This window comes from Paucibacter sp. PLA-PC-4, assembly GCF_026241155.1.
Lineage (GTDB): Bacteria > Pseudomonadota > Gammaproteobacteria > Burkholderiales > Burkholderiaceae_C > Roseateles_E.
In genome coordinates this window covers 223,916-278,820 of the sequence record NZ_JAPFGP010000004.1, presented here as the reverse complement: position 1 = coordinate 278,820, position 54,905 = coordinate 223,916, and the positions used below count along the sequence as shown (strand labels likewise).

The window sequence follows — 54,905 nt, the reverse complement described above, 5'->3', positions numbered from 1 at the left end:
ACCGATGCCTACACTGTCGGCAGCAAAACCATTGGCTCGGTGCTCATCGCCCGGATGAAGCTGGCGGGCAGTTGAGGAAGGTTGTGCGCTGAGCGCGCATCTGGTGTCACGAGCACGCACGGCGTCAGCTTTCTGAAAGCCGCGCCGTGGTGCAATGATCAGTTGCATTGCAGCGCTCACGGGGTGCTGCCGGGCATCGGGGACAAGACCGGCCGTAGGCCGAGACTGCCGCTATAAAACAGTCGGCGCAATGGCTGCGCCCACCACTGAGGAGTTCAAGATGGAACGTCGTTCCTTTGTCAAGCAGGCCGGTCTGGCCGGTGTGTTGGCGGCGGGCACTGCGCCCGCTTTCGTGCAAGCGCAGGCGAATATTCGCTGGCGCCTGGCATCCAGCTTCCCGAAATCGCTAGACACTATTTACGGCGGTGCCGAGGTGTTTGCCAAGCAGGTCAGCGACATGACCGGCGGCAAGTTCCAAATCTCGGTGCATTCGGGTGGTGAGCTGATGCCGGCCTTCGGTGTGGTCGACGGCGTGCAGAACGGCACGGTCGAGATGGCGCATACGGTGCCCTACTATTTCTTCGGCAAGGACGAGACCTTCGCCATCGGCGGTGCGATCCCCTTCGGCCTCAATTCGCGCCAGATGACGGCATGGATGTATGAGGGTAATGGTCTGAAGCTGATGCGCGAGTTTTATCGCAACTACAACATCATCAACTTCCCGGGCGGCAACACCGGTGCGCAGATGGCCGGCTGGTACCGCAAGGAGATCAAGTCCACCGCCGATCTGAAGGGCCTGAAGTTCCGTGTCGGCGGCTTCGCCGGCAAGGTGATCGAGCGCATGGGTGGGGTGCCGCAGAACATCCCCGGCGGCGAGCTGTACCAGGCGCTGGAGAAGGGCACGATCGATGCGGCCGAGTGGGTCGGCCCTTACGACGACCAGAAGCTGGGCTTCCACAAGGTGGCGCCGTTTTATTACTACCCTGGCTGGTGGGAGGGCGGTCCGCAGATCGACTTCTTCATCAACAACAAGGCATACGACGCGCTGTCGCCCGAGTACAAGGCCATCATAGAGGCGGCCTCCTCGCACGCCCATGTGGACATGCAGGCCAAGTACGACGGCCGCAACCCGGGCGCGCTGCGCCAACTGGTGGCCGCCGGTACCAAGTTGCAGCGCTTCCCGAAGGACGTGCTGGACCTGGCCTTCAAGGAATCGATGGCGCTTTACAGCGATCTGTCGGCCAAGAATCCGAACTGGAAAAAGGTCTACACCGACTACGCCAATTTCCGCCGCGAGCAGACCCTGTGGTTCCGCTTTGCCGAATCCGGCTTCGACGACTTCATGCAGGCACAGAAGCTCTGACGCTGACCCCGCATGGCTCTACGGCCCCGCCTTGTGCGGGGTTTTTTTTCGTCCCTGTTGTGCAAGCCTCGGGTTCCCCCTGCCGTTCGGGCGCAAGGCGCACAAATAGAATCAACCAGCACATGCTGTGTGAGTCAATAACAGGAGACTATTGATGAAAAGACGTTCATTCGTGGGCCACGCCGGTCTGGCTGGAGTGTTGGCGGCAGGGGCTGCTCCGGCCGTGGTGCAAGCACAGGCGCAGATCCGATGGCGCCTCGCTTCGAGCTTCCCCAAGGCTCTGGACACCATCTACGGTGCTGCCGATGTGTTTGCCCGCAAGGTCAAGGAGATGTCGGGCGGCAAGTTCGAGATCTCGGTGCATGCCGGCGGTGAGCTGATGCCGGCCTTCGGCGTGGTCGACGGGGTGCAGAACGCGACGGTGGAGATGGCGCACACGGCGCCTTACTACTTCTTCGGCAAGGATGAGACCTTTGCGCTGGGCTGCGCCATCCCCTTTGGCCTGAACAGCCGCCAAATGACGGCATGGCAGTACGAGGGCAATGGCCTGAAGCTCATGCGTGAGTTCTATGCCAAATACAACATCATCAGCTTTCCGATGGGCAATACCGGCGCGCAGATGGGCGGCTGGTATCGCAAGGAAATCAAATCGGTGGCGGATATCAAGGGCCTGAAGATGCGCATCGGCGGCTTTGCCGGGCGTGTCCTGGAGCGCCTGGGCGGGGTGCCGCAAAACATCCCCGGCGGCGAGATCTACCAGGCGCTGGAGAAGGGCACGATCGACGCCACCGAATGGGTCGGTCCTTACGATGACCAGAAGCTGGGCTTCAATAAGGTGGCGCCGCATTACTACTATCCCGGCTGGTGGGAGGGCGGCCCGCAGCTGGACCTCTACATCAACACCAAGGCCTATGAGGGGCTGTCCGCCGAGTACAAGGCCATCGTCGAGTGCGCGGCCGCCTATGCCCACACGGAGATGCAGGCCAAGTACGACGCGCGCAACCCGGCCGCACTGCGCCAGTTGGTGGCTGCGGGCACCAAGCTGCAGCGCTTCCCCAAGGACGTGATGGATGCGGCCTTCAAGGAGTCGATGGCGGTCTACAGCGAGTTGTCGGCGAAGAATCCGAACTGGAAGAAGGTCTACGACGACTACGCCAAGTTCCGCAGCGAGCAGAACCTGTGGTTCCGCTTTGCCGAAGCCGGCTTCGACGACTTCATGCAGCAGCAAAAGCTCTGATCGGCCGCCAGGCCACTGAACCCGCCGGAATGCAGATCCCGGCGGGTTTTTTTTGGCACCCATGAAAAAGCCGCCCTGGCTTGCGTCGGGGCGGCTTGTTGGGCTTGGCGGTACTTGCGGCCGCTGATGAGACTCAGGGCTGGCTGGCGGGGGCGCTGGCCGGCTCGCCGAACAGCTTGCTGGCGTCCATCTCGGTGTTGTCCGCATTGGTGTCGGGCTGGAACTCGATCTCCACCGAGTTCGGGTCGACCTTGACGCTGTTGTCCATGCCGCCGGTCACCAGGCTCGGGTAGGCCACGATCACCGCCACCATGATCAGCTGCAGCACGATGAAGGCGATCGAGCCCTTGTAGATCTGGGCTGTGCTGACCGCCGGGATGGTTTCGTTGGTGATGCGGTCCTTGTAGTCCTTCTTGGCCGCGACGCTGCGCAGATAGAACAGCGCAAAGCCGAAGGGCGGGGTCAGGAAGGAGGTCTGCAGATTCATCGCCAGGATCACGCCGAACCAGATCATCACCATATCGGGTGACATGCCGGGCACCAGGGCCGGCAAGATCTTCTCGGCGACCGGTACCAGGATGGGCACGACGATGAAGGCGATCTCGAAGAAGTCGATGAACATGCCCAGCACGAAGACCAGCAGGTTCACGACGATCAGAAAGCCCAGCGCGCCGCCGGGCAGGGCGGCAAACAGGTGCTCGACCCAGATATGGCCGTCGGCGGCGTTGAAGGTGAAGCTGAAGACTGTGGAGCCGATCAGGATGAACAGCACGAAGCAGGACAGGCGCGCGGTGTTGTCCAGCGCTTGCTTCATCAGGCCCAGGCCCAGGCGGCCACGGCTGACCGCCATGATGAGAGCGCCGACGGCGCCCATGGCGCCGCCCTCTGTGGGGGTGGCCACACCCAAGAAGATCGTGCCCAGCACCAGAAAGATCAGCACCAGCGGCGGGATCAGCACAAAGGTAACTTGGCCGGCCAGGCGCGACAGCAGGCCGAGCTTGAAGAGTTTGTTGATGCCGGCGAGGAACAGGGCCAGGAAGGCTGCAATCGTCATCGACAAGATCAGTACCTCGTCGCCTGGTGCGGGCATCTGGCGCTGCAGCAGCGGGTTGATGATGGCCTCGTGGTTCTGGGCCCACAGCCAGCCGGCGCCGGCGCAGACCAGCAGCAGCACGAGCAGCGATTTGTGGCCGCTGGCACCGTTGCTTTCGCGGTAGATGCGGGCCTCTGGAGGCAGGGCAGGCACCCAGCTCGGCTTGACGATGGCCACGCCGGCGATAAACAGCAGGTACAGGCCCACCAGCAGCAGGCCGGGCACCAGCGCGCCGGCATACATATCGCCTACCGAGCGGCCCATCTGGTCAGCCAGCACGATCAGCACCAACGAGGGCGGGATCGCCTGCGCCAGCGTGCCGGAGGCGGTGATGGTGCCGGTGGCGATGGTGCGGTTGTAGCCGTAGCGCAGCATGATGGGCAGCGAGATCAGGCCCATCGAGATCACGGCCGCAGCCACGACGCCGGTGGTGGCTGCCAGCAGCGCGCCAACCAGGATCACCGCCACGGCCAGACCGCCGCGCAGCGGGCCGAACACCTGGCCCACCGTTTCGAGCAGGTCCTCGGCCATGCCGGAGCGCTCGAGGATGATGCCCATGAAGGTGAAGAAGGGGATGGCCAGCAGGGTGTCGTTCTGCATGATGCCGAACACCCGCAGCGGCAGGGCCTGGAACAGGTTGGAGCCGAACAGCCCCACCTCCATGCCGACGAAACCGAACAGCAGTCCGGTGGCGGCCAGGCCGAAGGCGACCGGGATGCCGGTCAGCAGGAAAAAGAACAGGCCCGCAAACATCAGCGGGACAAAGTTCTGGGTCACGAACTCGATCATCAGTTGGCTCCTCGGGCCTTGCGCTCTGCGGCGGCGGCCAGTTCCTCGGCCAACAGTTCTTCGTCACTCTTCTCGTGTTCGACCGAGAAAGGCTCGGCGCGATGGCCGGTCAGGAAGCCGATGCGCTTGATCAGCTCGGAGGCGCATTGCAACAACAGGATGGCGAAGCCGGCCGGGATCAGCAGCAGCACCGGCCAGCGGATCAGGCCACCGGCGTTCTGGCTCATCTCGCCCGACACCCAGGCGCGTTGGAACAGCGGCCAGGACAGCTCGATCATGATCACGCTCAAGGGGGCGATGAAGATCAGAATGCCGAGGATGTCGATGATGGCGTTGGTCTGCTTGGACAGCTTGGAGGAGATGAAGTCGATGCGCACATGGGCGTTCTTCATGAACACGTAGCCCACGCCGAGCATGAACACGCCGGCGAACAAGTACCACTGGATTTCCAGATAGGCATTCGAGCCGATGTTGAAGGCCTTGCGCATGATGGCGTTGCCGGCACTGATCAGCACGGCGGCCAGCACCAGCCAGCGGATCGTATGGCCCAGCATGTCGCTGAACCGGTCTATGGCCTTGGAAAGGCCCAGTAAGAACTGCACGTTGACTCCTCTATCCTTTGAATGCACGGCATAGCCGCAGGCCCCGGCAGCGCGGCCCCGGGCATTCTAGGAGGAGACAAAGCGGCGAGGCCGGAGTGTTTCCCCCGGTACGTAGTTCTATCAATAGCCTTGTCGAGCTGCTGTGTATAGCTTGCTCGAACGCGCGCCCGAGCGGCAGAAGGCGAGGATGGGACGAGGAAGGCTGTCGATCAGTTGCTTGAACTGCTCGATCTCTTGCGGTGACTGGTAAGCACCGCTGACCGGCAGGTGGCGGTACTCGAGCCCTGCGGCCCGTGCGGCAGCTTCGACCTGGGCGCTGGTGGGCTGGTCCGGGCCGCCTTCAAAGTCGGGGCGGTTGTTGATCACGCTGCGAAAACCCGCTGCAGCAGCCTCGACCATGGCGGCCGGTTCCAATTGCGGGGCGACGCAGAAATCGGGGCTCAGGGCTTGAGTGGGCAGGCTCATCTTGGACTCCTTACTGGCTCAGCGCCTGCTTGACCGCGGCCGACACCAGGCCCATATCGGCCTTGCCGGCCAGCTGGGCTTTGACCGCGCCCATCACTTTTCCCATGTCACCCGGACCCTTGGCGCCCAGCTCGGCGACGATGGCATTCACGGCGGCCTGGATCTCCTCGGCGGACAAGCGCTGCGGCAGATAGGCCTCCAGCACGGTCAGCTCGGCAGCCTCCTTGTCGGCCAGATCCATGCGACCGGCTGCGGTGAACTGGCTCAGCGAGTCCTTGCGCTGCTTGATCAACTTGTCGACGATGGCCACCAGTGCCACATCGTCTACCACCACGCGCTCGTCGACTTCCTTTTGTTTGACGGCCGCCAGCAGCATGCGGATGGTCGTCAGCTTGTCGGCTTCCTTGGCGCGCATCGCGGCCTTCATGTCTTCGGTGATGCGGTCTTTCAAGCTCATATCAATTCCTTTGGTGTGACGGGCATAAGCGTCGCAGAAATAGAAAAAGCCCGCAGCAGCGTCCTGTGCGGGCTTTGTTCCGAGGGGCGGCCATGAACACTAGGTTCTGGTCGGCCCAAGACGGAGCACGGGGATGCTCAGTACAGCTTCTTGGGCAGCTGCATGCTGCGCACGCGCTTGTAGTGGCGCTTGACGGCGGCAGCCTTCTTGCGCTTGCGCTCGGCGGTGGGCTTCTCGTAGAACTCGCGGGCGCGCAAGTCGGTCAGCAGGCCCAGTTTTTCGATGGTGCGCTTGAAACGGCGCAGTGCCACATCGAAAGGCTCGTTCTCTTTGACGCGAATGGTGGTCATGAAACTATGGTTCCTTAATATGCGCTCGGTGTTCGCCAGACTCGTTATTGGTGCTTGGCCTTTCAGCCGCACTGAATGCAGAGCCTGAAGCAGAAGAATCCGGATTCTGCTTCCGAATCGACGCGCAGGGTTTGCTAGCAAAGACCGCGATTATAGCCAGGATTTCAAGACTTGGCGAGAGTTCAGGCGGAAATCACTGCCGGGGCCGTTGTCGAGGGCTCGAGCGAGCGGGCGCAGGCCGCCGCGCTGGCCCAGGCCCATTGGAAGTTGTAACCTCCCAGCCAGCCGGTCACATCGACCACCTCGCCGATGAAAAACAGGCCCGGCACGCGCTTGCTCTCCAGGGTTTGCGAGCTCAGCTCGCGGGTGTCGACGCCGCCGCGCATCACCTCGGCCTTGCGCCAGCCCTCGCTGCCGTCTGGCTTGAGCTGCCAGGCCTGCAGCTGGCTGGCGAGATGCTGCAAGTCCTTGTCCTTGCATTCCGCCATCGGCCGGCTTGCCTCCATCCCGAGGCGCGCCAGCCAGGCTTGGGCCAGGCGGGCCGGAAACAGCTCAGTGAGCTCATTGCCCAGCTGGCGGCGTGAGCCACTCTTGGCGGTGCGCAGAGCTTCGGCCAGATCACGTTCGGGTGCTAGATCGATCTGCAAGGCCTGACCCTCCAGCCAGTAGCTGGAGATCTGCAGAATGGCCGGGCCGCTGAGGCCGCGATGCGTGAACAGCAAGTCCTCGACGAATCGGCCGCGCTGCTTGCCGGCGCCTGTGGACACCACCACCGGCAGCGACAGGCCGGAGAGATCGGCAAACGGCGCCCACTCCTGGGCGTCGAAAGTCAGCGGCACGAGGGCGGGGCGCGGCTCGACGACGGCATGGCCCAGCTTCTTGGCCAGGCGCAAGCCCCAGTCGCTGGCGCCGATCTTGGGAATGGACAGTCCGCCACTGGCCACCACCAGCCTGGCGCTGCGCAGCGTTCCGGCACTGGTGTCGAGCTCGAAGCCGCCGCCGGCGATCGGTCTGACATCGGCCACCGTGCAGGGCTGTCGACGCTCGACGCCGCCGGCGTCGCATTCCTGCACCAGCATCTGGATGATCTGCTCGCTGGACTGGTCGCAGAACAGCTGGCCCTTGTGCTTCTCGTGGAAGGCGATGCCGTGCTTGTTGACCAGTGCGATGAAGTCCTGGGGCGTGTAGCGGGCCAGCGCCGAGCGGCAGAAGGCCGGGTTCTCCGATAGGAAGTTGGCCGGCGTCGCCTCCCGGTTGGTGAAGTTGCAGCGACCGCCCCCCGAGATGCGGATCTTTTCGGCCAGGCGTGGTGCGTGGTCGATCAGCAGGACTTTCAGGCCGCGCTGGCCGGCAATGCCCGCACAAAAGAGGCCGGCCGCACCGGCGCCGACCACGACGAGATCAAAAGTTTGCATGCGAGCACTGAGGCAGGGAAGGGCGGGTCGGCCACGAAGGCCGCAAGCTACGGATTGTAGTTTTGCCGGGCGACTTCATTTTCTCGACCATTGCCCGAGTGAGGCGGCATGAAAAACGGCGCTCTTCATTCGAGGGCCGAGGTTCTTCGCTACCATCACTCCCTTCAAGCTAGGGGGGGCTCAGCAAACAGGGGGGTGTCCCGCACTTGCCCGCATCTGCTTCGGCCCTCTACATTGCCCCATCAGCCTCGGTGCCTTGTCCTTGCCGGACATCGTGCTATTGCCAGATTTGCCAGGATTTCATGGACACCTCAGCCGCCCCGCACCCCGGTGCCTCGCCACAGGTCAGTGGCTTCGGCCATTGGCTTGCCAGCCTGCAACTCGCTGATATAGAAGTCGCGGCCGGACTGCTGGGTCTGGTCGAGCCGCTGGGTGCTTTCATGGCCGTCAAGTCCTTGGCCACCGGTCGCTACGTCTATGCCAGCGCCGGCATCAATGCGCTGTTCGAGCGCCATGACAGCAGCATCGTCGGTAGCGGCGATGGCGATCTGATGCGGGCCGACGAAGTGGTTGCGATGCGCCGGGTTGAGCAAACCGTGATGGCTCAGCGCTCGGTGGTGGTCAGCGAGCACCGGCTGGAGTTGGGCGGGCGGCGGCGCGAGTTTGCCGTCACCCGCATGCCACTGGGCGCCGAGTACCTGATCTCGATGTGGTCGGAGCGCACGGAGGAGCGCCATCGCGAGACCCATTTGCAGCGCGCGCTGAACCAGATTGAGCAGCAGCAAAAGGCGCTGGAGCAAATCCGCCGCGAGATGCAGGCCGGCAGCGGCCGCGACGAGGTCTCGGGCCTGTATCTGCGGGCCCAGTTCGATGATCAGTTGCTGCGTGAGATCGATTTGTCGACCCGTGAGCACCGCGAGTTCGCGCTGGTGCTGATCGCGCTGGATCCGGCACCGGCAGCCGTGCAGGCGCTCGGCGACGAGGCGCACCAGCGTATGCTTGAAGGGCTGGGCCGCATGCTGCGGGCCAATACCCGGGCGATGGATGCGGCCTGTCGCGTCGGCGAGCAGACTTTCGCGGTGCTCTTGTCCGGCGTCGGTCTGGCGACGGCCCATGCCCGCATGGAGCAACTGCGGCGCCAGTGCACCGCGCAGATCGTGGTGCTCAATGGCCAGGACCTGGGGCTGTCGCTGTCGATGGGGGTTGCGAGCTTCCCGCACACCGCTTCCAAGCAGGAAGAGCTGGTCGCGGCCAGCGAGACCGCGGTGCAGGAAGCGCTGCGGCGCGGCGGTAACCAGGTGGTGCTGGCGCCTATTCCTTTCGGCGCCCTAGCTTAGGCCCTTATAGAGCATGTAAGCAGCGAGCACGAAAAGCAGCATCGCGAAGGCCCGCTTCAGTTGGGCCACATTCATTGCGTGGGCAGCGCGCGCACCGAGCGGCGCCATCGTCACGCTGGCCGCAGCGATCACGAGCAGGGCCGGCATGAAGAGGTATCCGACCGCGCCCGGCAGCGCTGGCGCCAGATGCCAGCCGCCGACGACATAGCCCATTGTGTTGGCCAGCGCGATCGGGAAGCCCAGCGCGGCACTGGTCGCTACAGCGTTGTGCATCGCCACATTGCACCAGGTCATGAAAGGTACCGAGACAAAGCCCCCGCCCGCGCCGACCAGGCCAGACAGCACGCCGATGCCGGCGCCGGCGCCGATCTGGCCGGCGGTGCCTGGCATCTGCCGACTCGGCGCCGGCTTCTTGTTCAGCAGCATTTGAAAAGCAGAGAAGCTGACGAAGCCGGCAAAAAACAGCGCCAGCCAGGCGCCCTTGAGTAGGGCAAAGATGCCGGCGCCGGCGATCAGGCCACCGATCAGGATGCCTGGTGCGAGGCCACGCACCAGATCCCAGCGCACGGCACCGCGCTTGTGATGGGCGCGCACGCTGGAGATCGAGGTGAACATGATGGTGGCCATCGAGGTGGCGATTGCCATCTTGACAGCCATGTCGGCGTCGACGCCTTGCTTGGACAGCATCCAGGTCAGAATGGGCACCATCAGCATGCCGCCACCGATGCCCAAGAGGCCGGCCAGAAAGCCCGAGCACAAGCCCAGGATCAGCAACTCGATCAGCAAAACGGGATCAAAGGTCATCGGGGCTCAGGCCAGGAGTTTCAGGATCAGGGTCCATTCCGCGGCGCTGACCGGGGTGATGGAAAGACGGTTGCCGCTTTGCAGCGTGCGCATCTGGGCCAGGGCTGGCTCGGCACGCATCTCGGCCAGGCTCAGCAGTCGCGTCTTGCGCAGCAAGCGCACATCGACGTGCAGCCAGCGCGGCGTATCAGGCTTGGACTTGGCATCGAAGTAGGGGCTTGCCGGGTCAAACTGGCTCGCGTCCGGGTAGGCTTGGCTGGCCACCTCCGCCAGGCCTGCAATACCTGGCTGCGCACACGAGGAGTGATAGAACAACACGCCATCGCCCAACCGCATCCCGTCGCGCATGAAATTGCGAGCCTGGTAGTTGCGCACGCCGATCCAGGGAACGGTGCGGTCCGGTGCGGCAGCGAGATCGTCGATCGAGCACTCGTCGGGCTCGGACTTCATCAACCAGTAGTTCAAGGTGTGGAGCAGGCCCGTGCTTGTGTAAGGTGTCCACCGCGAGCCGTGAGCCGCATTCCTGAACCCGGGGATTCAGGTGGGCAAGGTCAGCCAAGCTTCGGGTTCATCTGACGCGAGACGATCACACCAACCAGGCGATGTTCCAAGCCCTTGCTCATAGAGCATCGGTCAAGGAAATATAAGACTCACGCGAACGCGATGGACGCCTACATTCTATGCGCTCAAAGCAATTGGCCGTCGTGGCCAAGGGCTTCATCGAGACGTCGAATGAGCGCTTCGAGTTCGGGGGCGGTCTGGTTCTCGTCGGCGCGTGCCGGTGTGGTGGCGGCCGGGCCATCGGCAAGCTGATAGGCCAGGTTCAACGCGGCCAGCACAGCAATACGCTCGCGCGCCTTGACCTTGCCGGCGTCGCGGATCGCACTCATCTCACGGTCCACCTGGCTAACCGCACGACTCAGCGTCGCTTCTCCACCTTCGGGGCAGCCGAGCAGATAGCTCTGGCCCATGATGGTGACTTCCATTTGCTTCATGACTTGTTCTTTCCGGACTCACTCTCGACAGGCAGCCGCTCCAGCAGCGCATCAATGCGAAGCCGTGCCGCGCCGAGGCGGGAGCGCAGGCTGTCGCGCTCCTGGCCCAGGCTTTGCACCTGCTCCTGCAGCAGCGCGTTGGTGCGCTTCAATTCATCATGGCGCAGCAGCAGGCGCTCTACCCGGTCGAGAAGATCGGTGATGCTAGGCATGGCTTCCTAAGTGAATCATGGGGCGGGATTAACGCCGATTGTAGAGGGCCCCAGCGCGCGGCCCAGATCGCACAAGGGCCTCACCTGGCATTGCCCGCACAAGGGCTTGCGAGCCTGGCAGACATAGCGGCCATGCAGAATCAGCCAGTGATGGGCGTCGACCAAATACTCGGCCGGGATGCGCTTGAGCAGGCCCTGCTCGACATCCAGCACGTTCTTGCCGGGCGCCAGGCCGGTGCGGTTGCCGAGCCGAAAGATATGCGTGTCCACCGCCATCGTTGGCTCACCGAAGGCGACATTGAGCACCACATTGGCGGTCTTGCGGCCGACGCCGGGCAGGGCTTCAAGTGCCTCTCGAGAGCGCGGCACCTGGCCGCCATGCTGCTCGAGAAGGATCTGGCAGGTCTTGTAGAGATTCTTGGCCTTGGTGCGGTACAGGCCGATGGTGCGGATGTAGCCGGCCAGGCCGTCCTCGCCGAGCGCCAGAATCTTGGCCGGCGTGTTAGCGACCGGGTAAAGCCGGCGCGTGGCCTTGTTGACGCCGACATCGGTAGCCTGGGCCGACAGCAGTACGGCGGCCAGCAGCTCGAACACGCTGCTGTATTCCAGCTCGGTCTGCGGCGAAGGGTTGGCCGCCTTCAGGGTGGCGAAGAAGGCGGCGATGTCTTGCTTGTTCATGGCGTATGCCCGAGGGCCTGAGTCTCAATCGCTTTTGCGCTGGGCCCGGGCGCGCGCCAGCGCGGCTTCTATCATGCTGCGCTTGCGGTCCAGCGCGGCTGGGTCCGTGAGCTTGCTGGCCTCGGCCAGATTGGCGAGCTTGGCCTCGGCCTTGGCCTGCAGCCGGGCCTCGTTTTCCTGTCGCGCGCGGGGAAGGCGCTGCTGATGGAAGCGGTGGCGCTGCAGGGCCTCTTCGGCCTGGGCCGCGCTCCAAGCCTGCCAGCCGGTCCGCTCGCCGCTGACATTGAGCAACGTGATGCAGTCGACGGGGCAGGCCGGCACGCAGAGCTCGCAGCCGGTGCACTGATCGTTGACGATCACATGCATGGCCTTAGGTGCACCGACGATGCAGTCGACCGGACAGGCCTTGATACACAGCGTGCAGCCGATGCACCAGTCCTCGTCGATCACCGCCAGTTGACGGGGGCCTTCCACACCATGCTCGGCGCTCAGCGGCAGCGCGGGCCTGCCGGTGATGGCGGCTAGGCGCGCAACACCCTCGGCACCGCCGGGCGGGCACTGGTTAATGCCGGCCGCGCCAGCCGCAACGGCCTGGGCATAGCTCAGGCAGTCCGGATAGCCACAGCGCGTGCACTGGGTCTGCGGCAGCGCCGCATCGATGCGGGCGACGAAGTCGGCGGTCGGGGCCAAGACGCTCAAGCGGACTTTTTGCTCCGTGTCTTGCGCGCAGGTGCGGTCAGCGGGCGGTCGTACTTGAGGATGAAATCGCGCACCTCGGGGTAGACCTTCTCGCGCCAGCGGCGGCCCGAGAAGATGCCGTAGTGGCCCGCACCGATCGCGTCATAGTGGTACTGGTGCTCGGGGGCGATGCCCGAGCACAGCTCATGCGCGGCACGGGTTTGGCCGGCGCCCGAGATGTCATCGAGCTCGCCCTCGATGGTAAGCAGGGCCGTGCCCTGGATGTCCTGCGGGCGCACCAACTGGCCCTTGACTTCCCAGGTTCCGTTGACCAGGGCGAAGTCCTGGAACACGGTCTTGATGGTGTCCAGGTAGTACTCGGCCGGCATGTCCAGAACCGCGTTGTACTCGTCGTAGAACTGACGGTGCGACTCGGCGCTGTCGTCGTCGCCTCTCACCAGGTCGAGGAAGTAGTCGTAATGCGAGCTTAGATGCCGGTCTGGATTCATCGCGACAAATCCGGTGTGCTGCAAAAAGCCGGGGTAGACCGCGCGCTGCGCACCCGGGAAATTGGTTGGCACCCGGTAGATGACATTGGTCTCAAACCAGCTGAAGCTGCGGTTCATCGCCAGATTGTTGACGGCCGTGGGGCTCTTGCGGGCGTCGATCGGGCCGCCCATCATCGTCATGCTGCGCGGCGTGGTCTCGCCCTTTGATGCCATCAGTGAGATCGCGGCCAGCACCGGCACGGTGGGCTGGCAGACGGAGATCACATGGCACTCGGCCGCACCAATATGGCGGATGAACTCTTGCACATAGGCGATGTAGTCGTCGAGATGGAAGGCGCCCTGGTCCAGAGGCACCATGCGTGCATCGGTCCAGTCGGTGATGAAGACCTTGTGATCCTTCAGCAACTGGCGCACGGTGTCGCGCAGCAGCGTGCTGTGGTGACCCGACAGTGGCGCCACCACCAGCACAGTTGGCTGATCCTTCATCTTGGCCAGCACGGCCAGATCATCGGTGTATCGCTTGAAGCGCAGGAGCCGGCAAAAAGGCAGCTCGACCGGCACCAGCTCCTGCACCGCCACCTCGATCCCGTCGACCTCGACGCCGCGAATCCCGAACTCGGGCTTCTCATAGTCCTTGGCCAGCCGGTGCATCAGATCCAGCCCGGCCGAGACCCGATGGGCCATCGGGCCATGCGCGAAGGGCGAGAGCGGATGGCTGTAGAGCTTGGCCGAGGCGCCCGCGAACTCCGCAAATGGACTCATCAGCGCGCGCTGGGTTTCGTAGAGCTGATACAGCATGGAGGACCTCGGTAGCTAGATGGGGTGACAGTACTGCAAAAGAAATGGTGCAGTGCAGCATTATGCGGCTTGCCGGGTGGCAAAGCCGTTAAAACTGCGCATGCCTACTCTTTCTGGCGGGCAGAGTGTCAGTCGCGCAGCACCGCCGCCATCGCCTGCGCGACAGCCGGCAGGTTTTTTTCGTTCAGCGCGGCCACGCAAATACGGCCCGAATCGACACCATAAATGCCGAACTCGCTGCGCAGTCGCTGCATTTGCGCGGCATTCAGGCCGGAGTAGCTGAACATGCCTTTCTGGCGGGTCACAAAGCTCAGGTCCTGGCTCACGCCAGCCGCTTGAAGCGCGCTCACCAGCGCCTGTCGCATCGCGCGGATGCGCAGGCGCATGCCGGCCAGTTCCTCTTCCCAGAGCGCGCGCAGTGCCGGGGTCGACAGCACGTTCGCAACTACCTGGGCGCCATGGGTTGGCGGGTTGGAATAGTTGGTGCGGATCACAATCTTCAGCTGGCTCAGCACCTTGCTGGTCTCCTCGGCCGAAGCGCAGACCACGCTCAACGCGCCGACGCGCTCACCGTAGAGCGAGAAGCTCTTGGAGAAGCTTGTCGAGACGAAGAAGTCCAGATTGGCGGCGAGGAATTGCTGGATCACCGCGCCGTCTTCGGCGATGCCTTCGCCGAAGCCTTGGTAGGCCATATCCAGAAAGGCGACCAGGCCACGCGCCTTGACGGTGGCTACCACTTGCTCCCATTGGGCGGGAGTCAGGTCATATCCCGTTGGGTTGTGGCAGCAGGCGTGCAGCACGACCACGGTGCCGGCGGCTGCGCCACTCAGCGATGCCAGCATGCCGTTGAAGTTGATGCCCAGCTTGGCGGCGTCGTAGTAGGGATAGGTCTGAACCGGGAAGCCAGCGTTTGTGAACAGCGCGCGGTGGTTCTCCCAACTCGGGTCAGAGATCAGCACGGTGGCGCCGGGGTTCAGGCGCTTCAGGAAGTCGGCGCCGATCTTCAGGCCGCCGGTGCCGCCGATGGCCTGCACAGTGGCCACCCGCTTGGCCGCCAAGATGGCGCTGTCAGGGCCGAATACCAGTCCCTGCACGGCTTTGTCATAGGCGGCGATACCGTCGATCGGCAGATAGCCGCGCGCCTTTGGGTCGGCCTGCATCGCGGCCTCGGCCTCGGCCACGCACTTCAGCAGCGGCAGCTTGCCGTTCTCGTCGTAGTAGACGCCGACCCCCAGATTAACCTTGGCGGGGTTGGTATCGGCATTGAACTGCTCGTTCAGACCCAGGATCGGGTCGCGGGGGGCCATTTCGACGGCGGCAAACAAGGACATGGACGGATTCCTGACATGACGGTGGCAAGAGCGCTCGAACAATCGAACGGCGCCTGCGCTACCCTGTCGGGCTGTTGATGATGCGCAAGCCTGCGAATTCTAGAGGGCTTGCGGCCCGAGTCCTGGGAAACCCCGATGCAATCTGCCCCCGTCGCCATTGAGAACCCCGAAAGCCCTAGCGAGGAGCCGAAGGGAGAATTCGTGTCTTTCGAAGGCTCGCCATTCCAGCTCTTCCAGCCCTTTGCACCGGCAGGTGACCAGCCGACGGCCATCGCCCAGCTCTGCGAGGGCATTAATGATGGCCTGAGCTTCCAGACCCTGCTGGGCGTGACCGGCTCGGGCAAGACCTTCACGATGGCCAATGTGATCGCTCGGCTGGGCCGGCCGGCCATCATCTTCGCGCCCAACAAAACCTTGGCGGCCCAGCTCTACAGCGAGTTCCGGGAGTTCTTCCCTAAGAACGCGGTCGAGTATTTCGTCAGCTATTACGACTACTACCAGCCTGAGGCCTATGTTCCACAGCGCGACCTCTTCATCGAGAAGGACAGCGCGATCAACGAGCACATTGAGCAACTGCGGCTGTCTTGCACCAAGAGCCTACTGGAGCGGCGCGATGTCGTGATCGTGGCCTCGGTCTCGGCCATCTACGGCATCGGCAACCCGGCCGACTACCACCAGATGGTGATGACGCTGCGTAGCGGCGACAAGATGGACCAGCGCGATGTGATCGCCCAGCTGATACGGATGCAGTACACGCGCAACGAGATGGAGTTCACGCGCGGGCACTTCCGCGTGCGCGGCGACACCATCGATGTGTTTCCAGCCGAGCACTCGGAGCTGGCCCTGCGCATAGAGCTCTTCGACGACGAGGTCGAGACCCTACAGCTCTTCGACCCGCTGACCGGAAAAATCCGCCAGAAGATCCCGCGCTTTACCGTCTACCCGAGCAGCCACTACGTGACGCCGCGCGAGCGCGTGCTGGCGGCGATGGACGGCATCAAGCAGGAGCTTCGCGACCGCGTAGCCCATTTCGTCAAGGACGGCAAGCTGGTCGAGGCACAGCGCATCGAGCAGCGCACCCGTTTTGATCTGGAGATGCTGCAGGAGGTCGGCCACTGCAAGGGTATCGAGAACTACACTCGCCATCTGTCCGGCGCCGAGCCGGGTTCGCCGCCCCCTACCTTGGTGGACTATCTGCCGCCCGATGCGCTGATGTTCCTGGACGAGAGCCATGTGCTGATCGGCCAGTTCGGCGGCATGTACAACGGAGACCGGGCACGCAAGACGACATTGGTGGAGTATGGCTTCCGTCTACCGTCGGCTATGGACAACCGGCCGCTGAAGTTCGACGAGTTCGAGCGCAAGATGCGTCAGGCGGTGTTCGTCTCGGCCACACCGGCCGCTTACGAAAAGGAGAACGCCGGCCAGGTCGTCGAGCAACTGGTGAGGCCTACCGGTCTGGTCGATCCGATCATCGAGGTGAGGCCGGCCACCCACCAAGTCGACGATGTGCTGGGCGAGATCCGGCTACGCGTCGATGTCAATGAGCGGGTGCTGATCACCACGCTGACCAAGCGCATGGCCGAACAGCTCACCGACTATCTAAGCGACAACGGCGTCAAAGTGCGGTATCTGCACTCGGACGTGGACACGGTGGAGCGTGTCGAGATCCTGCGCGATCTGCGCCTGGGGTCCTTCGATGTGTTGGTGGGCATTAATCTCTTGCGTGAGGGACTGGACATCCCCGAGGTATCGCTGGTGGCCATCCTGGACGCCGACAAGGAGGGCTTTCTGCGCGCCGAGCGCAGCTTGATCCAGACCATAGGACGGGCCGCGCGCAACCTCAATGGCAAGGCCATCCTTTACGGAGACCGGATCACCGATTCGATGCGCAAGGCCATCGACGAGACCGAGCGTCGCCGTGCCAAGCAGATCGCCTTCAATGAGGCCAATGGCATCACCCCGCGTGGGCTGAACAAGCGCATCAAGGAATTGATCGAGGGTGTTTACTCGGACAAGCCTGGCCGCGACGACGACAAGCTGGTGCAGGCCGCGGCGGTCGAGGATCTATCTGAGAAGGATCTGGGCAAGCGTATCGCCCAACTGGAGCGCCAAATGCTGGAGCATGCCCGCAATCTGGAGTTCGAAAAGGCGGCTCGGGTGCGCGACCAACTCGCACAACTGCGCGAGCAGGCCTTCGGCGCCGCCGTGCACGACAATCTGGTGCCACTGGACAGCGCCAAGCCGACGACGCGCGGCCGTTCCTGACTGTCAGTTCGCGCCGTTTCGCCGCGCTAGCGCTGGGTGCCCGGGAGCGCTCCCAGCAAGCTTCTGAATAATTGAGTAAAATGCTCAGGCATACCCAAGGGTTAACCCCCGCGCCGGGCGGGTGCCGGGTCGCTCAGCTTGCTGATTCTGTTGTTGTACCGCCCCATGGTCTTGTTGGACCGAAGGAGAGTCTCATGCGTCTTACAACCAAAGGTCGTTTCGCTGTCACGGCGATGATCGATTTGGCGCTGCGTGAAAACGGCGGCCCGGTCGCGCTGGCGGCGATCAGCCAACGCCAGCAGATCTCGCTGTCCTATCTGGAGCAGCTGTTCGGCAAGCTGCGTCGGCACGAGCTGGTCGAAAGCACGCGCGGACCCGGCGGCGGTTACTCGCTGGGCCGCAAGTCTGACGAGATCACGGTGGCAGACATCATCGTCGCTGTCGATGAGCCAATCGATGCGACCGGCTGCGGCGGCAAGGAAAACTGCATGGGCGAGGACACCGGTCGCTGCATCACGCATGAACTTTGGACCAGCCTGAATGCCAAGATGATCGAGTATCTGGACTCGGTGTCGTTGCGCAAGCTGGTCGAGGATCAGTTGGCCAAGGGCGTGACGATAGAGGAGGCGCCAATCAAGCGCGCGATCTCGACGACGCCTGTGGTCAAGCCTATCCGCATTACTGCGCCGAATTCGGTGTTTGCCCTCGGCAACGCCTTCAACAAGTAATCCATCAAACCAAAGAGCAGTCGCATCTCATGGACATGACGCCCCACTTTCCCATCTATCTGGATTACGGCGCGACGACGCCGGTGGACCCGCGTGTGGTCGAAGCGATGATCCCCTGGTTGCGCGAGCATTTTGGTAATCCGGCCTCGCGCAGCCATGCCTGGGGCTGGGAAGCGGAAGCGGCGGTCGAGAAGGCGCGCGAGCAGGTCGCATCGCTGATCAATGCCGATCCGCGTGAAATCGTGTGGACATCGGGTGCGACCGAGTCGATCAATTTGGCGGTCAAGGGTGCGGCGCAGTTCTACAAGACGCGTGGCAAGCACATCATCACCCTGAAGACCGAGCACAAAGCCACCTTGGATACTTGCCGCGAGCTGGAGCGCCAAGGCTTTGAGGTCACCTATCTGGATGTTCAGGAAAACGGTCTGCTGGATCTGGGAGTCTTCCAGGCCGCGCTGCGGTCGGACACGATCCTAGTCTCGGTGCTGTTTGTCAACAACGAGATCGGTGTGATCCAGGATGTGGTGGCGATCGGTAATATTTGCCGCGAAAGGGGCATCATCTTCCACGTTGATGCGGCCCAGGCCACCGGCAAGATCGCGATCGATGTGACACAGCTGCCCATCGACCTGATGAGCTTGGCCTCGCACAAGACCTACGGCCCCAAGGGTATCGGTGCGCTGTTCGTGCGCCGCAAGCCGCGCGTGCGCCTGGAAGCTCAGATGCACGGTGGCGGCCATGAGCGCGGCATGCGCTCGGGTACGCTGGCTACCCACCAGATCGTCGGCATGGGCCTGGCCTTTGAGATCGCCAAGAACGAGATGGGCGAGGAGGGCGCACGCATCCGCATGCTGCACCAACGCCTGCTGGACGGCCTCAGCGGTATCGAGCAGGTCTTCGTCAATGGTGATCTGGTGCATCGCGTTCCGCACAACCTGAATATCTCCTTCAACTATGTCGAAGGCGAGTCGCTGATCATGGGCGTCAAAGGGTTGGCGGTGTCGTCAGGCTCGGCCTGCACCTCGGCCAGCCTGGAACCCAGCTATGTTTTGCGCGCGCTGGGTCGCAGCGATGAGCTGGCACATTCCTCGCTGCGCATGACCATCGGCCGCTTCACGACGGTTGAAGAAATCGACTATGCGGTGACGGTCTTGAAAGACCGAGTCGCCAAGCTGCGTGAGCTATCGCCGCTGTGGGATATGTACAAGGATGGCATCGACATCTCGACCATCCAGTGGACTGCCCACTGATTTAAGAACAACGTTGGAGAAACATCATGGCCTACAGTGAAAAAGTCGTTGATCACTACGAAAACCCCCGCAATGTCGGCGCCTTCGAGAAGGGCGACGATTCGGTCGGTACCGGCATGGTCGGCGCGCCGGCCTGCGGCGATGTGATGAAACTGCAGATCAAGGTCAACCCGGCCACCGGCCTGATCGAGGACGCCAAGTTCAAGACCTATGGCTGCGGCTCGGCGATCGCGTCGAGCTCGCTTGTGACCGAATGGGTCAAGGGCAAGACGCTGGACCAGGCGCTGGAGATCAAGAATACCTTGATCGCTGAAGAGCTGGCCTTGCCGCCGGTGAAGATCCACTGCTCCATCCTGGCCGAAGACGCGATCAAGGCTGCGGTCGATGACTACCGCGCCAAGCACACGCAGTAAGGGGCAATCGGCATGTCTGTGACTCTGACTGAGGCGGCTGCACGTCATGTGACGCGCTATATCGCCAAGCGCGGGCGCGGCGTGGGTGTGCGTCTGGGCGTCAAGACCACCGGCTGTTCTGGCCTGGCCTACAAGCTCGAGTACGCCGACGACGTGACGCCAGAGGACGTGATCTTCGAGGGGCATGGCGTGAAGATTTTGATCGACCCGAAGAGCTTGCCGTATCTTGAAGGTACCGAGCTGGATTTCGTGCGCGAAGGCCTCAACGAGGGCTTCAAGTTTCGTAATCCGCGCGAGAAGGACCGCTGCGGCTGCGGTGAGTCCTTCCGCGTCTAAAATCTTCAGTCCATCGCAGGGCGCGGCCATCAGCCGCGCCTTTTTCTTGGCTGCTTTGTAAACAAGCTTCATCGCATGCGACTCGACGACAACGACTTCAAGCTGTTTGGTCTGCCCGAGCGCCAGGCCCAAGAGCGTGTCGAGATCGATGCGCGCTGGAAGGCCTTGCAGGCCCAGGTTCACCCCGATAGGTTCGCCGCCCAGGGGGCATCATCGCAGCGGCTTGCGATGCAGTGGGCGGTGCGCGTCAATGAGGCTTACCAGCGCCTGCGCGACCCGCTGCAGCGGGCTGCCTACCTGTGCGAGTTGCGCGGCGTGCCGCTGCTGGTCAACGAGAACACCCGTATGCCGACCGCCTTCTTGATGGAGCAGATGAGTTGGCGCGAGGCCTTGGACGAGGCCCACGACCTGGCCGCAGTCGAGGCCTTGGATGCCGAGGTCGAACTCAGCGAGCGCGCCTTACTGGCCAATGTGCAACGCCTGCTCGATGAGGCGGACGACGCGCCGGCGGCGGCCGAGCAGGTTCGAGCCCTGATGTTCATGTCTCGATTCCGCGCCGATATCGACAAGAGGCTGGACGCCCTAGGACAGTAAAAAATGGCTTTGTTGCAGATATCCGAACCCGGGCAATCGCCCAATCCGCACGAGCGCCGCATCGCGGTGGGCATCGACCTGGGCACGACCCACTCGCTGGTGGCCTCGGTGCGTCATGGCTTGGCCGAATGCCTGCCGGACGAGCAAGGGCGCGTCATCCTGCCCTCGGCCGTGCGCTACCTGGAGGGCGGGCGGCGGCAAATCGGCGCAGCGGCCTTCGAGACCCAGGCGGAGGATCCGGAGAACACCATCGTTTCGGTCAAGCGCTTTATGGGCCGCTCGCTGGCTGATGTGAGCAACCGCGATAAGCTGCCCTACCGCTTCGAGGACACGCCGGGCATGCTGTCGATCGCGACGCGCGACGGCCTGAAGTCGCCGGTCGAGGTCTCCGCCGAGATTCTGGCGACGCTGCGTTTTCGTGCAGAGGACAGCTTTGCCGACGACGTCTTCGGGGCCGTGATTACGGTGCCGGCCTATTTTGACGATGCCCAGCGCCAGGCCACCAAGGATGCGGCGCAGTTGGCCGGCCTGAATGTGCTGCGCCTGATCAACGAGCCGACCGCTGCGGCGATCGCCTATGGCCTGGACAATGCCAGCGAGGGCTTGTACGCGGTCTATGACCTCGGCGGCGGCACCTTCGATATCTCGCTGCTGCGCCTCACGCGCGGCGTGTTCGAGGTGGTGGCGACCGGCGGCGATGCGGCCCTGGGCGGCGACGATTTCGACCGTCTACTGGCCGACTGGGCGCTGGCCGAGGTCGGACTTGAAGCCGTCAGCGCGCATGACAAGCGTGCAGTACTGATGGCCGCTCGCCTGGCCAAGGAGGCGCTGTCCGATGCGTCGCAGACCCGACTGCAGTGCACGTTGGACGCGGGCGCGCTCGATGTCGCCTTGACGCGCGAGCAGTTCGATGTGCTGACCAAACCGTTGGTCGACAAGACGCTGGCCGCTGTCAAGCGCGTGCTGCGCGACGCCAGGCTCAAGGCAGAGGAAGTGCAGGGCACGGTGATGGTCGGTGGTTCCACCCGCATGCCCGGCGTGCGCGCGGCGGTCGGGCAACTATTTGGCCGTGAAGTGCTGACCAATCTGAACCCCGACGAGGTTGTCGCGCTGGGTGCTGCAATCCAGGCCAATCAGCTGGCCGGCAATGCGGCCGATGGCGAGATCCTGCTGCTGGATGTGATCCCGCTGTCGCTGGGTCTGGAGACAATGGGTGGTCTGGTCGAGCGCATCATCGAGCGCAATGCGACGATTCCCGTGGCCAAAGCCCAGGACTTTACGACCTTCAAGGACGGCCAGACCGCTATGGCCGTCCATGTGTTGCAGGGCGAGCGCGAGTTGGTCAGCGAGTGCCGTTCGCTGGCGCGCTTCGAGCTGCGCGGCATTCCGCCCATGGTCGCCGGTGCGGCGCGCATCCGCGTCACCTTCCAGGTCGATGCCGACGGCTTGCTGAGCGTCTCGGCCAAGGAGCTTGGCTCGGGTGTCGAGGCGGCGGTTCAGGTCAAGCCGAGCTACGGCCTGTCGGACGATCGAATCGCCGGCATGCTCAAGGACGGGTTTTCCAGCGCCGAAGCGGATATGCAGGCGCGCAAGCTGCGCGAGGCCCGTGTCGAGGCCGAGCGCATGACGCTGGCCACGCAGTCGGCGCTGGCGGCCGACGGTGATCTGCTGGACGAGGCGCAGCGCTCCGCTGTCGCCGAGTTGTTGGAGCAGCTCGCCTTGGCTGCTGGTGGTGAGGATGCGGACGCGATCAACGCTGCCGTCGAGGTCTTGGCCAAAGGCACCGAGGCCTTCGCCGCCGAGCGCATGAATCGTGGCATTCAGCGGGCGCTGACCGGCCGCAATATCGAACAGATGTAAACAGGGGGAGCTCCATGCCCATCATCAAAATCCTTCCCCATGCCGAGTACTGCCCGCAGGGCAAGACCGTATCGGCGCCGGCTGGCACCTCGATCTGCGAAGCGCTGCTGGACAACCATATCGAGATCGAGCATGCCTGCGACCAGGTCTGCGCCTGCACCACCTGCCATGTGATCGTGCGTGAAGGTGCTCGCACGCTGTCCGAGATGGAAGAGGGCGAGGAAGACATGCTGGACCGTGCCTGGGGCCTGGAGCCCGATTCGCGGCTGAGCTGCCAGGCCATCCTGGGGCAGGCCGATGTGACCATCGAGATCCCGAAGTACTCGATCAATCACGCCAAAGAGAATCACTGAGCATGAAGGTCCTGGGCTTCGAGTCGTCCTGCGACGAGACCGGGGTGGCTTTGGTCGATGTGCCCGAGTCGGGTGATCGGGGCGTGCCCAGCTTGCTGGCGCAGGCCCTGCACAGCCAGATCAGCATGCACCAGGCCTATGGCGGCGTTGTGCCCGAGCTGGCGTCGCGCGACCATATCCGCCGTGTGCTGCCGCTGACGCGCGAGGTGCTGGCTGCGGCCGGCGTCGAGTTGGCCGATATCGACGTGATCGCCTATACCCAGGGGCCGGGCCTTGCCGGAGCATTGCTGGTGGGCGCTGGTGTCGCGGTGTCTTTGGCGGCCGCGCTGGGCAAGCCGACCCTGGGCGTGCACCATCTGGAAGGCCATCTGCTGTCGCCCTTTCTGTCGGCCGACCCGCCCGAGTTTCCCTTCGTCGCTTTGCTGGTCTCGGGCGGCCATACCCAACTGATGCGGGTTGACGATGTCGGGCAGTACGAGATCCTAGGCGAGACCATCGATGACGCGGCCGGCGAGGCCTTCGACAAGAGCGCCAAGCTGCTGGGCCTGCCATATCCCGGCGGCCCCCACCTGGCTCGACTGGCCGAGCAGGGCGACCCCGCAGTGTTTTCGCTGCCGCGCCCGCTGTTGCACAGCGGCAAGCCTGACTTCAGCTTTGCCGGTCTGAAGACGGCGGTGCTGACCCAGGTGAAGAAGCTGGGTGAGGCACCCAGCGATCGGCAGCGCGCCGATCTGGCGGCCTCGACCCAGGCTGCCATCGTGGAGGTGCTGGTGAAGAAGTCTTTGCTCGCGCTGAAGAACACCGGCCTCAAGCGCCTGGTGGTCGCCGGCGGGGTGGGGGCGAACAGCCTGCTGCGCCAGCAGCTGAACGCCGCCTGCGCCAAGCGCGGCGTGCGCGTGCACTACCCTGAGCTGAGCCTGTGCACCGACAACGGCGCGATGATTGCGATGGCCGCCGCGATGCGGCTGCAACGCGGCATGGCGACGCTGCAGCCGCAGGGTGGTGGCTTCGAGGTTCGCCCGCGCTGGGCGCTCGGTTCGCCCTGACTCGGCTCAGCTGACGCTAAGTTCGCCGGCATTGTCCGGCTGTCGCTTGACCAGAGTCAGGGTCAAAACGCCGTTGTCCAGCTTGGCGGTCGAGTCGCTCTTGTTGAGCTCCTGCGGCAGGGCGAGCGTGCGCGAGAAGCGCGTCACCGAGCGCTCGCGGTACAGCACTCGCTCGCCCGCAGCCTTCTCGGCGGCCCGGGTCTGCTCGGCATCGATGCTGACACGGCGGCCTTCGATCTTGATCTTGACGGCCTCCTTGGCCACGCCCGGGAGATCGAGCTGCAGGGTGTAGGCGGCATCGGTCTCGCTGACGTCCAGCGCCGGGCTGCGCAAGGCGACGGCGTCCTGATCAGTGTTGAACAAGCGCTCGATGTGGCGCGACAGATCGGCGGAATGACGGGAGACGGGAATCACGAACATGGCAGCTCCTACAATGAGATGGCTAGAAATCGCTGCTGAATCTTTCAGGGCGCAGCCCCCATGCCAACCAAGCTTGGCGCGGCTTCTCTCAATTCAATAGCCCTCAAATATTCACTCCGTCATGGCTTGGAACTTCCCTTCTCGTCACCATCTGGCCGCATTTTTGCTGGCCGCACCGCTGATGGCCGGTGCCGCCGAACCGATCAAGCTGGCATTGATTGAGGGCCTGTCCGGTCCCTTCGGCAATGCCGGCGAGGCGGTCTACCGCAACCTCGTCTGGGCCACCGAGCGTGTCAACGCGCGGGGCGGCGTCAAGTTGCCGGGCGGTACACGTCCATTGCAGTTGCTGCGGCTGGACAGCAAGGGGGCGACCGAAGAAGCGCTGTCCATGCTGCGTTCGGCCGTCGATCAGAAAGCCTCATTCGTGCTGCAGGGCAACAGCTCGGCCACGGCCGCCGCCTTGATCGATGCATTGAACAAGCACAACGATCGCGAACCCCAGCGACGTGCGCTGTTCCTGAACTACTCGGCGGTCGATCCGGCACTGACCAATGAGAAATGCAGCTTCTGGCATTTCCGCTTCGATGCCCATGCCGATATGCGGCTGGCCGCGCTGACCGACGAGCTGCGCGAGGACGCCTCGATCAAGAAGCTCTATCTGATTGGCCAGGACTACAGCTTTGGTCAGCATGTGCTCAAGCAGGGCCGCGAGATGTTGGCGGCCAAGCGGCCTGATATCGAGATCGTCGGCGACGAGTTGCACCCGGTCGGCCGGGTCAAGGACTTCATGCCCTATGTCACGAAGATCAAGGCCAGTGGTGCGCAAGCGGTACTGACTGGCAACTGGGGCAATGATCTGACCCTGCTGATCAAGGCGGCCAAGGATGTGGGTCTGAATGCGCGCTTTTATACCTTCTATGGCAATGCGCTCGGCGTGCCTGCCGCCTTGGGAGATGCGGGCATCGATAGGGTGGTGGCCGTGGCCGAGTGGCATCCGAATGTCGGCACGCCAAGCTCGGATCGCTTTTACGCCGCATTCCGCGCGCGCTTTCCCAAGCCCGAGGATGACTACGTTCACGCGCGCATGCAGGCCATGGTCGAGGTGCTGGTGACCGGCATTGAGCGGGCGAAGTCGCTGGACGTGGCGGCCGTGGCCCGGGCCATGGAGGGCCTGAAGTACGACGGCAAGACGCTGGGCGGTGTCGGTCAGGGGCGGATGCGCGCGGCCGATCACCAGTTCATCCAGCCGCTCTACGTCAGCGTGATGAAGCGCGCTGGCTCGCCAGGCGCGCGCCACGACAATGAAGGCTCGGGCTATGGCTTTCGCACCGTGCGCTTTGTGGACGAGGCCCGGGCCGAGCAGCCGCACCGATGCCAGATGCCCAGGCCGGCTCACTGAAGCCGCTCCCGACTTGGTCTATAATCCGTAGGTTTTGCTCGCCTAGGTACTCCTTACAGGGGCCGGGATGAGCGAAATCAAGGCACGGCTCGGGTCGGTTTCACCCGTGACCGCAAGTAAAACCATGGAAACCGTCTGTGTGCGTGGCAGGGCATTGGCCTTATCGTCGTTCCAGCGGAATCCGAATGCTGGAAACGCATATGACCATCAATAAAGCAGAAATCGTTCAGTCGAACGCCCGTAGCGCCAATGACACCGGCTCGCCGGAAGTCCAAGTGGCCTTGCTGACCGCGCGCATCAACTCGTTGACCCCTCACTTCAAGGCAAACATGAAGGACCATCATGGTCGTCGTGGTCTGCTGAAGATGGTCAACACGCGCAAGAGCCTGCTGGCCTATCTGAAGAGCAAGGACGCCGCCCGTTACGTCGCGCTGATCCAGAAGCTGGGCCTGCGTAAGTAATTCGCGTGTGAGATCAAGGAGCCTGTCTGGGTCAACGTCCAGCACAGGCTCTTTGTCTTTTACGCTTTCAGTTGGAGTTGAGCTGACGTGGCGCTGCTGTGTCATTCCAAGGCCTCTGCATCGTTCGATGTGAAGCAGATTCTCTGGAATGGCATCCCGCCAAACCCAGTCTCACTCCCGGTCCTGAGCCGCACCGCAAGCGGCATGACATCAAGAGGAGATGAGCATGAGCATGTTCAATAAGGTCACGAAGTCCTTTCAGTGGGGTGCCCACACCGTCACGATGGAAACCGGCGAGATCGCTCGCCAGGCCACCGGCGCCGTGCTGGTGAATATCGATGACACCGTAGTGCTGGCCACCGTGGTCGCTAAGACCGAAGCCAAGGCCGGCCAGGACTTCTTCCCGCTGACCGTCGACTACACCGAGAAGTCCTATGCCGCCGGAAAGATCCCCGGCAGCTTCTTTAAGCGTGAAGGTCGTCCCAGCGAGCTCGAGACGCTGACCTGCCGCCTGATCGACCGTCCGATCCGCCCGCTGTTCCCTGAAGGCTTCTACAACGAAGTTCAGGTCATCGTTCATGTCGTCAGCCTGAACCCCGAAGTGCAGGCCGATATCGCCGCGATGATCGCCACCAGCGCCGCGCTGGCCGTCAGCGGCATCCCGTTCAACGGCCCTATCGGTGCGGCCCGCGTCGGCTATGTCAACGGCGAGTACGTGCTGAACCCGGGTCAGACCGCGTTGAAGGACAGCCAACTGGACCTGGTGGTTGCCGGAACGCAGTCGGCCGTGCTGATGGTCGAGTCCGAAGCTGCCGGCCTGAGCGAAGAGGTGATGCTGGGCGCCGTCGTGTTCGGCCACGAGCAGGGCAACGTCGCGATCGCCGCGATCAATGAGCTGGTGCGTGACGCCGGCAAGCCGGCCTGGGACTGGCAGCCTCCGGCCAAGGACGAGGCCCTGATCGCCAAGATCGATGGCCTTGCCAAGGCCAAGCTCGAGGCTGCGTACCAGATCCGCAATAAACAGGCTCGCACCCAGGCCTGCCGCTCGGCCTATGCCGATGTGATGGCGGCCCTGAAGGCAGAAGGCGTGGCATTCGACAGCGTAGCCATCGAAGCCCTGCTGTTCGAGATCGAAGCCAAGATCGTTCGTGGCCAGATCCTGGCTGGCGAGCCGCGCATCGACGGCCGCGACACCCGTACTGTGCGCGCCATCGAGATCCGCAACAGCCTGCTGCCGCGTACTCACGGCTCTTCGCTGTTCACCCGCGGCGAGACCCAGGCTCTGGTGGTCGCCACGCTGGGCACCGACCGCGACGCGCAGCGCATCGACGCGCTGGCTGGCGAGTTTGAAGATCGCTTCATGCTGCACTACAACATGCCTCCCTTCGCCACCGGCGAGGCAGGCCGTTTCGGCACGCCCAAGCGTCGCGAAATCGGCCACGGCCGCTTGGCCAAGCGCGCATTGATCGCCGCGCTGCCGAGCAAGGAAGACTTCCCCTACACGATGCGCCTGGTGTCGGAGATCACCGAGTCCAACGGTTCTTCGTCGATGGCTTCGGTCTGCGGCGGCTGCCTGGCGCTGATGGACGCTGGCGTGCCGATGAAGGCCCATGTGGCCGGCATTGCGATGGGCCTGATCAAGGACGGTAACCGTTTCGCTGTGCTGACCGATATCCTGGGTGATGAAGATCATCTGGGCGATATGGACTTCAAGGTGGCCGGCACCACCGGGGGCATCACTGCGCTGCAGATGGATATCAAGATCCAGGGCATCACCAAGGAAATCATGCAGGTTGCATTGGCCCAGGCCAAGGAAGCGCGTCTGCACATCCTGGGCAAGATGGTCGAGGCGATGGGTGTGGCCAATACCGAGGTGTCGCAGTTCGCGCCGCGTCTGTACACCATCAAGATCAATCCGGAGAAGATCCGTGACGTGATCGGCAAGGGCGGCGCCACCATCCGCGCGCTGACCGAAGAAACTGGCACGACCATCGATATCGGCGAAGACGGCACGATCACGATCGCATCGACCGATGCCGACAAGGCTGAGCACGCCAAGCGTCGCATCCAGGAGATCACCGCCGAAGTCGAAATCGGCAAGATCTACGAAGGCCCGATCACCAAGATCCTGGACTTCGGTGCCCTGGTGAACCTGCTGCCCGGCAAGGACGGACTGCTGCACATCAGCCAGATCGCCCACCAGCGTGTCGAGAAGGTCACCGACTTCCTGAAGGAAGGTCAGATCGTCAAGGTCAAGGTGCTGGAGACCGACGAGAAGGGGCGCATCAAGCTGTCGATGAAGGCTCTGCTGGACCGCGATGCGGCGCCTGTGGCGGCTCCCCAGGAAGACGCGGCGCCGCAAGAGTAAGCACAAGCGTCGACGTATGAAGGCCATTGCCATCACCCGCCCCGGCGGCCCCGAAGTGTTGCGGCTCATCGAGCGACCTGATCCTGTTGCCGGGCTTGGGGAACTCTTGGTGGCGGTCGAGGCCTATGGCATCAACCGCCCCGATGTACTGCAGCGCAAGGGGGCATATCCGCCGCCGGCGGGTGCCAGCGATCTGCCGGGTCTGGAGGTGGCTGGCCGGATTGTTGGTGGCGATGCGGCTGAATTGGCTGCGGCCGGCTTCAAGCTGGGTGATGCTGTCTGTGCCCTGGTGGCTGGTGGTGGCTATGCGCAGCTGTGCGTGGCGCCGATCGCGCAGTGTCTGCCGGTGCCGGCTGGCTGGAGCATGGCCGAGGCAGCCGGCTTGCCGGAGACCTTCTTCACCGTCTGGTCGAATGTGTTCGAGCGGGCACGCCTGCAGCCAGGCGAAAGTCTCTTGGTGCATGGGGGCAGCAGCGGCATTGGCGTCACGGCGATCCAGATCGCCAAGGCGCTGGGCTCGCGGGTGTTGGTCACGGTTGGCACGGCCGACAAGGCCGATGCCTGCCTGAAGCTGGGTGCCGATGTCGCGATCAACTACAAGACCCAGGACTTCGTCGCCGAGGTCAAGGCGGCGACCGAAGGCCGTGGCGTCGATGTGATCCTGGACATGGTGGCCGGGGGCTATGTGGAGCGCGGCGTGCAGTGCCTGGCAGACGATGGCCGCATGGTCATCATCGCGGTGCAGGGTGGGTTGGATGCCAAGTTTGATGCCGGTGCGGTGCTGCGTCGGCGCTTGACGATCAGCGGCTCGACCCTGCGTCCGCGCTCGCTGGCCTTCAAGGCGCAGATCGCCCGCGCGCTGCATCTGCGCGTCTGGCCGCTGCTGGCCTCGCGTGCGATTGCGCCTGTCATCTATCGCACTTTCGCTGCCGATCAGGCAGCGGCTGCCCATGCCCTGATGGAGTCGGGCGAGCATGTCGGCAAGATCGTGCTGAGCTGGTAAGTCTGGAGTATTCGATGCGCAAGAAACTGGTCGTTGGCAACTGGAAGATGCATGGCAGCCGCGCTGCCAATGCGCTCTTGCTGGCCGGTCTGAAGGAAGCGGGACCGTGGAGTGCCGATGTGGCGGTCTGCGTGCCGTTCCCCTACATCAGCGAAACCGCGCTGGCACTGACCGGTGCGGCCATCGCTTTCGGCGCCCAGGACTGCTCGGCGCACGAGCAGGGGGCTTACACCGGCGAAGTCTCGTCGGCGATGCTGGCCGATATCGGATGCCGCTATGTGATCGTCGGCCATTCTGAGCGCCGTGCCTATCACCATGAAAGCGACCAACTGGTGGCCGACAAGGCCAAGGCTGCGCTGGCGCATGGTGTGACGCCCATCGTCTGCGTCGGCGAAACGCTGGCCGAACGCGAGGCCGGTCAGACCGAGCTGGTCGTCAAGCGCCAACTGGCGGCGGTGATCCATACGCTGACTCATTGCATCGGCGAGATCGTGCTGGCTTACGAGCCGGTCTGGGCCATCGGCACCGGGCTGACCGCCTCGCCCGAGCAGGCCCAGGCAGTGCATGCGGTGCTGCGCACGCAGCTGCATGCGGCTACGCAGAAGTCCAATTCGATGCGCATTCTCTACGGCGGCAGTGTCAAGGCTGACAATGCCGCGCAGCTGTTTGCCCAGCCCGATATCGACGGCGGCTTGATTGGCGGCGCGGCCTTGAAGGCGGCGGACTTTGCCGCTATCTGCCGCGCGGCGCACTGACGAATAAACCGACTCGCCGCGCAGGTGCGCGGCATCAAGAAGAATCTTTGGAGTGAATTGAGATGCAAGTTTTCATGAATCTGGTGCTGATCGTTCAGCTGCTGAGTGCGTTGACGATGATCGGTCTGGTGCTGGTGCAGCATGGCAAGGGTGCCGATATGGGGGCGTCTTTCGGCAGTGGGGCGTCGGGTAGTCTGTTCGGAGCTACCGGCAGCGCCAACTTCCTGTCGCGCAGCACGGCGATCTGCGCCACTGTGTTCTTTGCCTGCACGCTGGCGCTGGCCTATATGGGCAACCAGCGCGCCGGTGCGGCCACCGGTGGTGAAAGTGTGCTGGACCGCGCTGCTCCGGCGAGCGCACCGGCGTCTGGCGCCGCGGCGATTCCGGGCGCAGTGCCTGTGGCGCTGCCGGCAGCCTCCGCTGCGTCGAACTGAATACCTTGAGCCTTGTCATGCAGGGCGCACAAGGCCAGCATGAGCTTGGCAAAATCCTTCATCAGCTCTTCAGAAGCTAGGGATTTTCGGTATAGAATTCGAGGCTGTCTGGGAGCAAACCTCAAGCCACCGGACAGTAGCGAAAGTAATTGACAGCCGTCGTGGTGAAATTGGTAGACACGCTATCTTGAGGGGGTAGTGGCGAAAGCTGTGCGAGTTCGAGTCTCGCCGACGGCACCAGATCAATCGGTTAGCATTCTTCGGGCTGGAGCCTTGAATGTGCTGATCGAAGCGCCCTGTCGCAGCGGGTATCTCCGAGGAGGCTTGCTGTAGGGGACAAGGCGGGCGCGGTCCGTAAGCGAATGATTTCGCTAGCGGCGCGCCCGTTGCTTTTTTTCGAAATTCGGCTGCGGTGCCCGGAGGTGCTGCGGCGGATCACTAGAGCGTCAACCATGAACTTGGATCAGTACCTACCCGTCATCCTCTTCATCCTGGTCGGCGCGGGCGTCGGCGTGGCGCCTCAGGTGCTGGGCTTTCTGCTCGGACCGAATCGGCCGGATCAGGCCAAGAACTCCCCTTACGAATGCGGCTTCGAGGCTTTTGAAGACGCGCGCATGAAATTCGATGTGCGCTATTACCTCGTAGCCATTCTGTTCATTTTGTTTGATCTGGAAATCGCTTTCCTGTTTCCCTGGGCTGTGTCCTTGCGCGAGATCGGTGCGGCGGGTTTCTGGGCCATGATGATTTTCCTCGGCATTCTGGTCGTAGGTTTTGCCTACGAGTGGAAAAAAGGCGCCCTGGACTGGGAATAAACAAGGCTTGACCCGAAGGTACACCCCATGGGCATCGAAGGCGTTTTGAAAGAGGGCTTTGTCACCACCTCGGTCGACAAGTTGATCAACTGGTCCAAGACCGGATCGTTGTGGCCGATGACTTTTGGTCTGGCTTGCTGCGCGGTCGAGATGATGCATGCGGGCGCGGCCCGTTATGACATCGACCGTTTCGGCATGCTGTTCCGACCCAGCCCGCGGCAGTCCGATCTGATGATCGTGGCCGGCACGCTGTGCAACAAGATGGCGCCAGCTTTGCGCAAGGTCTACGACCAGATGGCCGAGCCGCGCTGGGTGCTGTCGATGGGCTCCTGTGCGAACGGCGGCGGCTACTACCACTACAGTTATTCGGTGGTGCGCGGCTGCGACCGCATTGTGCCGGTCGATGTCTACGTGCCGGGCTGTCCGCCGACGGCCGAGGCGCTGCTGTACGGCATTTTGCAGCTGCAGGCCAAGATCCGCCGCGAAAACACCATCGCGCGCTGAAGGTTAGGCATTCATGAGCAAACTTGACACCCTGCAAGCCGCGCTGGAAGCAGCGCTGGGCGGCCAGATCCAGAGCATCAAGCGCGAATTCGGCGAGATCACCATCCAGGTGAAGGCGGCCGACTATCTGGCGGTGGCCACCACCTTGCGCGATCACGCCGAGCTGAAGTTCGAGCAATTGATCGACCTCTGCGGCCTGGACTACAGCGACTACGGCAATGGCGGCTACGAAGGTCCTCGCTTTGCCGTCGCGACTCACCTGCTGTCGGTCAGCAAGAACTGGCGCGTGCGGCTGAAGGTGTTCTGCCCAGATGATGACCTGCCCCTGGTGGCAGCCCTGACACCTGTCTGGAACGCAGCCAATTGGTTCGAGCGCGAGGCTTTTGATCTCTACGGGATCATCTTTGAAGGTCATGAAGATCTGCGCCGAATCCTGACCGATTACGGTTTCATCGGTCATCCAATGCGCAAAGACTTCCCGACCTCGGGTCATGTGGAGATGCGATACGACGCCGAGCAAAAGCGTGTGATCTATCAGCCGGTGACGATCGAGCCGCGTGAGATCACGCCGCGCATCATCCGCGAAGAAAACTACGGCGGACTCTGAACCATGGCCGAAATCAAGAACTACACCCTCAATTTCGGTCCTCAGCATCCGGCCGCCCACGGTGTGCTGCGCTTGGTGCTGGAGCTTGACGGCGAAGTGATACAGCGCGCCGATCCGCATATCGGTCTGCTGCACCGCGCCACCGAGAAGCTGGCCGAGAGCAAGACATACATCCAGTCGCTGCCCTATATGGACCGTCTCGACTACGTGTCGATGATGGCCAATGAGCAGGCTTATTGCCTGGCGATCGAGAAGATGCTGGGCATTGAGGTGCCGATCCGTGCGCAGTACATCCGCGTGATGTTCGCTGAGATCACCCGGCTGCTGAACCACCTGATGTGGCTGGGCGCGCACGGGCTGGACTGCGGCGCGATGAATGTGCTGATCTACGCCTTCCGCGAGCGCGAAGACCTGTTCGATATGTACGAGGCGGTGTCGGGTGCGCGCATGCACGCGGCCTACTTCCGTCCGGGCGGCGTCTACCGCGATCTGCCGGACGTGATGCCGCAGTACCAGGTCAGCAAGATCAAAAATGCCAAGACGATTGCGATGCTCAATGAGAATCGCTCGGGCTCCTTGCTGGACTTCATCGACGATTTCTGCAAGCGCTTCCCGAAGAACGTTGACGACTACGAGACGCTGCTGACCGACAACCGCATCTGGAAGCAGCGCACCGTGGGCATCGGCGTGTTGACGCCCGAGCGTGCACTGAACCTGGGCCTGACCGGGCCGATGCTGCGCGGCTGCGGCATCCCCTGGGACCTGCGCAAGACCCAGCCCTACGATGCCTATGCCCACGTCGATTTCGATGTGCCCGTTGGCACCAACGGCGACACCTATGACCGCTACGTCGTGCGCGTGGAAGAGATGCGCCAGTCAAACCGCATTATCCAGCAATGCGTGGACTGGCTGCGCAAGAATCCCGGCCCGGTCATCACCGACAACCACAAGGTGGCGCCGCCGGCTCGTGTGGGCATGAAGTCGAACATGGAGGAGTTGATCCACCACTTCAAGCTCTTTACCGAGGGCTTCAAGGTGCCTGAGGGCGAGGCCTATGCGGCTGTCGAGCACCCGAAGGGCGAGTTCGGCATCTACATCGTTAGCGATGGCGCCAACAAGCCTTACCGTCTGAAGATCCGTGCACCGGGCTTCTCGCATCTGGCGGCGCTGGACGAGATGGCGCGCGGCCATATGTTGGCCGATGCCGTGGCCATCATCGGCACGATGGACATCGTGTTCGGCGAGATTGATCGGTGAGTGAAGCGATGAGCACTGAATACATCCTGAGCGAGGCCACGGCCGCGCGTTTCGCGCGCGAAGTGGCGAAGTACCCGAGCGATCAGAAGCAGTCGGCTGTGATGGCCTGCCTGGCTATCGTCCAGCAGGAGCAGGGCCATGTGTCGCGCGCCAGCGAGGACGCTATTGCGACCTATCTGGGCATGCCGGCCATCGCCGTGTACGAGGTCACGACCTTCTACAACATGTACAACCAGCGGCCGCTGGGCCAGTTCAAGCTGAACGTCTGCACAAATTTGCCCTGCCAACTGCGCGACGGCCAGCAGGCGCTGGAGCATTTGTGCAAGAAGCTTGGTGTGGACGAGGGTGGCACAACCGCCGATGGCATGTTCACCGTGCAGAAGAGCGAATGCCTGGGCGCCTGTGCCGACGCACCGGTGATGCTGGTCAATGACCGCCAGATGTGCAGCTTCATGAGCCACCAGCGCCTCGACGAACTCGTCGAAGTGCTCAAGGCCAACGCTGCAAAGAACTGAGGGAAAGCATGCTGGATCTCTCCAAGTTTCAAGCCAAGGGCAACGAGACCTGTTTCCACGATCGCCATATCGGCGCCCAGATCTATGCCGATCTGGACGGCAACAACTGGGGTCTGAAAGACTATGTCGCGCGTGGCGGTTATCAGGCGTTGCGCAAGATCCTGAAAGGGGAGGGCACGGCCGACGGCGCGCCGATGAGCTCCGATCAGGTGATCGCTGAGGTCAAGGCTTCCGGCCTGCGTGGCCGTGGCGGCGCGGGCTTCCCGACCGGCCTGAAGTGGAGCTTCATGCCGCGCCAGTTCCCCGGCGCGAAGTACCTGGTCTGCAACTCGGACGAGGGCGAGCCGGGCACCTGTAAAGACCGCGACATCCTGATGTATAACCCGCACATCGTCATCGAGGGCATGGCCATTGCCGCCTTCGCGATGGGCATCAAGGTTGGCTACAACTACATCCACGGCGAGATCTTCGAGGTCTACGAGCGCTTCGAAGCGGCCTTGGAAGAAGCCCGTGCCGCCGGCTTCCTGGGTGAGCGCATCCTGGGTTCGGATTTCAGCTTCCAGTTGCATGCCTTCCATGGCTTCGGCGCTTACATCTGCGGCGAGGAAACGGCGCTGCTGGAGTCGCTCGAAGGCAAAAAGGGTCAGCCGCGCTTCAAGCCGCCGTTCCCGGCCAGCTTCGGCCTGTACGGCAAGCCTACGACGATCAACAACACCGAAACCTTCGCGGCCGTGCCGTGGATCATCCGCAATGGCGGCCAGCCCTATCTGGAGATCGGCAAGCCGAACAACGGCGGCACCAAGATCTTCTCGGTCTCGGGCGATGTGGAGCGCCCCGGCAATTACGAGATTCCGCTTGGTACGCCGTTTGCTACCTTGCTGGAGCTGGCCGGTGGCGTGCGCAAGGGGCGCCAGCTGAAGGCGGTGATTCCTGGCGGCTCCTCGTCGCCGGTGCTGACCGCCGAGGTGATGATGAACTGCACGATGGACTATGACTCCATTGCCAAGGCCGGCTCGATGCTCGGCTCGGGCGCGGTCATCGTGATGGACGATTCGCGGTGCATGGTCAAGAGCCTGCTGCGTCTGTCCTACTTCTATGCGCATGAGAGCTGCGGGCAGTGCACGCCGTGCCGTGAAGGTACGGGCTGGATGCATCGCGTGGTCGAGCGCATCGCCAACGGCCAGGGCCGGGCGGAAGACATCGATTTGCTGAATTCGGTGGCCGACAACATCCAAGGCCGCACCATCTGTGCGCTGGGCGATGCCGCCGCGATGCCGGTGCGCGCGATGATCAAGAATTTCAAAAACGAGTTCGTTCATCTGATCGAACACAAAACGGCTCTGGTGCCGGCCTCGGTCTGAGGCAGGACAGGACACGACATGATTGAAATCGAACTCGACGGCCAGAAGGTGGAGGTCTTGGAGGGCAGCATGGTGATGCATGCCGCCGAGAAGGCCGGCACCTACATCCCGCATTTCTGTTATCACAAGAAGCTCTCCATCGCCGCCAACTGCCGCATGTGCCTGGTAGATGTCGAGAAGGCGCCCAAGCCCATGCCTGCCTGTGCGACGCCGGTGACCCAGGGCATGATCGTCCGCACCAAGAGCGAGAAGGCGGTCAAGGCACAGCAGGGCGTTATGGAGTTTCTGCTGATTAACCACCCGCTAGATTGCCCGATCTGCGATCAGGGCGGCGAGTGTCAGCTGCAGGATTTGGCCGTCGGCTATGGCGGCAGCAAATCGCGCTACTCGGAAGAGAAGCGCGTAGTCTTCCACAAGAACGTCGGCCCGCTGATCTCGATGGAAGAGATGAGCCGTTGCATCCATTGCACCCGCTGCGTGCGCTTCGGCCAGGAAATCGCCGGCGTGATGGAGCTGGGCATGGCGCATCGCGGCGAGCATGCCGAGATCCAGACCTTTGTCGGTCGATCCGTGGACTCCGAGTTGTCGGGCAATATGATCGACATCTGCCCGGTCGGCGCACTGACCAGCAAGCCATTCCGCTACAGCGCCCGCACCTGGGAACTGTCGCGCCGCAAGAGCGTGTCCCCGCATGACAGCACCGGTGCCAACCTGATTGTTCAGGTCAAGGGCAAACAGGTGATGCGCGTCGTGCCGCTGGAGAACGAGGCCGTCAATGAATGCTGGATCGCCGACCGCGACCGCTTCTCTTATGAGTCGCTGAACAGCGACCAGCGGCTGAGCGCGCCGATGATCAAGCAAGGTGGCGCCTGGAAGACGGTCGACTGGAGCACGGCGCTCGAGTACGTGGCCAACGGTCTGAAGCTGGTGCGCGCCGAGCATGGCGCCACTGCCATTGGTGCGCTGGGCTCGGCCCACAGCACGATCGAGGAATTGCACCTGCTGGGCGCGCTGGTACGCGGCATGGGCAGCGACAACGTTGACCACCGTCTGCGCCATGCCGATTTCGCCAATGTGGCTGAGTCGGGCCAAGCGCGCTGGCTGGGCAGCCCGATTGCGGCGCTGTCCGAGCTGGACCGTGCGTTGGTGGTTGGTTCTTCGCTGCGCAAGGACCATCCGCTGTTTGCCCAGCGCCTGCGTCAGGCGACCCGCCGCGGCGCCCAGGTGCTGAGCCTCAACGCCAGCGAAGACGACTGGCTGATGCCCGTCGCGGCCCGCATCACGGTGGCGCCGAGCGCCTGGGTGCAGTCGCTGGCCGATGTCGCTGCTGCGATCTCTGCCAGCACCGGCGTTGCCGCTCCGGCGACCGGCGAAGCGACTGAAGCGGCCAAGGCCATCGCGGCCTCGCTGTTGTCCGGCGCCCGCAAGGCCGTGCTGCTGGGCAATGCGGCCGCCCAACATCCGCAGGCTTGCAGCCTGCTGGTACTGGCCAATTGGATCGCCGCGCAGACCGGCGCCAGCGTCGGCTATCTGAGCGAGGCCGCCAACACGGTCGGCGCCCAGCTGGCCCGTGCGCTGCCGCAGCAAGGCGGTCTGAATGCCGGCCAGATGCTGGGCGGCGAGGTACTGAAGGCTGTGCTGCTGCTGAATACCGATCCGGTGCTGGACAGCGCCAACGCTGCCGCCGCCGCCAAGGCCCTGGCTGCGGCCGAGATGGTCGTTGTGATGAGCCCGTTCAAGAGCGGTCTGGAGTACGCTGACGTGCTGCTGCCTACCGCGCCCTTCACTGAGACCTCGGGCACTTTCGTCAACGCCGAGGGCCGGGCGCAGAGCTTCGTCGGCGTCGTGCCGCCGTTGGCCGAGACCCGTCCGGGCTGGAAGATCCTGCGCGTGCTGGGCAATTTGCTGGCGCTCGAAGGCTTCGGTTACGAGAGCTCGGAGCAGGTGCGCAACGAGGTGCTGGGGGCTGCTCCCGATCTGAGCGCGCGGCTAAGTAATACGTCGTCTGCCGCCGTGCAGACGGCTGCTGTGCCCGCCGGCATCGAGCGTCTGGCCCCGGTGCCTATCTATGCGGCCGACGCACTGGTGCGCAACTCGACCTCGCTGCAACTGACGACCGATGCACGCTGCGCAGCAGTTGCCGGTCTGCCCAAGCAGCTCTGGGAGCAGCTTGGCTTGGCGGAGGGGGCGCGTGTGCGCATCACGCAAGAAGGCGCCGGCGCGGCCGAACTGCCGGCCCGGCTGGAAGCAGGCCTGGCGCCCAATACGCTGCGGGTGCCGGCCGGTCTGGCGGAAACCGCGGCCCTGGGTGCGATGTTCGGCACCCTGACGGTCAGCAAGGCCTGAGGCGACGAGGACAATAATGATTGAATCCCTCTACCAAGGCGGCGCCACGCTGCTGGGCGGCTTCTGGCCGGTGCTCTGGAGCCTGATCAAGATCATCGCGGTGGTCGCGCCGCTGATGATCTGCGTGGCCTATCTGACGCTCTGGGAGCGCAAGGCCATCGGCTGGTCGCAGATCCGCCCAGGTCCGAACCGGGTCGGCCCCTACGGCCTGTTGACCCCGATCGCCGATGCGGTGAAGCTGATTTTCAAGGAGATCATCGTCCCGACGGCGGCCAACAAGGGGCTGTTCTTCCTCGGCCCCATCATGACCATCATGCCCGCACTTGCGGCTTGGGCGGTGATCCCCTTCGGCCCCGATGCGGCTGTGGCCAATGTCAACGCCGGCCTGCTGTTTCTGATGGCGATCACCTCGCTGGAGGTCTACGGCGTGATCATTGCTGGCTGGGCCTCGAACTCGAAGTACGCCTTCCTGGGCGCGCTGCGTGCCTCGGCACAGATGGTGTCCTACGAGATCGCGATGGGCTTTTGCCTGGTGGTCGTGCTGATGGTGTCGGGCAGCATGTACATGACAGATATCGTCGTGCTGCAGACCAAGGGCATGTTCGCCGACATGGGCCTGACCTTCCTGTCCTGGAACTGGTTGCCGCTGCTGCCGATCTTCGTCGTCTACTTCATCTCTGGCCTGGCCGAAACCAATCGGCACCCGTTTGACGTGGTCGAGGGCGAATCGGAAATCGTCGCCGGTCACATGATCGAGTACTCGGGCATGTCTTTTGCGATGTTCTTCCTGGCCGAGTACGCCAATATGATCCTGGTCTCGGCCCTGGCCGTAATCCTGTTCCTGGGCGGCTGGTCGGCACCGATTTCCTTCAGCCTGTTGGGCATGGAAACGCCGAGCTTCATCCAGAACACCATGGCACTCTGGAACTGGGCTTGGTTGTTCGGCAAGACCTTTGTCGTGGTGACCATGTTCCTGTGGGTTCGTGCCACTTTCCCGCGCTTCCGCTACGACCAGATCATGCGTCTGGGCTGGAAGATCTTCATTCCCGTGACTCTGATCTGGCTGGTCGTCGTTGGCCTGTGGATCCAGTCTCCGTTCAATATCTGGAAGTGAGTCTGCAGCAATGAGCTCCTTCAGCCATTTCGTCAAGAGCTTCATGCTCACCGAGCTGTTCAAGGGCATGGCCCTGACCGGCCGGCATTTCCTGTCGCGCAATATCACGGTGCAGTTCCCGGAAGAGAAGACACCGCTGTCGCCGCGCTTTCGAGGCCTGCATGCGCTGCGCCGTTACGAGAACGGCGAAGAACGCTGCATCGCCTGCAAGCTCTGCGAAGCCGTCTGCCCGGCGATGGCCATCACCATCGAGAGCGATGTGCGTGAGGACGGCTCGCGCCGCACCACGCGCTACGACATCGACCTGACAAAGTGCATCTTCTGCGGCTTCTGCGAAGAGAGCTGCCCGGTGGACTCTATCGTCGAGACCTCGATCTTCGAATACCACGGCGAGAAGCGTGGCGATCTGTACTTCACCAAGGACATGCTCCTGGCCGTCGGCGACCGCTACGAAAAAGAAATCGCAGCCCAAAAGGAGGCCGACGCCAAGTACCGCTGAGGCCGTGCACCCGCTGCTCTAGCGGGTGTCTGTCTAAAGCTGTGCCTGCTGGAACCCCATGGATACCATCACCGCGCTGTTCTATGTTTTCTCGGCCGTCCTTCTGGGCGCTGCGTTTCGCGTCATCACGGCGCGATCCACCGTGCACTCGGCGCTGTTTCTGATCCTGGCCTTCTTCAATGCGTCCTGCATCTGGATGCTGCTGAAGGCCGAGTTCCTGGCCATCACCCTGGTGCTGGTCTACATCGGCGCCGTGATGGTGCTGTTCCTCTTCGTCGTGATGATGCTTGATATCAATTCCGATGAGGGGGCCAGTGCGATTCGCGAGGGCTTCTGGAAGCATCTGCCACTGGCCGGTCTGGTCGGTGCTCTGATCGCGCTGGAGATGGCCGCTGTGCTGATGGGCGGTTTCCGCCTGACCGAGGCTGCACCGCTAAGCGAGGCCGCGGTCAAGCTGGGCAACACCAAGCTGTTGGGCATCGCGATCTATACGCAGTATTTGTATCCGTTGCAGATTGCGGCCGTGTTGCTGCTGGTGGCCATCATTGCGGCGATTGCGCTGACCTTGCGCAAGCGCAAGGACTCGCGTAGCCAGGACGCCTCGGAGCAGGTCAAAGTCACAAAGGCGCAGCGCCTGCGCATCATCAAGATGCAACCCACGGTGGAGCAGGCCGCCACCCCGGCCGCCGACAACACGCAAGGAGGCGCATGATGCTGGCGCTCACGCTTGGACATTTTCTGACCCTGGGTGCGATCCTGTTCGCGCTTTCAGTGATCGGCATCTTCCTGAACCGCAAGAACCTGATCGTGCTGCTGATGGCGATCGAGCTGATGCTGCTGGCGGTCAACCTGAACTTCGTCGCCTTCTCCCACTACCTGGGTGATATGGCCGGCCAAGTCTTTGTGTTCTTCATCCTGACGGTGGCGGCCGCCGAATCTGCCATCGGCCTAGCGATCCTGGTCGTGCTGTTCCGCAATCGCGCCAGCATCAATGTGGAAGAACTGGACGCCTTGAAGGGCTGATGAATATGTCCGCAACACTTTCACAAAACATGCTGCTGGCGGTTCCGCTGGCGCCCCTGGTCGGCGCGATCGCGGCCGGTTTCTTTGGCAAGCAGATCGGTCGCCGCGGGGCTCACAGCATCACCATCCTGGGTGTGCTGATCTCCTTCATCATCTCGGCGATGGTGCTGAAGTCGGTCGCTATCGATGGCGCACGCTTTAACCAGACCATCTACGAATGGATGGTCATCGGCGGTCTGAAGATGGAGGTCGGCTTCCTTGTTGACGGTCTGACCGCGATGATGATGTGCGTGGTGACCTTTGTGTCGCTGATGGTGCACATCTACACCATCGGTTATATGGAAGAGGACCCGGGCTACCAGCGCTTCTTCAGCTACATCTCCCTGTTCACTTTCTCGATGTTGATGCTCGTGATGAGCAACAACATGCTGCAGCTGTTCTTCGGCTGGGAAGCTGTGGGCCTGGTGTCGTATCTGCTGATCGGCTTCTGGTACACCAAGCCGACCGCGATCTTCGCGAACATGAAGGCCTTCCTGGTCAACCGGGTCGGTGACTTCGGCTTCATCCTGGGCATTGGCCTGCTGGTGGCCTATGGCGGCTCGCTGAACTATGGCGAGACCTTTGCCAAGGCCAATGAGCTGGCGCAGATCAAGTTCAACGCCCCGCTATGGGGCTCAGACTGGATGATGCTTAGCGTCGCCTGCATCTGCCTGTTCATCGGCGCGATGGGCAAAAGCGCGCAGTTCCCGCTGCATGTCTGGCTGCCCGACTCAATGGAAGGCCCGACCCCGATTTCCGCGCTGATCCACGCCGCGACCATGGTGACGGCTGGTATCTTTATGGTGGCCCGCATGTCGCCGCTGTTCGAGCTGAGCGACACGGCGCTGAACTTCGTGCTGGTGATCGGCGCGATTACGGCGCTGTTCATGGGCTTTCTGGGCATCATCCAGAACGACATCAAGCGTGTCGTTGCCTACTCAACGCTGTCGCAGCTGGGCTATATGACGGTAGCGCTGGGCGCCTCGGCCTACTCGGTCGCGGTCTTCCACCTGATGACGCACGCCTTCTTCAAGGCCTTGTTGTTCCTCGGCGCCGGCTCGGTCATCATCGGCATGCACCATGATCAGGACATCCGCAATATGGGCGGCCTTCGCAAGTACATGCCCATCACCTGGGTCACCGCCTTGCTGGGCTCGCTGGCCCTGATCGGCACGCCTTTCTTTGCCGGGTTCTACTCGAAGGACAGCATCATCCTGGCGGTGCAGGCCAGCACGTTGCCGGGCGCGAGCTTCGCCTACTTCGCGGTGGTGGCGGGCGTGTTCGTGACGGCGTTCTACAGCTTCCGCATGTATTTCCTGGTCTTCCACGGCAAGGAAAATTTCCACCACAAACCCTTCCCGGGCGAGCACGACCATCATGATGATCACGGTCATCACGAGCCGCACACCCCGCACGAGTCGCCCTGGGTGGTGACCGCACCGCTGGTGCTGCTGGCAATCCCCTCCGTGGTGATCGGTTTCCTCGCGATTCAGCCGATGCTGTTCGGCGACTTCTTCAAGGATTCCATCGTCGTCAACACGGCGGCCCATCCGGCCATGGCGTCGCTGGGCGAGCATTTCCATGGTGCGGTGGCGATGGCCACGCACGGCTTCATGACCCTGCCGTTTTGGCTGGCCGTGGCCGGTGTCGCGACGGCCTACCTGTTCTACATGGTCTGGCCAGCGATCCCAGTGGCGCTGGGCAAGATCTTGCGCCCGCTGGTCATCGTGCTTGAGAACAAGTACTTCATGGACTGGTTCAACGAGAACGTGCTGGCCCGCGCCGCGCGTGGTCTGGGTCTGGCCGCCTGGAAGGGCGGCGATCAAGGCATCATCGATGGGCTGTTGATCAATGGCTCGGCTCGCGGCATCGGCGGTATCGCCGGCCTGGTGCGCCGCGTTCAGACCGGCCATCTGTACTGGTATGCCCTGGTGATGATTCTGGGCGTGATCGGCCTGATGAGCTGGCAGCTGTGGCCCTATATAGGCCCTCAATTCAGAGCCCTGGCGGGTCTGTGAGCAAGGGCGGAGAAAAATAATGGGATTGTTGAGTCTTGCCATCTGGTTGCCCATCTTCAGCGGCCTAGCGCTGCTGGCCCTGGGCCGTGACAACCAGGCCAATAGCGCCCGCTGGATGGCGCTGATCGCCGCACTGGCGAGTTTCGCGGTAACCGTACCGCTGATCACGGGCTTCGATACCTCGACCGCCGCGATGCAGTTCAGCGAGAAGCTAGCCTGGATCGAGCGCTTCAATGTGATGTACCACCTGGGTGTCGACGGCATCTCGATGTGGTTCGTGCCCCTGACGGCCTTCATCACTGTGATCGTCGTGATCGCCGCCTGGGAGGTGATCGAGGAGCGCGTCAACCAGTACATGGGCGCCTTCTTGATCCTGTCGGGCCTGATGGTCGGCGTGTTCTCGGCGCTGGATGGCTTGCTGTTCTATGTGTTCTTCGAGGCCACGCTGATTCCGATGTACATCATCATCGGCGTCTGGGGCGGAGCCAACCGCGTCTACGCGGCCTTCAAGTTCTTCCTCTACACCTTGGCCGGTTCGCTGTTGATGCTGATCGCGCTGCTGTACCTGTATTTTCAGTCGGGCGGCTCCTTCGACATCCAGACCTGGCACAAGCTGCCGCTGCCGATGACGGCCCAGACTCTGCTGTTCTTCGCCTTCCTGGCGGCGTTCGCGGTCAAGGTCCCGATGTGGCCGGTGCACACCTGGCTGCCCGATGCCCACGTCGAGGCGCCCACCGGCGGCTCGGTGGTGCTGGCCGCCATCATGCTGAAGCTCGGTGCGTATGGCTTCCTGCGTTTTTCGATGCCGATCGCGCCCGACGCTGCGCACCACTGGTCCTGGGTCATCATCGCGATGTCGCTGATCGCGGTGGTCTACATCGGCCTGGTGGCTCTGGTGCAGAAGGACATGAAGAAGCTGGTGGCGTATTCCTCGATCGCTCACATGGGCTTCGTGACGCTGGGCTTCTTCATCTTCAACGAGCTCGGCGTGGCTGGCGGCTTGGTGCAGATGATCTCGCACGGCTTTGTCTCCGGCGCGATGTTCCTTTGCATTGGCGTGCTCTACGACCGCGTCCATTCGCGTGAGATCGCGGCCTATGGTGGCGTGGTCAACACCATGCCCAAGTTCGCCGCCTTCGCGTTGTTCTTTGCGATGGCTAATTGCGGCCTGCCCGCCACCGCTGGTTTCGTCGGTGAGTGGATGGTGATCATCGGCACCGTGCAGTACGACTTCTGGCTCGGCGCGATCGCTGCCACCGCGTTGATCTTCGGCGCCGCTTACACGCTGTGGATGTACAAGCGCGTCTACTTCGGCCCGATGACCAATGACAATGTGCGCGCGCTGACCGATATCAATGCGCGTGAATTCCTGATGCTGGCCGTGCTGGCCGTGGCTACGCTGTTCATGGGCCTGTACCCGAAACCCTTCACCGATGTGATGCAGGTTTCGGTGACCGAGCTGCTCAAACATGTAGCCACCAGCAAGCTGGGTGGAGTCTGAGATGGGCCAAGCAACAATGACGACTATGAACTGGCTCGCGGTTTATCCCGAAATCATCCTTCTGGCCATGGCCTGCGTGGTGGCCATGGTGGACCTGTGGGTCACCGACCCGGCACGCCGCCCGACTTACTGGCTGACCCAGCTGACCTTGGTGGTCGTCGGCGCCATGCATCTGAATGCCTTCAATGGTGGCGTCACCGAATCGGCGATGCAGGGCATGGTGGTGTCCGACCCGATGGGCCATCTGCTGGCCTTCTTCGCCTGCATTGCGACCTTCGTCACCTTGGTCTATGCGCGCCCCTATGCGGCCGAGCGCGAGATCTTGAAGGGCGAGCTGTTCACGCTGAGCCTGTTCTCCCTGCTGGGCATCATGGTGATGTTGCAGGCTCACAACTTCCTGGTGCTTTATCTTGGCCTGGAACTGATGAGCCTGTCGCTGTATGCGCTGGTGGCGCTGCGGCGTGACCATGCGGTCTCGACCGAAGCGGCGATGAAGTACTTCGTGCTGGGCGCGCTGGCGAGCGGCTTCCTGCTTTACGGCCTGTCGATGATGTACGGCGCCACCGGTTCGCTGCACATCCCGCAGGTGTTCGAAGTGATTGCGACCGGCGCCCCGAACAAGTCGGTGCTGGTGTTCGGCGTGGTCTTCGTGGTGGCAGGTCTTGCCTTCAAGCTGGGTGCTGCACCCTTCCACATGTGGGTGCCTGACGTCTACCAGGGTGCACCGACGGCGGTGACCCTGCTGATCGGTGCCGCACCGAAGCTGGCAGCTTTCGCGATCACGATTCGCCTGTTGGTCGAAGGTATGCTGGGCCTGGCCTTCGATTGGCAGCAGATGCTGATCGTGTTGGCCGTGGTGTCACTTTTGATCGGCAATCTTGCTGCCATTGCGCAGAGCAACCTCAAGCGCATGCTGGCTTACTCGACGATTGCGCAGATGGGCTTCATGCTGCTGGCGATGGCCTCGGGCGTGATCGGCGACAACCATGCCGGCATGGCCAATGCCTACAGCTCGGCGCTGTTCTACTCTGTCACCTATGTGCTGACGACCCTGGGCACCTTCGGCATGATCCTGCTGCTGTCGCGCCAGGGCCATGAGGCCGAGGAGATCAAGGACCTGGCCGGCCTGGCTAAGCGCAGCCCGTGGTTCGCGCTGGTGATGACCATCTTCATGTTCTCCCTGGCCGGTATCCCGCCGACTGCGGGCTTCTATGCCAAGCTGGCCGTCCTGCAAGCCATGGTCACCACGGGTTCCCAGCTCTATCTGGCGCTCGCGGTGTTTGCCGTCGTGCTGTCGCTGGTGGGGGCTTATTACTACCTGCGCGTTATCAAGGTGATGTTCTTCGACGAGCCCACCGATAGCTCGCCGCTGAGCGCACCGGCCGATGTACGCGCCGTGATGTCGCTCAATGGTGCCGCTGTGCTGGTGTTCGGTCTGCTGCCCGGCGGCCTGATGGCGATGTGCGGCACCGCCATCGTCAAGCTGCTGGCGCCCTGACGTCCTGCGCTGAATGGATCAGTCCGCTGCCGTCTGGCTGGTGTTGCTTGTCGCGGTCATCGCGGCCAATGCCCCGTACTTTAGCAACCGCGTGCTGCTGCTGGGCCCCAAGCGTGCGGCCAAGCCCTTTGGCTGGCGGGCGCTGGAGCTCTTGCTGCTGGCCCTGCTGACCCTGGTGCTGGGCTTCGCGCTGGAGTCCTACCAGGGCCAACGCCAGCCGCAGGGCTGGGAGTTCTATGCGGCCGCGCTGTGCCTGTTCATCACGCTGGGTTTCCCCGGCTTTGTCTGGTGTTATCTCCGACGGGGTCGACATGGCGCTTGAAGACGAGGATGAGGCGCTGCGGGAGCTGCAGCTCGATTCGTCCCAGGTCTACCGCGGCCACTTCCTTGATGTTCGCCGCGACCGCATACGCCTGCCAAACGGCCGCGAGGCCGCGCGCGAGTACATCGTCCATCCCGGTGCGGTGATGGTCGTACCCTTGCTCGACGACGGTCGACTGCTGATGGAGCGCCAGTACCGCTACCCGATGGGCCGGGTGATGCTGGAGTTCCCTGCCGGAAAGCTCGACGCCGGCGAGGCGCCGCTGCGCTGCGCCCAGCGCGAGCTGCTCGAGGAGACCGGCTACAGCGCACGCGAATGGGCCCATGCTGGCGTTCTGCACAACGCGATCGCTTATTCTGACGAACGTATCGAGATCTTCTTCGCACGCGGCCTGTCGGCCGGCGAGCGCCGACTCGACGAAGGCGAGTTCCTCGATCTGGTCATCCACACGCCGGTCGAGCTCGACGCGCTGGCCGCCAGCGGCGCCATGACCGATGCCAAGACCCTGATCGGTCTGCTGTGGCTGCAGCGCTGGCAGGCCGGCGCATGGGTATTGGACTGGCAGCCGGCGGGCTGACGCTCGCCTGCCTATCATTGCGGCCATGCTTGTCTTGAATCTGTCATGCAATCGGGAGCATCGCTTCGAAGGCTGGTTCGGCTCGGCCGACGATTTCGAATCGCAGCTGGGCCGCAGTCTGGTGGGCTGCCCGGTCTGCGGCTCAACCAAGGTGCAGCGCCTGCCCAGCGCACCGCGCCTGAACGTCTCGCATCTGCGCGGTCCTGCCGCCGAGCCTGTGTCGCCAGCCGATACTCAGCAGCAGCTCCAGCAGGCCGCTCTACAGGCTGTCCAGCAACTGCTTGCGCGCACCGAGGATGTCGGCGAGCGCTTTGCTGAAGAGGCCCGCCGCATCCACTATGGCGAGGTCGAGCAGCGCGGCATCCGCGGCCGCGCCAGCCGCGAGGAAGCGGTGGCCCTGGCCGATGAAGGTATCACGGTGATGGCGCTGGCCGTGCCCGAGGCGCTCAAGGGCACGCTGCAGTAGAACCCGGCTAGGCGGCATGGGTCGCCGCCCGTCCGCTGTTTTCGCTGTTCAGCGGTGCAAAGCTTGCGTCTGTCGCAGCAGGCTGGGCTGGCGGCGTCCCGCGTGGCAAGATTCCTGGGTTGTGCGCTTCGTGGGAGGCGCCCGCAAAACAATACCGGAGCCCTTTAGATGATGCGCCATCGCTTGCCAGCCCTTGTCCTCGTCAGCTCATTGACGCTTCTGCTGGGCGGCTGCGGCAAGCCCGGATCCGACGGCGCTGGTACGGCCCAGGCGGCCAAGGGACCCGCCACCGCCAAGCCGCTGCTGCTGTCGGCCGAAGACCTGCAGGCCATGGGCTTGTCGAGCTATGCCAGCGGCCCCGTGATCACCGGTTCGGTCCAGCCCGAGAAGCGCGCGGACCTGCGTGCCGAGGTGCAGGCCATGGTGTTACAGGTGTTCAAGGAAAACGGCGAGAAGGTTCGGCGCGGCGATCTGCTGGTGCGGCTGGACGACAGCGCAATCCGCGAAACCCTGTCCTCGGCCGAGCAGGCGGCGCGCGCCGCCGCTCAGAGCTTCGAGCAGGCCGAGCGTCAGTTCCAGCGCATGAAGACCCTGCAGGCCCAGGGCATGAGCTCAATGCAGGCGATGGAAGACGCCGAGATCCGCCGCAACAGCGCGCAAAGCGAGCTGGTGGAAGCCAAGGCGCGCGCCGCCACCGCCCGCCAGCAGCTGCAGCGCACCGAGGCCCGCGCGCCGTTCGACGGCATCGTCTCCGACCGCAAGGTCTCGGCCGGTGACACCGCCCAGATCGGCAAGGAGCTGGTTAAAGTGATAGACCCGAGCAGCATGCGATTCGAAGGCTTGGTTTCGGCCGACCGCATGAGCGAGCTGAAGGTGGGCCAGACGGTCTTCTTCAAGGTCAACGGCTATACCCAGTCCGATTTCGAAGGCAAGGTACGGCGGATCGCGGCGGCCGCCAACCCGACCACGAGGCAAGTCGAAGTGCTGGTCGATTTCGTCGGCGAACAGCAGCCTGGCGTGGCCGGCCTCTATGCCGAGGGGCGGGTGCAGAGCCAGAGTGTCAGTGCGCTCATGCTGGCCGATGGCGCGATCCAGCGTGAGGGCGACCAGGCCTACGTTTGGCGTGTGCAAGACGGCAAGCTGAGCCGCGTGGCCGTCAAGCTGGGCGAGCGCGACGAACGCCAGGGGCTCTTCCAGGTCAGTGTCGGCCTCAAGCCGGGCGACCAAGTGCTGCGCCATCCGAACAATGCCCTGAGCGAAGGGCGTGCGGTGGAATTTGCCAAGCCGGCGGCCGCATCGGCGTCGACGAACCGGGGAGGCTGAGATGTTTCTCTCCAACTTCAGCGTCAAGAAGCCGGTCGCGACCATCGTCATCATCATCAGCCTGATGTGCCTGGGACTGCTGGCGCTCAATAAGCTGCGCGTCAACCAGATCCCCGATGTCGAGGAACCGGTGCTGGTGGTCAGCATCAACTATCCGGGCGCCTCGCCCGAGACGGCCGAGCGCGAGATCGTCAACCGGATCGAGAAGTCGCTGCAGAGCATTGCCGGTGTCAAGGAGGTGCGTGCCACCGCCAACGAAGGCAGCGCCCAGATGGTGCTGATCTTCAACTTCGACAAGAACATGATCGAGGCGGCTGACGAGGTGCGTAACGCCATCGGCGCGGTGCGGCACAAGTTGCCGCTCGAAATGCGCGAGCCGGTGCTGCAGCGCTTCGATCCCTCGTCCCAGCCCATCATGCAGCTGGCGCTGTCGTCCAACAGCCAGAGCCATGCCGAGATCTCGCGCCTGGCCGAGGATGATCTGGCCGACAAGTTCCGCGCCATCAACGGCGTGGCCACCGTCAATGTCAACGGCGCCCTCAGCCGCGAGCTGTCGGTGCTGCTGCATGCGCAGAAGCTGCGCGAGTTCAATGTCTCCGTCACAGAGGTGGTCAACGCGCTGCGCAGCCAGAACACCACCGCGCCGGTCGGCAAGGTGCGCGGCAGCATGCAGGATCAGAGCATTCGCCTGCTAGGGAGAATCGAGTCGCCGGCCGAGTTCGAGCAGATCGTCGTCAAGCGTCAAGGCGAGCAGCTGGTGCGACTTGGCCAGGTAGCCAGCATCCGCGACGGCTTTGCCGAGCGTCAGAGCATCAGCGTGCGCAACGGCCATCCGAATGTGGGTCTTTCGGTGACGCGCTCGCGCGATGCCTCGACCGTGGCAGTGGCCAACGAGATTCGCAAGCTGGTCGCGGAGACGGCCAAGACCCTACCGGCCGGCACTACGCTTGAGGTCACTCAGGACGGCGGCGAGGATGCCGAGAACAGCCTCAATAATGTGATCCACGCGCTGGTGTTCGGCGCCGGCCTGACGATTCTGGTCGTCTATGTGTTTCTGAATTCCTGGCGCTCCACGCTGATTACCGCCTTGTCACTGCCGACCTCGGTGGTGGCCGCCTTCATCGCAGTCTGGCTGTGTGGCTTCACGCTGAACTTCATGAGCCTGCTCGGTCTGTCGCTGGCGATCGGCGTGCTGATCGATGACGCCATCGTAGTGCGTGAGAATATCGTGCGCCATATGGAGCGCGGCGCTGACCGGCGCAGCGCGGCGCTCAACGGCACGGCCGAGATCGGCCTGGCTGTGGCCGCCACCACTTTCTCCATCGTCGCGGTCTTCGTGCCAGTGGCCTTCATGCCAGGCGTCTCAGGTGAGTGGTTCCGCCCCTTTGGCCTGACCGTCGTCGCCTCGGTGCTGGTCAGCCTGTTCATCTCGTTCACGCTGGATCCGATGTTGTCGGCCTACTGGGGCGACCCCCCGGGCCATCATGAGGCGCCGAAGAAGGGTTTGTCGCTTTATCTGCAGCGCTTCAATGACTGGTTCGACCGCCAGGCCGACCGCTATGGGCAGGTGATCGCGTGGGCTTTGCATCACCGACGCTGGATGGCCGCATTTGCGGTGCTGAGCTTTGTGCTGGCCATCGCGTTGCAGGTCCAGTTCGGCGGCTCCAGCTTCCTGCCAGCGTCCGATGCCGGAACCATCGCCGTCGAGGTTCGCACCCCGGCAAGCTCCAGCCTTGAGTACTCGAAGCTGAAGATGGAGGCCGCCGCCAAACTGGCACGCGAGATTCCCGAGACCAAGGCCACCAACAGCCAGGTCAATGTCAGCGGCGGCCGCATTTATGTTGACTTGGGCAAGAGCACCGAGCGCAAGCGCTCGGCCGCCGAGATTGCGAAGGACCTGCGCGAGCGTGTGTCCCGGCTGGTCGGTGCCGAGTACGTGGTGCTGGACGATCTGAACAATGGTGCGCAAAAGCCTGTGCAAATCCGCTTCTCCGGCGAGGACTCGCGCAAGCTGCTCGAAATCACCAACGACTACATGGCCAAGCTGCGCCAGGTGCCCGGCGCGGTGGACGTGGGCCTGTCGGAGCAGGATCCGCAGGACGAGTTGCAAATCGAGCTCAACCGCGGCCTGGCCAACTCGCTGGGTATCTCGGTAGGCGATGCTGCCAATGCCTTGCGCGTGGCCTTTGCCGGTGTCGAAGTCGGCGACTGGGTGGACCCGAGCGGCGAGACCCGCGATGTGGCGGTGCGCCTGGCACCAGAGGACCGGGTCGACGCCAGCAATATCGAGCGTCTGCCGATCACCGTTGCCGGCAGCGGCATGATGGTGCCGTTGGAGCAGATCGCCACCGTGACCATGGGTAAGGGCCCGTCCAAGATTCAGCATGCCGACGGCAAGCGCATGATCGCGGTCTCTGCCAATGCCCAGGGCCGCTCGGCTGGCGAGGTGACGGCCGACGCGGTCAAACTGGCCAAGTCCATCCAGTTCCCGCCCGGTTACGGCATCGAACTGGCCGGCGCCTCGGCCGACCAGGAAGAGGTCTTCGGTGCGATGGCTGTGGCCTTGGCCTCGGGAATCGGCCTGATGTATCTGATCTTGGTGATGCAGTTCGGCTCCTTCACCGCGCCGCTGGGCGTGATGCTATCGCAGCCACTGTCGCTGATCGGGGTCGTCGTGGCGCTGCTGTTGACCGGCGGCACGCTAAACCTGATGAGCTTTATCGGCATCATCATGCTGGCCGGCCTGGTGGCGAAGAACGCGATCTTGCTGCTGGACGCTGCGCGCCAGGAGGAGGCCAAGGGCGTGCCCCGCGAAGAAGCGCTGATGCATGCCGGGCGCATGCGTTTCAGGCCAATTCTGATGACGACCTTTGCCCTGGTGGCTGGCATGTTGCCGGTGGCAATCGGCGTGGGCGAGGGCGGTGAGTTCTACCGCCCGATGGCCGTGGCGATTATCGGCGGGACGATCACCTCAACCTTTCTGACCCTGCTGATGGTGCCGAGTTTTTACGACAGCATCGAGATCGCCAAGGACCGCATGATCGCCAAGTTCGGCCGCCGTGAGGCCCGCTGGAACACGGCCGTGGCCTTCACGCTGACCTTTGTCGAAGCCGTCCTGACACTGCTGATGCTGCGCTTCATCTTCCGCATGGGGATGAAGCTTGTCGATCGGCTGCGCGGCCGCCGCCCGGCGGTCACGCAGCCGCAAGGAGCAGACTGATTCAGAGCACGCGGCCCGGATTCATCAGGCCCTGAGGATCCAGGGCCTTTTTTATCGCCCGCATCAGGCCGAGAGCGACCGGGCTCTTGCGCTCTGCCAGTTCCTCGCGTTTGAGCTGCCCGATGCCGTGCTCGGCCGAGATTGAGCCCCCCTGGGCCAGTACCGCGTCGTAGACGATGTGATTGATCGCCGCCTCATGTGCGAGCAGGAAGTCGGCGGCGGCCACTCCCTCGGGCGCCTGAACGTTGTAATGCAGATTGCCATCGCCCAGATGGCCGAAGTCCACCATGCGCACGCCTGGGAAGGCGGCCGCCAGCGCCGCGTCGGTGGCGGCCACGAAGGCAGGAATGCGAGACACCGGTAACGCGATGTCGTGCTTGATGTTCAGGCCTTCCTCGACCTGGGCCAAAGGGATCGATTCGCGCAGATGCCAGAGCCCGTGCGACTGCTCCAGGCTCTCGGCCACCGCCGCATCGCTGATGAGTTCTGACTCCAGCGCCTGCTCCAGCAGGCCCTCGAACATCGTGCGGGCATGGGCCTCGCTCTCGGTGTCGGAAAGTTCGAGCAGCACGGTCCAGGGGCTGGGTGGCAGCGGCTGGCGCAACTGCGGGAAATGCTTGCGCACCAATTGCAGCGAGAACTGGTTCATCACCTCAAAGCCGGTGAGGCCTGCGCCGAGCCGCGCTTGGGCCAGGCTCAGCAGCGCCACGGCCGCCTCCAGCGTGTCGCAGGCGGCCAGCGCCGTCATGCGCGCGGCTGGCCGAGGGTAGAGCTTCAAGGTCGCGGCTGTGATCACGCCCAGCGTACCCTCGCTGCCAATGAAGAGATCGCGCAGGTCGTAGCCGGTGTTGTCCTTGCGCAGGCCCGACAGGCCTTCCCAGACCTCGCCGGCGGAGGTCACGACCTCCAGTCCCAGGCACAGATCCCGCGCATTGCCGTAGCGCAGCACCTGGGTGCCGCCGGCATTGCTGGCCAGATTGCCGCCAATCGTGCAACTGCCCTCGGCCGCCAGGCTCAACGGGAACAGAAAGCCGGCGCCGACCGCCGCCTCCTGCACCGTTTGCAGCACGCAGCCAGCCTCCACCGTCATCGTCAGATTGGCTGCATCGATGGCGCGCACCTTGTTGAGCCGGGCCAGGCTCAAAAGCACCTGCGTGCCGCTGGCGTCGGGCGTCGAGCCGCCGACCAGGCCGGTATTGCCGCCTTGCGGCACCAGGCTGACGCCGTAGGCGGCGCACAGGCGCACGATGGCGGCCACCTCGGCCGTGCTGCCGGGCCGCACCACGGCCAGCGCGCGGCCGGGGAAGCGGCGGCGCCAATCCATCTCGTAGGCGGACAGATCGCCCTCGACGAGTACCTGGGAGGCGCCCAGGGCCTCCCGCAATTCGTTCAGCAGATTCATGGTGTGGCAGCCTGCTTGGCTGCGTTCAGACGTTGACGGACATGCATCGCGCAGGCGACGAAGATCAGGCTGGAGAGCATCAGCTCGGCCCAGGCCAGCGGCACCGAGGGGCCGACGTCGCTGGTGGCGCGCACCGCGCCCTCGGCGAAATACAGCCAGACCATCAGGCTCAGCCAGCGGAAGGTGTAGAGCCGGTAGCGCCACAGGCCGACGAAGGGAATCAACAGCGGCAAGGCCTTGATGGCCAACGTGCCGCGGCCGGTCGGCGCCAGCCACAGCTCCCAGGCCAGGCACAGCACGAAGAGCGCGGCCAGCGCGCCCAGGGCCAGGTTGCGGGACAGCGCTTCCTGGGCTGTGGCCTTGGTGCGCGAGGAGGTTTTGATCGGTGGTTTATCGGAGCGGGAGGACATGGCTGGCATCATAGCCAGCATGACGACAAGAACCCCTGCTGCCGTACCGTCCCAGGACAGTGCCGCTGGCTTTCTGAACACCTTGATGAGTTGGCCCTGGCTGGCCACCCTGCAGACCTTGCGCCTGCGCTTTGCCGAGGCACGGCTAGGCCAGACTGCCGGCAGCTTGACCTTCACGACGCTGATCTCGCTGGTGCCGCTGCTGACAGTGATGCTGGCGCTGTTCACCGCCTTTCCAATCTTCGCCAGTTTCCAGCGCGCGCTGGAGACCTATTTCTTGCAAAGCCTGATACCGCCCAATATCGCCAAGCCCGTGCTGGCCGCGCTGACCCAGTTCGCCGCCAAGGCCAATCGCTTGGGCCTGGTAGGTCTGGTCGTACTCGGAGCCACCGCGCTGGCGCTGATGTTCACCATAGACCGCACCCTCAACACGATTTGGCGGGTCAAGCGGCCGCGGCCGATGATGCAGCGCATGCTGGTTTACTGGGCCGCGCTGACCCTGGGGCCGTTGCTGTTGGGCGCTAGCCTGACGATGACCGGCTACGCAATCACCGCCGGCAAGGGACTGGTGGGGGGCATGCCGGGCGGGCTTGCGGCGCTGCTCAATGGCGTCGAGCTGGTGGTACTGAGCCTGGCCGTTGCCGGGCTGTTCCGCTATGTGCCCAATACCGAGGTGCGCTGGCGCCATGCGCTGGCCGGCGGCATCTTTGTCGCGCTGGCCTTCGACCTGACCAAGAGCCTGCTTGCTTGGTATGTCAAGCAGGTGCCAACCTATTCGACGCTGTACGGTGCTTTCGCCACCGTGCCCATCTTCCTGATCTGGATGTATCTGGGATGGGTCGTGATGCTCCTGGGCGCTTTGTTGGCAGCCAACATCCCTGCGCTAGGCGGGCGTATGCTGCATCGACCCGAGGTACCGGGTCTGCAGCTGGAGCTGGCGCTGGAGGCGTTGCGCGAGCTGTGGCGGGCACGTCAGGCCGGCGAGCCGGGCATCGCCGCCCAGGAGCTGGCGCGCCGCCTGCGCATCGATCCGCTGCAACTGGAGCCGGCGCTGGAGGCCTTGCTGGGCTTGGACTGGCTGGGCCGGCTCGAGGAGGAGGGCGCGCCGCGCCTGGTGCTGCTGCGCACGCCCGAAGAGACGTCCGCTGCGCCGCTGCTGCAGGCCCTGCTGGCGGGTGCTGGTGGCAGTCTGGCGCCGCTATGGGCGCGCGGCGACTGGGCTGACTGCACGCTGGCCGAGCTGCTAGGGGTGCAGCACCACCAATAAGGCGGTGGCCGGCTCGCTGCCAC

General features: G+C 63.4%; 57 protein-coding genes, 1 tRNA gene and 1 other RNA gene (2 of these 59 running past the window's edge). 40 read left to right on the top strand and 19 right to left on the bottom strand.

What is annotated here, in order from left to right; translation table 11 throughout:
* The 3 genes from pmbA to OOZ63_RS08425 all read left to right on the top strand — a co-directional run.
* Positions 1-75 carry the final stretch of a metalloprotease PmbA gene (pmbA, locus tag OOZ63_RS08435; RefSeq protein ID WP_266004981.1) on the top strand. It extends 1,317 nt beyond the left edge of the window, so 75 of the gene's 1,392 nt are visible here — the last part of the coding sequence; its start codon lies off the left edge, out of view; it ends in the stop codon at positions 73-75.
* 205 nt (positions 76-280) lie between these two features.
* Positions 281-1,363 (top strand): TRAP transporter substrate-binding protein, encoded by a 1,083-nt coding sequence (locus OOZ63_RS08430; RefSeq protein WP_266004980.1) that lies wholly within the window; start codon positions 281-283, stop codon positions 1,361-1,363.
* Positions 1,364-1,517: 154 nt separating this feature from the next.
* Positions 1,518-2,600: a TRAP transporter substrate-binding protein gene (locus OOZ63_RS08425; RefSeq protein ID WP_266004979.1), complete on the top strand. Its 1,083-nt coding sequence runs from the start codon at positions 1,518-1,520 to the stop codon at positions 2,598-2,600.
* 133 nt (positions 2,601-2,733) lie between these two features.
* Here the strand turns inward: OOZ63_RS08425 and OOZ63_RS08420 are convergent, their stop codons facing one another.
* The 6 genes from OOZ63_RS08420 to OOZ63_RS08395 all read right to left on the bottom strand — a co-directional run bounded on the left by OOZ63_RS08420 (position 2,734) and on the right by OOZ63_RS08395 (position 7,771).
* Positions 2,734-4,482, bottom strand: coding sequence for a TRAP transporter large permease (locus tag OOZ63_RS08420; protein ID WP_266004978.1), 1,749 nt, complete (start codon positions 4,480-4,482; stop codon positions 2,734-2,736).
* Positions 4,482-5,084 carry a TRAP transporter small permease subunit gene (locus OOZ63_RS08415; protein WP_266004977.1) on the bottom strand — a complete coding sequence of 201 codons (603 nt, stop codon included), beginning with the start codon at positions 5,082-5,084 and terminating at the stop codon, positions 4,482-4,484. The genes OOZ63_RS08420 and OOZ63_RS08415 overlap by 1 nt, the downstream gene beginning before the upstream one ends.
* A 120-nt stretch (positions 5,085-5,204) precedes the next feature.
* Positions 5,205-5,549 carry a TIGR01244 family sulfur transferase gene (locus OOZ63_RS08410; RefSeq protein WP_266004976.1) on the bottom strand — a complete coding sequence of 115 codons (345 nt, stop codon included), beginning with the start codon at positions 5,547-5,549 and terminating at the stop codon, positions 5,205-5,207.
* Positions 5,550-5,559: 10 nt separating this feature from the next.
* On the bottom strand, positions 5,560-6,006 hold the full coding sequence (locus OOZ63_RS08405; protein ID WP_137943558.1) for a GatB/YqeY domain-containing protein: 447 nt from the start codon (positions 6,004-6,006) through the stop codon (positions 5,560-5,562).
* A gap of 137 nt (positions 6,007-6,143) precedes the next feature.
* A complete protein-coding gene (gene rpsU / locus OOZ63_RS08400) occupies positions 6,144-6,356 on the bottom strand; it encodes a 30S ribosomal protein S21 (RefSeq protein ID WP_007833691.1) in 213 nt (70 codons plus the stop codon).
* A gap of 182 nt (positions 6,357-6,538) precedes the next feature.
* Positions 6,539-7,771, bottom strand: coding sequence for an NAD(P)/FAD-dependent oxidoreductase (locus tag OOZ63_RS08395; protein ID WP_266004975.1), 1,233 nt, complete (start codon positions 7,769-7,771; stop codon positions 6,539-6,541).
* Between the two features lie 302 nt (positions 7,772-8,073).
* Between OOZ63_RS08395 and OOZ63_RS08390 the strand changes: the two genes are divergently transcribed.
* On the top strand, positions 8,074-9,108 hold the full coding sequence (locus OOZ63_RS08390) for a GGDEF domain-containing protein (protein ID WP_266004974.1): 1,035 nt from the start codon (positions 8,074-8,076) through the stop codon (positions 9,106-9,108).
* Here the strand turns inward: OOZ63_RS08390 and OOZ63_RS08385 are convergent.
* From OOZ63_RS08385 to OOZ63_RS08345, 9 genes are all read right to left on the bottom strand, one after another.
* Positions 9,100-9,912: a sulfite exporter TauE/SafE family protein gene (locus OOZ63_RS08385; RefSeq protein WP_266004973.1), complete on the bottom strand. Its 813-nt coding sequence runs from the start codon at positions 9,910-9,912 to the stop codon at positions 9,100-9,102. The genes OOZ63_RS08390 and OOZ63_RS08385 overlap by 9 nt on opposite strands.
* 6 nt (positions 9,913-9,918) lie before the next feature.
* Positions 9,919-10,362, bottom strand: coding sequence for an EVE domain-containing protein (locus OOZ63_RS08380; protein ID WP_266005111.1), 444 nt, complete (start codon positions 10,360-10,362; stop codon positions 9,919-9,921).
* A 41-nt stretch (positions 10,363-10,403) separates the two neighbouring features.
* Positions 10,404-10,585: non-coding RNA, 6S RNA (ssrS, locus tag OOZ63_RS08375), on the bottom strand.
* A gap of 13 nt (positions 10,586-10,598) precedes the next feature.
* A complete protein-coding gene (locus tag OOZ63_RS08370; protein ID WP_266004972.1) occupies positions 10,599-10,907 on the bottom strand; it encodes a cell division protein ZapA in 309 nt (102 codons plus the stop codon).
* On the bottom strand, positions 10,904-11,119 hold the full coding sequence (gene zapB / locus OOZ63_RS08365) for a cell division protein ZapB (protein ID WP_137943552.1): 216 nt from the start codon (positions 11,117-11,119) through the stop codon (positions 10,904-10,906). Before zapB ends, OOZ63_RS08370 begins: the two co-directional genes overlap by 4 nt.
* Before the next feature lie 15 nt (positions 11,120-11,134).
* On the bottom strand, positions 11,135-11,797 hold the full coding sequence (gene nth / locus OOZ63_RS08360; protein ID WP_266004971.1) for an endonuclease III: 663 nt from the start codon (positions 11,795-11,797) through the stop codon (positions 11,135-11,137).
* Between the two features lie 24 nt (positions 11,798-11,821).
* Complete coding sequence (gene rsxB, locus OOZ63_RS08355; RefSeq protein WP_416234712.1) at positions 11,822-12,487, bottom strand: electron transport complex subunit RsxB; 666 nt, start codon at positions 12,485-12,487, stop codon at positions 11,822-11,824.
* Between the two features lie 5 nt (positions 12,488-12,492).
* Positions 12,493-13,782 (bottom strand): polyhydroxyalkanoate depolymerase, encoded by a 1,290-nt coding sequence (locus tag OOZ63_RS08350; protein ID WP_266004969.1) that lies wholly within the window; start codon positions 13,780-13,782, stop codon positions 12,493-12,495.
* Between the two features lie 128 nt (positions 13,783-13,910).
* Positions 13,911-15,113: an amino acid aminotransferase gene (locus OOZ63_RS08345; protein WP_266004968.1), complete on the bottom strand. Its 1,203-nt coding sequence runs from the start codon at positions 15,111-15,113 to the stop codon at positions 13,911-13,913.
* 135 nt (positions 15,114-15,248) lie between these two features.
* Between OOZ63_RS08345 and uvrB the strand changes: the two genes are divergently transcribed.
* From uvrB to tsaD, 9 genes are all read left to right on the top strand, one after another.
* Positions 15,249-17,381: an excinuclease ABC subunit UvrB gene (gene uvrB, locus OOZ63_RS08340; RefSeq protein WP_266004967.1), complete on the top strand. Its 2,133-nt coding sequence runs from the start codon at positions 15,249-15,251 to the stop codon at positions 17,379-17,381.
* 194 nt (positions 17,382-17,575) lie between these two features.
* On the top strand, positions 17,576-18,109 hold the full coding sequence (locus OOZ63_RS08335) for a Fe-S cluster assembly transcription factor (RefSeq protein WP_266004966.1): 534 nt from the start codon (positions 17,576-17,578) through the stop codon (positions 18,107-18,109).
* Between the two features lie 29 nt (positions 18,110-18,138).
* Entirely contained in the window at positions 18,139-19,359 is a 1,221-nt protein-coding gene (locus OOZ63_RS08330; protein ID WP_266004965.1) for an IscS subfamily cysteine desulfurase, read from the top strand.
* A 26-nt stretch (positions 19,360-19,385) separates the two neighbouring features.
* Entirely contained in the window at positions 19,386-19,772 is a 387-nt protein-coding gene (gene iscU / locus OOZ63_RS08325) for a Fe-S cluster assembly scaffold IscU (RefSeq protein WP_137943544.1), read from the top strand.
* A gap of 12 nt (positions 19,773-19,784) precedes the next feature.
* Positions 19,785-20,108, top strand: a complete 324-nt coding sequence (gene iscA / locus OOZ63_RS08320; RefSeq protein ID WP_137943543.1) for an iron-sulfur cluster assembly protein IscA — start codon at positions 19,785-19,787, stop codon at positions 20,106-20,108.
* 75 nt (positions 20,109-20,183) lie between these two features.
* Complete coding sequence (gene hscB, locus OOZ63_RS08315) at positions 20,184-20,702, top strand: Fe-S protein assembly co-chaperone HscB (protein ID WP_266004964.1); 519 nt, start codon at positions 20,184-20,186, stop codon at positions 20,700-20,702.
* Positions 20,703-20,705: 3 nt separating this feature from the next.
* Positions 20,706-22,562 (top strand): Fe-S protein assembly chaperone HscA, encoded by a 1,857-nt coding sequence (gene hscA / locus OOZ63_RS08310; RefSeq protein WP_266004963.1) that lies wholly within the window; start codon positions 20,706-20,708, stop codon positions 22,560-22,562.
* 14 nt (positions 22,563-22,576) lie between these two features.
* Complete coding sequence (gene fdx, locus OOZ63_RS08305; protein ID WP_266004962.1) at positions 22,577-22,915, top strand: ISC system 2Fe-2S type ferredoxin; 339 nt, start codon at positions 22,577-22,579, stop codon at positions 22,913-22,915.
* Between the two features lie 2 nt (positions 22,916-22,917).
* Entirely contained in the window at positions 22,918-23,961 is a 1,044-nt protein-coding gene (gene tsaD, locus OOZ63_RS08300; RefSeq protein ID WP_266004961.1) for a tRNA (adenosine(37)-N6)-threonylcarbamoyltransferase complex transferase subunit TsaD, read from the top strand.
* Positions 23,962-23,967: 6 nt separating this feature from the next.
* Here tsaD and OOZ63_RS08295 read toward each other — a convergent pair whose 3' ends face one another.
* Entirely contained in the window at positions 23,968-24,381 is a 414-nt protein-coding gene (locus OOZ63_RS08295; RefSeq protein ID WP_266004960.1) for an Hsp20/alpha crystallin family protein, read from the bottom strand.
* Between the two features lie 121 nt (positions 24,382-24,502).
* On the opposite strand from OOZ63_RS08295, the gene OOZ63_RS08290 reads away from it, so the two are divergent.
* The 26 genes from OOZ63_RS08290 to OOZ63_RS08165 all read left to right on the top strand — a co-directional run bounded on the left by OOZ63_RS08290 (position 24,503) and on the right by OOZ63_RS08165 (position 51,803).
* On the top strand, positions 24,503-25,780 hold the full coding sequence (locus OOZ63_RS08290) for a branched-chain amino acid ABC transporter substrate-binding protein (RefSeq protein ID WP_416234706.1): 1,278 nt from the start codon (positions 24,503-24,505) through the stop codon (positions 25,778-25,780).
* 200 nt (positions 25,781-25,980) lie between these two features.
* Positions 25,981-26,241 carry a 30S ribosomal protein S15 gene (gene rpsO, locus OOZ63_RS08285; protein ID WP_416234705.1) on the top strand — a complete coding sequence of 87 codons (261 nt, stop codon included), beginning with the start codon at positions 25,981-25,983 and terminating at the stop codon, positions 26,239-26,241.
* Positions 26,242-26,467: 226 nt separating this feature from the next.
* Positions 26,468-28,609: a polyribonucleotide nucleotidyltransferase gene (pnp, locus tag OOZ63_RS08280; protein ID WP_266004958.1), complete on the top strand. Its 2,142-nt coding sequence runs from the start codon at positions 26,468-26,470 to the stop codon at positions 28,607-28,609.
* Positions 28,610-28,625: 16 nt separating this feature from the next.
* Positions 28,626-29,612: an NAD(P)H-quinone oxidoreductase gene (locus OOZ63_RS08275; protein ID WP_266004957.1), complete on the top strand. Its 987-nt coding sequence runs from the start codon at positions 28,626-28,628 to the stop codon at positions 29,610-29,612.
* Between the two features lie 14 nt (positions 29,613-29,626).
* A complete protein-coding gene (gene tpiA / locus OOZ63_RS08270) occupies positions 29,627-30,367 on the top strand; it encodes a triose-phosphate isomerase (RefSeq protein WP_266004956.1) in 741 nt (246 codons plus the stop codon).
* 62 nt (positions 30,368-30,429) lie between these two features.
* On the top strand, positions 30,430-30,801 hold the full coding sequence (gene secG / locus OOZ63_RS08265) for a preprotein translocase subunit SecG (RefSeq protein WP_266004955.1): 372 nt from the start codon (positions 30,430-30,432) through the stop codon (positions 30,799-30,801).
* 155 nt (positions 30,802-30,956) lie between these two features.
* Positions 30,957-31,041 (top strand) — tRNA-Leu (locus OOZ63_RS08260).
* 212 nt (positions 31,042-31,253) lie between these two features.
* Positions 31,254-31,613: an NADH-quinone oxidoreductase subunit A gene (locus OOZ63_RS08255; RefSeq protein WP_137943531.1), complete on the top strand. Its 360-nt coding sequence runs from the start codon at positions 31,254-31,256 to the stop codon at positions 31,611-31,613.
* A 27-nt stretch (positions 31,614-31,640) separates the two neighbouring features.
* The gene (locus OOZ63_RS08250; RefSeq protein ID WP_046113908.1) at positions 31,641-32,117 is read left to right on the top strand and encodes a NuoB/complex I 20 kDa subunit family protein; all 477 of its coding nucleotides are present in this window, start codon (positions 31,641-31,643) and stop codon (positions 32,115-32,117) included.
* 13 nt (positions 32,118-32,130) lie between these two features.
* Positions 32,131-32,724 (top strand): NADH-quinone oxidoreductase subunit C, encoded by a 594-nt coding sequence (locus OOZ63_RS08245; protein ID WP_266004954.1) that lies wholly within the window; start codon positions 32,131-32,133, stop codon positions 32,722-32,724.
* A 3-nt stretch (positions 32,725-32,727) separates the two neighbouring features.
* Positions 32,728-33,981, top strand: a complete 1,254-nt coding sequence (locus OOZ63_RS08240) for an NADH-quinone oxidoreductase subunit D (RefSeq protein ID WP_266004953.1) — start codon at positions 32,728-32,730, stop codon at positions 33,979-33,981.
* A gap of 8 nt (positions 33,982-33,989) precedes the next feature.
* A complete protein-coding gene (gene nuoE / locus OOZ63_RS08235) occupies positions 33,990-34,496 on the top strand; it encodes an NADH-quinone oxidoreductase subunit NuoE (protein WP_266004952.1) in 507 nt (168 codons plus the stop codon).
* A gap of 8 nt (positions 34,497-34,504) precedes the next feature.
* Positions 34,505-35,857: an NADH-quinone oxidoreductase subunit NuoF gene (nuoF, locus tag OOZ63_RS08230; protein ID WP_266004951.1), complete on the top strand. Its 1,353-nt coding sequence runs from the start codon at positions 34,505-34,507 to the stop codon at positions 35,855-35,857.
* A gap of 18 nt (positions 35,858-35,875) precedes the next feature.
* Positions 35,876-38,203, top strand: a complete 2,328-nt coding sequence (gene nuoG / locus OOZ63_RS08225) for an NADH-quinone oxidoreductase subunit NuoG (protein ID WP_266004950.1) — start codon at positions 35,876-35,878, stop codon at positions 38,201-38,203.
* 16 nt (positions 38,204-38,219) lie between these two features.
* Entirely contained in the window at positions 38,220-39,317 is a 1,098-nt protein-coding gene (gene nuoH / locus OOZ63_RS08220) for an NADH-quinone oxidoreductase subunit NuoH (protein WP_266004949.1), read from the top strand.
* A gap of 10 nt (positions 39,318-39,327) precedes the next feature.
* On the top strand, positions 39,328-39,816 hold the full coding sequence (nuoI, locus tag OOZ63_RS08215; RefSeq protein ID WP_137943525.1) for an NADH-quinone oxidoreductase subunit NuoI: 489 nt from the start codon (positions 39,328-39,330) through the stop codon (positions 39,814-39,816).
* 58 nt (positions 39,817-39,874) lie between these two features.
* On the top strand, positions 39,875-40,528 hold the full coding sequence (locus OOZ63_RS08210) for an NADH-quinone oxidoreductase subunit J (RefSeq protein ID WP_266004948.1): 654 nt from the start codon (positions 39,875-39,877) through the stop codon (positions 40,526-40,528).
* A gap of 2 nt (positions 40,529-40,530) precedes the next feature.
* Positions 40,531-40,839 carry an NADH-quinone oxidoreductase subunit NuoK gene (gene nuoK, locus OOZ63_RS08205; RefSeq protein WP_137943576.1) on the top strand — a complete coding sequence of 103 codons (309 nt, stop codon included), beginning with the start codon at positions 40,531-40,533 and terminating at the stop codon, positions 40,837-40,839.
* A 5-nt stretch (positions 40,840-40,844) separates the two neighbouring features.
* Complete coding sequence (nuoL, locus tag OOZ63_RS08200) at positions 40,845-42,896, top strand: NADH-quinone oxidoreductase subunit L (RefSeq protein WP_266004947.1); 2,052 nt, start codon at positions 40,845-40,847, stop codon at positions 42,894-42,896.
* Between the two features lie 19 nt (positions 42,897-42,915).
* A complete protein-coding gene (locus OOZ63_RS08195; protein WP_266004946.1) occupies positions 42,916-44,397 on the top strand; it encodes an NADH-quinone oxidoreductase subunit M in 1,482 nt (493 codons plus the stop codon).
* A 16-nt stretch (positions 44,398-44,413) separates the two neighbouring features.
* Positions 44,414-45,895, top strand: coding sequence for an NADH-quinone oxidoreductase subunit NuoN (nuoN, locus tag OOZ63_RS08190; RefSeq protein WP_266005109.1), 1,482 nt, complete (start codon positions 44,414-44,416; stop codon positions 45,893-45,895).
* A 13-nt stretch (positions 45,896-45,908) separates the two neighbouring features.
* Entirely contained in the window at positions 45,909-46,217 is a 309-nt protein-coding gene (locus OOZ63_RS08185; protein WP_266004945.1) for a DUF2818 family protein, read from the top strand.
* Entirely contained in the window at positions 46,207-46,794 is a 588-nt protein-coding gene (locus tag OOZ63_RS08180; RefSeq protein WP_266004944.1) for an NUDIX domain-containing protein, read from the top strand. Before OOZ63_RS08185 ends, OOZ63_RS08180 begins: the two co-directional genes overlap by 11 nt.
* Before the next feature lie 25 nt (positions 46,795-46,819).
* Positions 46,820-47,260 (top strand): DUF1178 family protein, encoded by a 441-nt coding sequence (locus OOZ63_RS08175; protein WP_266004943.1) that lies wholly within the window; start codon positions 46,820-46,822, stop codon positions 47,258-47,260.
* A 168-nt stretch (positions 47,261-47,428) separates the two neighbouring features.
* Positions 47,429-48,583 carry an efflux RND transporter periplasmic adaptor subunit gene (locus OOZ63_RS08170; protein WP_266004942.1) on the top strand — a complete coding sequence of 385 codons (1,155 nt, stop codon included), beginning with the start codon at positions 47,429-47,431 and terminating at the stop codon, positions 48,581-48,583.
* 1 nt (position 48,584) lies between these two features.
* On the top strand, positions 48,585-51,803 hold the full coding sequence (locus tag OOZ63_RS08165; protein WP_266004941.1) for an efflux RND transporter permease subunit: 3,219 nt from the start codon (positions 48,585-48,587) through the stop codon (positions 51,801-51,803).
* 1 nt (position 51,804) lies between these two features.
* On the opposite strand, the gene OOZ63_RS08160 is transcribed toward OOZ63_RS08165, so the two are convergent.
* On the bottom strand, positions 51,805-53,205 hold the full coding sequence (locus OOZ63_RS08160) for an FAD-binding oxidoreductase (protein ID WP_266004940.1): 1,401 nt from the start codon (positions 53,203-53,205) through the stop codon (positions 51,805-51,807).
* The gene (locus OOZ63_RS08155) at positions 53,202-53,615 is read right to left on the bottom strand and encodes a DUF2069 domain-containing protein (protein WP_266004939.1); all 414 of its coding nucleotides are present in this window, start codon (positions 53,613-53,615) and stop codon (positions 53,202-53,204) included. Before OOZ63_RS08155 ends, OOZ63_RS08160 begins: the two co-directional genes overlap by 4 nt.
* A 19-nt stretch (positions 53,616-53,634) precedes the next feature.
* Here OOZ63_RS08155 and OOZ63_RS08150 point away from each other — a divergent pair, with 19 nt between their 5' ends.
* The gene (locus tag OOZ63_RS08150; protein WP_266004938.1) at positions 53,635-54,882 is read left to right on the top strand and encodes a YihY family inner membrane protein; all 1,248 of its coding nucleotides are present in this window, start codon (positions 53,635-53,637) and stop codon (positions 54,880-54,882) included.
* Here the strand turns inward: OOZ63_RS08150 and OOZ63_RS08145 are convergent.
* Positions 54,859-54,905 carry the 3' portion of a helix-turn-helix domain-containing protein gene (locus tag OOZ63_RS08145; protein ID WP_266004937.1) on the bottom strand. Its footprint extends 535 nt past the window's final position, so only the last 47 of its 582 coding nucleotides appear in the window; its start codon lies off the right edge, out of view; its stop codon occupies positions 54,859-54,861. The genes OOZ63_RS08150 and OOZ63_RS08145 overlap by 24 nt on opposite strands.

Coding starts and splice junctions, on each gene's coding strand:
- OOZ63_RS08385 (WP_266004973.1), bottom strand. CDS start 9,912: ATGACCTTTGATCCCGTTTTGCTGATCGAGTTGCTGATCCTGGGCTTG.
- OOZ63_RS08380 (WP_266005111.1), bottom strand. CDS start 10,362: ATGAAGTCCGAGCCCGACGAGTGCTCGATCGACGATCTCGCTGCCGCA.
- tpiA (WP_266004956.1), top strand. CDS start 29,627: ATGCGCAAGAAACTGGTCGTTGGCAACTGGAAGATGCATGGCAGCCGC.
- iscU (WP_137943544.1), top strand. CDS start 19,386: ATGGCCTACAGTGAAAAAGTCGTTGATCACTACGAAAACCCCCGCAAT.
- tsaD (WP_266004961.1), top strand. CDS start 22,918: ATGAAGGTCCTGGGCTTCGAGTCGTCCTGCGACGAGACCGGGGTGGCT.
- OOZ63_RS08255 (WP_137943531.1), top strand. CDS start 31,254: ATGAACTTGGATCAGTACCTACCCGTCATCCTCTTCATCCTGGTCGGC.
- nuoI (WP_137943525.1), top strand. CDS start 39,328: ATGAGCTCCTTCAGCCATTTCGTCAAGAGCTTCATGCTCACCGAGCTG.
- rpsU (WP_007833691.1), bottom strand. CDS start 6,356: ATGACCACCATTCGCGTCAAAGAGAACGAGCCTTTCGATGTGGCACTG.
- OOZ63_RS08430 (WP_266004980.1), top strand. CDS start 281: ATGGAACGTCGTTCCTTTGTCAAGCAGGCCGGTCTGGCCGGTGTGTTG.
- OOZ63_RS08330 (WP_266004965.1), top strand. CDS start 18,139: ATGGACATGACGCCCCACTTTCCCATCTATCTGGATTACGGCGCGACG.
- hscA (WP_266004963.1), top strand. CDS start 20,706: ATGGCTTTGTTGCAGATATCCGAACCCGGGCAATCGCCCAATCCGCAC.
- OOZ63_RS08425 (WP_266004979.1), top strand. CDS start 1,518: ATGAAAAGACGTTCATTCGTGGGCCACGCCGGTCTGGCTGGAGTGTTG.
- nuoF (WP_266004951.1), top strand. CDS start 34,505: ATGCTGGATCTCTCCAAGTTTCAAGCCAAGGGCAACGAGACCTGTTTC.
- OOZ63_RS08345 (WP_266004968.1), bottom strand. CDS start 15,113: ATGTCCTTGTTTGCCGCCGTCGAAATGGCCCCCCGCGACCCGATCCTG.
- OOZ63_RS08170 (WP_266004942.1), top strand. CDS start 47,429: ATGATGCGCCATCGCTTGCCAGCCCTTGTCCTCGTCAGCTCATTGACG.
- OOZ63_RS08165 (WP_266004941.1), top strand. CDS start 48,585: ATGTTTCTCTCCAACTTCAGCGTCAAGAAGCCGGTCGCGACCATCGTC.
- OOZ63_RS08185 (WP_266004945.1), top strand. CDS start 45,909: ATGGATCAGTCCGCTGCCGTCTGGCTGGTGTTGCTTGTCGCGGTCATC.
- zapB (WP_137943552.1), bottom strand. CDS start 11,119: ATGCCTAGCATCACCGATCTTCTCGACCGGGTAGAGCGCCTGCTGCTG.
- OOZ63_RS08405 (WP_137943558.1), bottom strand. CDS start 6,006: ATGAGCTTGAAAGACCGCATCACCGAAGACATGAAGGCCGCGATGCGC.
- OOZ63_RS08155 (WP_266004939.1), bottom strand. CDS start 53,615: ATGTCCTCCCGCTCCGATAAACCACCGATCAAAACCTCCTCGCGCACC.
- OOZ63_RS08175 (WP_266004943.1), top strand. CDS start 46,820: ATGCTTGTCTTGAATCTGTCATGCAATCGGGAGCATCGCTTCGAAGGC.
- OOZ63_RS08350 (WP_266004969.1), bottom strand. CDS start 13,782: ATGCTGTATCAGCTCTACGAAACCCAGCGCGCGCTGATGAGTCCATTT.
- OOZ63_RS08420 (WP_266004978.1), bottom strand. CDS start 4,482: ATGATCGAGTTCGTGACCCAGAACTTTGTCCCGCTGATGTTTGCGGGC.
- nth (WP_266004971.1), bottom strand. CDS start 11,797: ATGAACAAGCAAGACATCGCCGCCTTCTTCGCCACCCTGAAGGCGGCC.
- OOZ63_RS08335 (WP_266004966.1), top strand. CDS start 17,576: ATGCGTCTTACAACCAAAGGTCGTTTCGCTGTCACGGCGATGATCGAT.
- secG (WP_266004955.1), top strand. CDS start 30,430: ATGCAAGTTTTCATGAATCTGGTGCTGATCGTTCAGCTGCTGAGTGCG.
- hscB (WP_266004964.1), top strand. CDS start 20,184: ATGCGACTCGACGACAACGACTTCAAGCTGTTTGGTCTGCCCGAGCGC.
- OOZ63_RS08245 (WP_266004954.1), top strand. CDS start 32,131: ATGAGCAAACTTGACACCCTGCAAGCCGCGCTGGAAGCAGCGCTGGGC.
- OOZ63_RS08210 (WP_266004948.1), top strand. CDS start 39,875: ATGGATACCATCACCGCGCTGTTCTATGTTTTCTCGGCCGTCCTTCTG.
- OOZ63_RS08370 (WP_266004972.1), bottom strand. CDS start 10,907: ATGAAGCAAATGGAAGTCACCATCATGGGCCAGAGCTATCTGCTCGGC.
- OOZ63_RS08195 (WP_266004946.1), top strand. CDS start 42,916: ATGGGATTGTTGAGTCTTGCCATCTGGTTGCCCATCTTCAGCGGCCTA.
- iscA (WP_137943543.1), top strand. CDS start 19,785: ATGTCTGTGACTCTGACTGAGGCGGCTGCACGTCATGTGACGCGCTAT.
- OOZ63_RS08410 (WP_266004976.1), bottom strand. CDS start 5,549: ATGAGCCTGCCCACTCAAGCCCTGAGCCCCGATTTCTGCGTCGCCCCG.
- OOZ63_RS08395 (WP_266004975.1), bottom strand. CDS start 7,771: ATGCAAACTTTTGATCTCGTCGTGGTCGGCGCCGGTGCGGCCGGCCTC.
- OOZ63_RS08150 (WP_266004938.1), top strand. CDS start 53,635: ATGACGACAAGAACCCCTGCTGCCGTACCGTCCCAGGACAGTGCCGCT.
- nuoL (WP_266004947.1), top strand. CDS start 40,845: ATGTCCGCAACACTTTCACAAAACATGCTGCTGGCGGTTCCGCTGGCG.
- uvrB (WP_266004967.1), top strand. CDS start 15,249: ATGCAATCTGCCCCCGTCGCCATTGAGAACCCCGAAAGCCCTAGCGAG.
- OOZ63_RS08180 (WP_266004944.1), top strand. CDS start 46,207: ATGGCGCTTGAAGACGAGGATGAGGCGCTGCGGGAGCTGCAGCTCGAT.
- nuoH (WP_266004949.1), top strand. CDS start 38,220: ATGATTGAATCCCTCTACCAAGGCGGCGCCACGCTGCTGGGCGGCTTC.
- OOZ63_RS08240 (WP_266004953.1), top strand. CDS start 32,728: ATGGCCGAAATCAAGAACTACACCCTCAATTTCGGTCCTCAGCATCCG.
- pnp (WP_266004958.1), top strand. CDS start 26,468: ATGAGCATGTTCAATAAGGTCACGAAGTCCTTTCAGTGGGGTGCCCAC.
- OOZ63_RS08390 (WP_266004974.1), top strand. CDS start 8,074: ATGGACACCTCAGCCGCCCCGCACCCCGGTGCCTCGCCACAGGTCAGT.
- OOZ63_RS08290 (WP_416234706.1), top strand. CDS start 24,503: ATGGCTTGGAACTTCCCTTCTCGTCACCATCTGGCCGCATTTTTGCTG.
- nuoG (WP_266004950.1), top strand. CDS start 35,876: ATGATTGAAATCGAACTCGACGGCCAGAAGGTGGAGGTCTTGGAGGGC.
- OOZ63_RS08295 (WP_266004960.1), bottom strand. CDS start 24,381: ATGTTCGTGATTCCCGTCTCCCGTCATTCCGCCGATCTGTCGCGCCAC.
- OOZ63_RS08250 (WP_046113908.1), top strand. CDS start 31,641: ATGGGCATCGAAGGCGTTTTGAAAGAGGGCTTTGTCACCACCTCGGTC.
- nuoN (WP_266005109.1), top strand. CDS start 44,414: ATGACGACTATGAACTGGCTCGCGGTTTATCCCGAAATCATCCTTCTG.
- OOZ63_RS08275 (WP_266004957.1), top strand. CDS start 28,626: ATGAAGGCCATTGCCATCACCCGCCCCGGCGGCCCCGAAGTGTTGCGG.
- fdx (WP_266004962.1), top strand. CDS start 22,577: ATGCCCATCATCAAAATCCTTCCCCATGCCGAGTACTGCCCGCAGGGC.
- rpsO (WP_416234705.1), top strand. CDS start 25,981: ATGACCATCAATAAAGCAGAAATCGTTCAGTCGAACGCCCGTAGCGCC.
- nuoE (WP_266004952.1), top strand. CDS start 33,990: ATGAGCACTGAATACATCCTGAGCGAGGCCACGGCCGCGCGTTTCGCG.
- OOZ63_RS08160 (WP_266004940.1), bottom strand. CDS start 53,205: ATGAATCTGCTGAACGAATTGCGGGAGGCCCTGGGCGCCTCCCAGGTA.